Here is a 48,966-nt window from a genome sequence, read left to right on the forward strand (position 1 = left end):
CGTCCACGGCATCGTTCGTGCCCTGCGCTTCCGGCGTCTCCACCGTCACGTCCTTGAAGTAGCCGAGGCGGTCGACGCGGTCGCGCGACAGCTTCACCCGGTTCGGGTCGTACCACGAGCTCTCGAACTGGCGGAATTCGCGACGGATCACTTCGTCGCGCGTGATCGTGTTGCCCGAGATGGTCATGTGGCGTACGTACGCCCGCTTGCCCGGATCGACGAAGAACGTGAATGCGACTTCGCGCTTCTCGCGGTTGATCTCGGGGTTCGCCGTGACGTTCGCGAACGCGTAGCCGAAGCTCGCGAGGCGGTCGGCGATACGCTTGTTCGACGCTTCCTGCAGGTCGCCGGAATAGGTCTGGCCCGGCTTCAGGAGGATCAGGCTCTTAAGCTCCTGCTCGCGGCCGAACATCTCCCCGTCCATCTTGATGCCGGAGACGGTGTACTTCTCGCCCTCCGTGATGTTGATGGTGAGGTAGATGTCCTTCTTGTCCGGCGTGATCGAGACCTGGGTGGACTCGACGTTCACTTCCAGGTAGCCGTGATTCAGGTACCACGACTTGATGGTCTCCAGGTCGCCGGTCAGCTTCTGCTTCGAGTACTGGTCGGCCTTCGAATACCACGTGAGCCAGCCGGACGTGTTCAGTTGCAGCAGCTGGCGCAGCTCCTTGTCGGAGAACGCCTTGTTGCCGACGATGTTGATCTGCTTGATCTTGGCGACGTCGCCCTCGTCCACGTTGAACATGATGTTCACGCGGTTGCGCTCGATCGGGGTGACGGTCGTCGTGATCTTGACGCCGTACAGGCCGTGCGACAGGTACTGGCGCTTCAATTCCTGCTCGGCGCGGTCGACGGATGCCTTGTCGAAGATCTTGGTCTCGCCGACGCCGATTTCCTTCAGCGCCTTCACGAGCATGTCCTTCTCGAATTCCTTGGTGCCCGTGAACTCGACGGCCGCGATGGCGGGACGTTCCTCGACCAGCACCACGAGCACGCCGTTTTCCTCTTCCAGGCGGATGTCCTTGAAGAAGCCGGTGGCGTACAGCGCCTTGATCGCGGCCGTGCCCTTGTCGTCATCGAAGGTTTCGCCCACGCGCACCGGCAGGTAGCTGAACACCGTGCCTGCCTCGGTGCGCTGGATGCCTTCGACCCGGATGTCCTTCACGACGAAGGGAGCGACGGCGGCGGCATGGCCGGCACAGAGGGCCAGCACGGCGGCGCCGATCAAGCTGCGACGGGAGGGCAAGGCAAAACGCGGATGGGCAAAACGTTCGGGTTGTAAATTCATCGGTTAGATCAATGGGTCAGTCATTGGACAACGTTACGTGTGCTACGCCGGGGCTTGTACCACCTAAGCCGGACGCTCCGATGCCCGCCGCGGACGCAGCGTACATATCGGAGTGCCGTGTGTTCAGAGCAGTCGCACCAGGTCGTTGAAGACGGCAAGCGCCATCAGCATGAACAGCAGGCCTACCCCGGCACGCTGCGCGATCTCGCCGATCCGCGCGGGCAAGGGTCGCCCGGTCAAAACTTCCAGCGAATAATACAGCAAATGGCCACCGTCCAGAACGGGAATTGGTAACAGATTCATTACACCCAGGCTGATCGAGATGAATGCGATGAACTCGAGGAAGGGCTCGACGCCCGAGCGTGCCGTCTGTCCGGCCACGTCCGCGATCGTGATCGGGCCCGTCACGTTTTTCAGCGAGACCTCGCCCACGATCATCTTCGCGATCATCTTGACGGTCAGCGCGCTCGTTTCCCACGTGCGCTTGGCGCCCTTCGCGACCGCCTCCAGCGGGCCCGCCTGCACCGTCACCAGCTCCGGCGCCTGCGCAATCATCGCCTTCACGATGCCCTTGCCCGATTGCGGGTCGCGGTCGGGCGTCACCGGCAGCACGACCTGATCCGCGCCGCGCAGCACGCCGACCTGCAGCGTCTTGCCGGCCGCGCCGCGCACGGCCTCGATGAACGCGATGCCGTCGACGACGGGCTTGCCGTCGATCGTCGTCACGAGGTCGCCCTGGCGCAGGCCCGCGCGCGCGGCGGGGCCGTCCGGCAGGACCTTCTCGATCGTCGGCCGCGGGCGCCACATCTGCATGCCGAGCACGCCCAGCACGTCGCCGTCCACGTCGAGCGCCGCCATGCGGTCGGCCGGCAGCACGGCGCGGTACGGCGCCGAATCGGCCACGGGGCCGCGCAACGCGAGTTCGGCCGCATGCTTGTCGACGGCGGCGCGCACCAGTTCCCAGCGCAGTTCCGTCCACGATTGCACGGGGCGGCCATTGACCGCCGTGACGACGTCGCCGCCGCGCACGCCCGCCTGGTACACGGCGGACGCCGGCGCCATCGGCCGCAGCCGGGTGCCCGGCTCCTCCTTCCCGTGCATGAACAACGCGGCCATCAGGAAGATGGCGAGGATGAAGTTGGCGACGGGGCCCGCCGCCACGATGGCGATGCGCTTCCACACGTTCTGGCGCGTGAATTCGCGCGGCAGGTCGGCGTCGTTGGTGGGCGCCGTCGCGGGGTCGCGCGCGTCGAGCATCTTGACGTAGCCGCCGATCGGCAGCGCCGAGATGGCCCATTCCGTCTGGTCCGGGCCGAAGCGGCGCGACCACACGATGCGTCCCATGCCGATCGAGAAACGCAGCACTTTCACGCCGCACAGCCGCGCGACGACATAGTGCCCCAGTTCGTGGAAGATGATCAGGGGCCCCAGGGCCAACAGGAACGCCAGCAGGGTGTGGATCAGGTTCATGACTTTCTCCCGTCAGGGCCCGCTCGAAATCGTATTACGACGCATGCACGATGCGTTCGGCCGCGGCGCGGGCACGCGCGTCCTGGGCCATCACGGCCTCGATGCTGGTGGCCGCGCCGTGCGGATTCTCGTCCATCACGCGGCGCACGACGCGGTCGATGTCGCGGAAGCCGATGCGCCGGTCCAGGAACGCCTGCACCGCCACTTCGTTCGCCGCGTTCAGCAGCGCCGGCGCCGTGCCGCCCGCGCGCAGCGCGTCGAAGGCGAGCGCGAGGCACGGGAAGCGGTCGAAGTCGGGCTTGTGGAAGGCGAGCGCGGCCCACTGCGTCAGGTCGAGCTGCTCGACGCCGGACGCGATGCGTTCCGGGTACGCGAGCGCGTGGGCGATCGGGGTGCGCATGTCGGGGTTGCCGAGCTGCGCCAGCACGGAGCCGTCGACGTACGACACCATCGAGTGGATCACGCTTTGCGGGTGGATCACCACCTCGATGCGGTCGGCCGGTGCGCCGAACAGCCAGTGCGCCTCGATCACTTCGAGGCCCTTGTTCATCATCGTCGCGGAGTCGACGGAGATCTTGCGGCCCATCGACCAGTTCGGATGCTTGCACGCCTCTTCCGGCGTGACGGCTTCCAGCGTCTCGACGGCGCGCTGCAGGAACGGGCCGCCGGAAGCCGTCAGCAGGATCTTCGCGACGCCGGCAGCGTCCGGCGAGCGTCCATACGTGCCCGGCAGCGACTGGAAGATCGCGTTGTGCTCGGAATCGATGGGGAGCAAGGTGGCCTTGTGCTCCTTCACGGCGTCCATGAACAGCTGGCCCGACATCACGAGCGCTTCCTTGTTCGCCAGCAGGATCTTCTTGCCCGCGCGCGCGGCCGCGAGCGCGGGCGCGAGGCCGGCGGCGCCGACGATCGCGGCCATCACGGTGTCGGTGTCGGGGCTGGAAGCGATCTCGCACAGCGCCGCCTCACCATGGGCGACGTCGATCGGCAGCCCGGCCAACAGGTCGCGCAGGCGCGCCGCCGCCGCCGCCGTGCCGACGACGGCGCGCTGCGGGCGGAACACGCGGCATTGCGCGGCGAGCGCGTCCACGCGTTCGTGCGCGCTCAAGGCGTAGACGCGGTATTTGTCCGGATGACGCGCGAGCACGTCGAGGGTCGAGACGCCGATGGAGCCGGTGGCGCCCAGAATAGTGATGCGTTGCATGTTGCGTTCCATTGTCAGGGTCGTCCCATGGCGTTAAGGGATTCTGGCACGGCAGGCGCCGCAGCGGCGCCGCCCTGTCCGAACGACCTGGTGTGTGTTACAGCCGCGCCCCGATCAGCGCGGCGAGCGGCAGCACGGGGACGAGCGCGTCGATCCGGTCGAGCACGCCGCCGTGGCCCGGCAGCAGGTTGCTGCTGTCCTTCATGCCGGCGCGCCGCTTGAGCTGGGATTCGAACAGGTCGCCGACGATGCTGGCCGCGACCATCAGCACGAGCACCACGACGAGCGCCGGCCAGCCGTAGCGATGCTGGACGGCCGCGGCGAACGTGTTCGCAAAGGCGTCGCCGCCGAACTGCACGGACAAGCCGGCCAGCACGAGCACGGCGATGCCGCCACCGATCGCGCCTTCCCACGATTTGCCGGGCGAGATCGATGGCGCGAGCTTGCGCTTGCCGAACGCCTTGCCGGAGAAGTAGGCGCCGATGTCGGCCACCCACACGATCGCGAGCACGGACAGCAGGAACACGGGCGAGTGCGAATACAGGGCGACGATGGACGCGAAGCAGCCGACGACGGCGAACGCGTACACGAGCGACAGCAGCGTGTTCGCGGGCGTGTGCAGCGGCGGCAGGCCGATCTTCAGCGACGGCGCGAACCGCGCGATCCACAGCGCCACGCTCAGCGCGGCCCAGAACGACAGGTTCGTGTGCCCCGTGAACACGGCCATCGCGAAGACGGCGGCCCAGACCAGCGCGATCACGTGCGCGTTGTGCGTGTCTGGGTTGAACAGCCGGAAGCATTCCCAGATGGCGGCGCCGAAGAACACCGTCGCCACCACCGCGAACGCCATGTAGTTGTTGAAGTAGAGGACCGGCAGCAGGACTGCCAGCAGCACGACGGCGGTAATGACGCGGGTTCTGAGCATCAGGTATTCAGCCTTGTTTAGCCGTGTTGGCGACTTGTTCGCCGGTGCGGCCGAAGCGGCGTTCCCGGCTCTGGTAGGACGCGATCGCCGTGTCGAGCGACTCGGGCGAGAAGTCCGGCCAGAAGGTGTCGGTGAAGTACAGCTCGGAATACGCGAGCTGCCATAGGAGGAAGTTCGAGATGCGCTCTTCGCCGCCCGTGCGGATGAACAGGTCGGGCTCGGGCGCGTAGGCCATCGCCAGGTGCGGGGCCAGCATCTCTTCGGTGTACTCGGTCACGCCCGGATTCGCGGCGACCATCTTGCCGGTTGCCTGCATGATGTCCCAGCGGCCGCCGTAGTTGGCGCAGATGGTGACGGTCAGGCGGCTGTTGTTCGCGGTGCGGCGCTCGGCGTTGGCGATCATGTCCTGCAGCTTAGGCGCGAAGCGCGACAAATCGCCCACGACCTTCAGGCGGATGTTATTCGCGTGCATCTTGGACACTTCGCGCTCGAGCGCCGTAACGAACAGGCCCATCAGGTAGGACACTTCGTCCGCGGGACGGCGCCAGTTTTCCGACGAAAACGCGAACAGGGTCAGGTATTCCACGCCACGGTCCACGCACGCCTCGACGATCTTGCGCACGGCGTCCACGCCCTTGACGTGGCCGGCCACACGGGGCAGCAGGCGCTTGGTCGCCCAGCGGCCGTTGCCGTCCATGATGATGGCGATGTGGCGCGGCACCGTCGGCGCTTCGGGAACTGCGGTGGTCGAACTTTTGAAAATCATAAATGGACTGCGAAAAGACTGCAAAGGATCACGGTCGCCGTCCGCCGGACGACTGCGAAGACGGCGACTGAAAAAGGTGGAACGGACCGGTCAGGCCTAGCCTGCCGGTCCGACGTCCACAACGATACCCGCGACCCGAGGGCGCCGCAATACGTATCGGCTTAAACGGTCATCACTTCTTTTTCTTTTTCGGCAACGAGCTTGTCGATGTCGACGACGGCCTTGTCGGTCATCTTCTGCACGTCGTCCTGGGCGCGGCGCTCGTCGTCTTCCGAGATCGCCTTGTCCTTGACCAGCTTCTTCAGCTGTTCGTTGGCGTCGCGGCGCACGTTGCGGACGGCGATCTTCGCGTCTTCCGCTTCCGACTTGCACAGCTTGACCATTTCCTTGCGGCGCTCTTCCGTCAGCGCCGGCGTCGGCACGCGGACCATCTCGCCGAACGTCGACGGATTCAGGCCCAGGTCCGATTCGCGGATCGCCTTTTCGATGACGTTCAGCATTTTCTTTTCATACGGCTGGACGCCGATCGTGCGGGCGTCGATCAAGGTCAGGTTGGCGACCATCGGCAGCGCGGTCGGCGAGCCGTAGTAGTCGACCATCACGTGGTCCAGGATGCCGGTGTGGGCGCGGCCGGTGCGAACCTTGGCCAGATTGCTTCTCAGGGTCTCGATGGATTTCGCCATCTTGTCCTGGGCACTTTTTTTAACGTCAGCGACGGACATGCTGCTCTCCTGTCTTTCTATAAATGATTAAACGTGTACGAGTGTACCCTCGTCCTCGCCCATGATCACGCGCTTGAGCGCACCCGGCTTGACGATCGAGAACACCTTGATCGGCAGCTTCTGGTCGCGGCACAGGGCGAACGCCGTGGCGTCCATCACCTGCAGGTGCTTGGCGATCGCTTCGTCGAACGAGATCTGTTCGTAGCGGGTCGCGTGCGGGTCCTTCTTCGGATCGGCAGTATATACGCCATCGACCTTGGTTGCCTTCAGGACGATCTCGGCCGAGATTTCCGAGCCGCGCAGCGCGGCGGCCGTGTCGGTGGTGAAGAACGGGTTGCCGGTGCCGGCGGCGAACACGACGACCTTGCCCTCTTCCAGGTATTGCAGCGCCTTCGGGCGCACGTACGGCTCGACCACCTGCTCGATGCCGATCGCGGACATCACGCGGGCGGTGATGCCCTGCTGGCGCATGGCGTCGGCCAGCGCGAGCGCATTCATCACGGTGGCCAGCATCCCCATGTAGTCGGCCGTCGCGCGGTCCATGCCTTGCGCGCCAGGCGCCACGCCGCGGAAGATGTTGCCGCCGCCAATCACCACAGCCAGTTCCACACCCAGCTTCGACACTTCCGCAACGTCGGCAACCATGCGCTCGATGGTGGCGCGGTTGATGCCAAACGGATCGTCGCCCATCAGCGCTTCGCCAGACAGTTTGAGGAGGACTCGTTGGTAGGCTGGTTTTGTCATGAATGGGGCTCCTGTGATCATTGAATGTTTCGAATTCGGTACTGCTGACGTAGGGTGGGCTCCCCTGAGCCCACGCGGAACGCCATGCCGCTACAAGCATGATGTTCGCATGACGCCAACGTGACGCATATGTCATGCGTGGGCACGGGGTGCCCACCCTACGACCGTTACAAAAACGGGCCTTGCGGCCCGTTCTGTTTATTACTGCTTGGCGGCAGCCATCTGGGCTGCGACCTCTGCTGCGAAGTCGTCGACTTTCTTCTCGATGCCTTCGCCGACCACGTACATCGTGAACGCTTTCACGGTGGTGTTGGCGGCCTTCAGCATCTGTTCCACGCTCTGCTTGTCGTTCTTCACGAAAGCCTGGTTGAACAGCGACACTTCCTTCAGGTACTTCTGCACCGAACCGTCGATACGCTTGGCGACGATCTCGGCCGACTGCGGCTGCTTGCCTTCGGCGACGGCCTTGTCGGCGTCTTCCTTGGCTTTCAGCTGAGCAACCGAACGCTCTTTCTCGATCAGCTCGGCCGGCACTTGCTCAGCCGACAGGGAGACCGGCTTCATCGCGGCGATGTGCATGGCGACGTCCTTGCCGACTTGCTCGTCGGCGCCATCGTAGTCGACGATCACGCCGATGCGCGAGCCGTGCAGGTACGAAGCCAGCTTGCCGGTCGTTTCGAAGCGCTGGAAACGGCGAACCGTCATATTCTCGCCGATTTTACCGATCAGTGCCGTACGCACGTCGTCGAAGGTCTTGCCGTCGACCGGCAGCGCGGCCAGGGCAGCGACGTCGGCCGGGTTGTTCTCGGCAACCAGCTTGGCAGCCAGGTTGGCCATGGCCATGAACTCGTCGTTCTTGGCGACGAAGTCGGTTTCGCTGTTGATTTCCACCAGCGCGCCGATGTTGCCGGCGACGTAGGCCGTCACGACGCCTTCGGCCGTGATGCGCGATGCCGCTTTCGATGCCTTGCCGCCCAGCTTGACGCGCAGGATCTCTTCGGCACGCGCCATGTCGCCATCGGCTTCGTTCAGTGCCTTCTTGCATTCCATCATCGGTGCGTCGGTCTTCGCGCGCAGTTCGCCCACCATCGCTGCAGTAATCGCTGCCATGTCATTTCTCCTAATATCGGAGCAAGCCGTCGATGCGACGTCTTGCAAAATTGTTGATCTGTCCAGGAATTGCTTGCAAAAAGGGGCGCTCGATCTTAGGCTCGGCGCCCCTTTACTGCTCAGCGGGCCAGGGCCCGCCGGGAATTAAGCTTGCTCGGAAACTTCGACGAAGTCGTCGGCCGACTTGACCATCTCGACCACTTCGTTCGACGCGTTCGCACGGCCTTCCAGGATCGCATCGGCGACGCCGCGTGCGTACAGGGTGATGGCCTTCGACGAGTCGTCGTTACCCGGGATGACGTGCGTCACGCCTTCCGGCGAGTGGTTGGTGTCGACCACGCCGATGACCGGAATGCCCAGCTTGCCGGCTTCCGTGACGGCGCCCTTGTGGTAGCCGACGTCCACGACGAAGATCGCGTCCGGCACGCCCTGCAGGTCCTTGATGCCGCCGATCGATTTCTGCAGCTTTTCCAGTTCGCGCGAGAACATCAGCGCTTCTTTCTTGCTCATCTTCTCGACTTCACCCGACTCGATGGCGGCTTCCATGTCCTTCAGGCGCTTGATCGAGGTCTTGATGGTCTTGAAGTTGGTCAGCATGCCGCCCAGCCAGCGCTGGTCGACGTACGGCACACCGGCGCGCTGCGCTTCGGCGGCGATGATGTCGCGAGCCTGGCGCTTCGTGCCCACCAGCAGGATCGTGCCGCGGTTGGCGGCGATCTGCTTGATGGTCTTCATCGCATCCTGGTACATCGCCATGGTTTTTTCCAGGTTGATGATGTGGATCTTGTTGCGATGACCGAAGATGAACGGGGCCATTTTCGGGTTCCAGAAACGGGTCTGGTGGCCGAAGTGAACACCGGCTTCCAGCATTTCGCGCATAGTGACAGACATTGTAATTCTCCAGGGTTGGTTCTTGAATGACGGCCAGTCCACCCTTGACGGGCACCCTTGTCGACCGCATTCGCGATTTAAAAATGAGACCGTGGCTTGAAACCATCAAAACACGGCTTTTCACGAGCTTGCCCGATACGAACACGAGCAACCCGAGATTCTAGCGGGATTTGACACGAATTTCAAGCTTGCGCACATTTCCGCCCGCGCACCCCGGATCAGTGGGCCGGCCAGGGGCTGGCCCGGCCCCGCCTTGAATCACTTATAATGGTTGATACAGAACACATTGCAGAACGGATCACCATGACCATCTCCATCAAGACCCCGGAAGACATCGACGGCATGCGCATCGCGGGCCGCCTCGGTGCCGAGGTGCTCGACTACATCACCCCGTTCGTCAAGGCGGGCGTCACGACCGGCGAACTCGACCGTCTGTGCCATGAATACATGGTCAACGTGCAAGGCACCGTCCCCGCGCCGCTGAATTACGCGCCACCCGGTTATCCGCCGTTCCCGAAAGCCGTCTGCACGTCCGTCAACGACGTGATCTGCCATGGCATTCCGGGCGACAAGGTCCTCAAGAACGGCGACGTCGTCAACATCGACGTCACCGTCATCACGAAGGATGGTTATCACGGCGACAACAGCCGAATGTTCTTCATCGGCGAGCCGTCGAAGCTGGCGCGCCGCCTGACGGACATCACCTATGAATGCATGTGGCTGGGCATTGCCAAAGTGAAACCGGGCGCGCACCTGGGCGACATCGGCCACGCGATCCAGCAGCACGCGGAAAACGCCGGCTATTCGGTCGTGCGCGAATTCTGCGGCCACGGCATCGGCAAGGTGTTCCACGAAGAGCCGCAGGTGCTGCACTACGGCCGCCCCGGCACCGGCGAGGAGCTGAAGGCCGGCATGATCTTCACGATCGAGCCGATGATCAACGCGGGCCGCCGCGAGATCCGCGAAATGCCGGACGGCTGGACCATCAAGACGAAGGACCGCAGCTTGTCCGCCCAGTGGGAACACATGATCCTCGTGACGGAGACGGGCTACGAGGTGCTGACCACGTCGGCCGGCACGCCGCCCCCGCCCGCCATCGCACAACCGAAAGACGCCGTCGCCGCCTGATCCGTAACCCGTGCGGCCGGTGCGCCGGCCGCGTTCCGCCGCCCCTATCGAACCGCCATGTCCACCGCCACCATCGCCCCGCCACAGCCCCTGCAGCCGCTGCAACTGAAGCAGCGCCTGAAGGCCGAACGCCAGCACGTCATCGCCGAGTTCCGCGAGAACGGCAAGCCGGAAAAACTGTTGCGCGGCCTGCGCCACAGCGTCGACGGCGTGCTGACGGACGCCTGGCACGCGGCGGGCCTGCCCGCCAACGCGGCCCTCGTGGGCGTCGGCGGTTACGGGCGCGGCGAACTGTTCCCCTGCTCCGACGTCGACCTGCTGATCCTGCTGGGCACGCCGCCGGACGCGATCGTGCAGGCCAAGCTGGAAAACTTCGTGCAGCTCCTGTGGGACCTGGGCCTGGAAATCGGCCACAGCATCCGCACCGTCGACGAATGCATGACGGAGTCGGCGGCCGACATCACGGTGCAGACGAGCCTGCTCGAAGCGCGCCTCGTGACGGGCAGCATGACGGTATTCGGCGAGCTGCAGCACCGCTACGACGCCGCGATGGACCCGCAAGCCTTCTTCCAGGCCAAGACGGCCGAGATGCGGCTGCGCCACGCCAAGTATGAATTCACGCCGTTTTCGCTGGAGCCGAACGTCAAGGAAAGCCCGGGCGCCCTGCGCGACCTGCAGGTGATCCTGTGGGTCGCGAAGGCGGCGGGCCTCGGCAATTCCTGGACCCAGCTTGCCATCCGCGGCCTGATCACGCGCGAGGAAGCACGCCAGCTGATGGAAAAGGAATACGCGTTCAAGGACATCCGCGTGCGCCTGCACCTGCAGACGAACCGGCGCGAAGACCGCCTCGTGTTCGACGTCCAGACGGCGATCGCGGAAACGTTCGGCCTCGCGACGACGGGCACGGGCCTGGGCGCGCGCCGCGCCAGCGAATACCTGATGCAGCGTTATTACTGGGCTGCGAAGACCGTCACCCAGCTGAACACGATCCTGCTGCAGAACATCGAGGCACACCTGTTCCCCACCCCGTCGCAGCCGGTGCCGATCAATCCGCGCTTCAACGAGGTGGGCGGCTTCATCGACATCGCCGCCGACGCCACGTTCGAAGCGACGCCAGCGGCCGTGCTGGAAATCTTCGTGCTGATGACGGAGCGTCCGGACATCAAGGGCATGACGGCGCGCACGATGCGCGCGCTGTGGCATGCGCGCACCCTCATCGACGACGCGTTCCGGCACGACCCGCAGCACCGCGCGCTGTTCCTGCGCGTACTGCAGGCGCCCAGCGGCCTCGTGCACGCGCTGCGCCGCATGAACGACATGGGCATCCTCGGCCGCTACCTGCCGAACTTCCGCCGCATCATCGGCCAGATGCAGCACGACCTGTTCCACGTGTACACGGTCGACCAGCACATCATGATGGTCGTGCGGAACATGCGCCGCTTCACGATGACGGAGCACGCGCACGAATACCCGTTCTGCAGCCAACTGATCGCCAACTTCCGCGACCGCTGGCTGCTGTACGTGGCCGCTTTGTTCCACGACATCGCCAAGGGCCGCGGCGGCGACCACTCGGAACTGGGCAAGACGGACGCGCTGGAATTCTGCCGCGACCACGGCCTGTCCGACGAGGACACGGAACTCGTCGTGTTCCTCGTCGAGCACCACCTGACGATGTCCGTCGTCGCCCAGAAGCAGGACTTGTCCGACCCGGACGTGATCCAGTCGTTCGCCCGCCTCGTGCGCGACGAGCGCCACCTGACGGCGCTGTACCTGCTGACCGTGGCCGACATCCGCGGCACGAGCCCGAAGGTGTGGAACGCGTGGAAGGCCAAGCTGCTGGAAGACCTGTACAAGATGACGTTGCGCGTCCTGGGCGGCGAGCCGCCGTCCGCCGACCGCGAACTGCGCGCGCGCCAGCAGGAAGCGCTGGCCACCCTGCGCCTGTTCGGCCTTCCTGCGGACGCGCACGAAGCCCTGTGGAAGCAGCTCGACATGGCCTACTTCCTGCGCCACGATGCGTCCGACATCGCCTGGCAGACGCGCTGCCTGTACGACAAGCTGGGGCGCGACAAGCCCGTCGTGAAATCGCGCCTGGCACCGATCGGCGAAGGCTTGCAGGTGACGATCTTCGTGAAAGACCAGCCCGACCTGTTCGCGCGCATCTGCAGCTATTTCGACCGCAAGAATTTTTCGATCCTCGACGCCAAGATCCACACGACGAAGGACGGCTACGCGCTCGACACGTTCCTCATCACGGACGAGCATTTCGCCAACAGCTACCGCGACATCATCAACCTGATCGAGCACGAGCTGTGCGAAGTGCTCGTGCGCCAGGAACCGCTGTCGCCGCCGCTGCGGGGCCGGCTGTCGCGCATGTCGCGCACCTTCCCCATCACGCCGACCGTGGACATGCGTCCCGACGAGCGCGGTCAGTTCTGGGTGCTGTCGATCGGCGCGAACGACCGCAACGGCCTGCTGTACGCGATTGCGAACGTGCTCGCGCGCTATCGCATCAACCTGCACACCGCGAAGATCATGACCCTCGGCGAGCGCGTCGAGGACGTATTCCTCATCGACGGCCAGGCGCTGAACAACCAGCGCATGCAGGTGCAGCTGGAGACCGAGCTGCTGGACGCCGTCAAGATTTGATTTGTTTGTTTTATTGAAGTTGAAGTGACCATGACCGAACCCGTACGCCTGTCCAAACGCATGTCCGAACTTGGCCTCTCGTCCCGCCGCGAGGCGGACGAGTGGATCGCGAAAGGCTGGGTGCGCGTCGACGGCCAGGTCGTGTCCGAGCTCGGCAGCAAAGTCTTGCCGCACCAGAAAATCACCGTCGAGCGCCAGGCCGCCGCCCAGCAGGCGAAGCGCGTGACCGTCCTGTTGAACAAGCCTGTCGGCTTTGTGAGCGGCCAGGCGGAGGACGGCTATAAACCGGCCGTCGTGCTCGTCAAGCCGGAAAACCGCTGGGCGGACGATCCGTCGCCCGAGCAATTCCACCCCACGCAACTGAAGTCCCTGGTGCCGGCCGGCCGCCTCGACATCGATTCCGTCGGCCTGCTCGTCCTCACGCAGGACGGCCGCATCGCGAAGCAGCTGATCGGCGAAGACACGGCCATCGAGAAGGAATACCTCGTGCGCGTGCAATACACGAAGCCGGGGCGCCTGCCGGATACGGACCTCAAGAAGCTGAACCACGGCCTATGGATGGACGGCAAGCCGCTGCTGCCCGCGAAGGTGCGCTGGCAGAACGACGACCAACTCAGCTTCACGTTGAAGGAAGGTCGCAAACGCCAGATCCGCCGCATGTGCGACATGGTGGGCCTGAAGGTCATCGGCCTCAAACGCGTGCGCATCGGCCGCGTCAAGCTGGGCGATTTGCCGCCTGGACAGTGGCGCTACCTGGGCGCGGACGAGCGGTTCTGATCGACGTCGCGCCGGCGGACGCGCGCTGCTCAGTACGCGTGCCGGTCAGTGCGCGTGCCGCATCTGCGTCCACGGATCGAGCACGTGCAGCTCGTTCAGGATGGCCCGTGGGCCCGCAACGGTGCCTCCCGTGTCCAAGTCCCACTCGAGCCTGAGCTTCGACCGTCCACGGCGCAAATCCACGCGCGCGTAGTCGACCCACGCATCCTCCGCTTCGTATTCGAACGTCTTCATCCAACCTGTGCGCAGCAACGCCTCCAGAGCCTGGCGGAGCGCGAACGGTGGGAGGTCCGAGATCGTCTCGGGATGTTGTAACTGGGGCTCGCGCAGGACGCCCAGATACCTGACCATATGTGAAATCCACGCCATCGCTGCCTCCCAACATCGTTTGACGTTGAGATCAGTCTACGCAGCAACTGGCAATATTGACGTTCGCTAACGCACACAGTGAAGTAAATGCGAGTGGCATATGTCACATTTTTGTAACTTATTGTTTCGCCAAGCCTCCTGGTCGTCTCAGGCAAGAATCTGATGCAAGTCCTCGATGCTGACGGGCTTGGTCAGGTGGTGCGAGAATCCGCGGTTGCGCGTCTGGCGCCGGTCGGCGTCCTGCCCCCATCCGGTCAGCGCGGCGATGCGCACGCCAGCGAAGCGTTCGTCCTGGCGCAGGCGGCGCGCCACTTCGAACCCGTCCATGCCGGGCATGCCGAGGTCGAGCAGGACGCTGGTCGGCAGGAACGATTCCGCCGCCGCCAGCGCGGCCCGGCCGTCGTAGCAGACACGTACCTCGGCGCCGTCCGCCTCGAGCAGCAGGCCCAGTGTGTCCGCCGCGTCGCGGTTGTCGTCCACGACAAGGATGCGCTGGCCGTGGAACGGCGCGGCCGGCCGCGCGTGCCCCAGCTGCGGCACGTCGTCGACGTCGATGGCGGGTGCGAGCGGCAGGCGCACGATGAATTCGCTGCCCTGGCCCGGCCCGGGACTGCGGGCTTCCACGGTACCGTGGTGCATCTCGACGAGGCTGCGGACCATCGTCAGGCCAATGCCGAGCCCGCCCTGCCCCCGCCCGGTGGACCGGTGGGCCTGGGCAAACATGTCGAACACGCCCGGCAGCGCGTCAGCCGGGATGCCGATACCCGTGTCGCGCACGGTGGCAACGACCTGGTCGTCCTCGCGGCGCACGTCGAACCAGATGCGGCCGCCCGTGTCCGTGTACTTGGCCGCGTTGTTGAGCAGGTTCGAGAACACCTGCGTCAGGCGCACGCGGTCGGCCTCCAGGACGAGGGGCTGCTCCGGCAGCGCGACGGCCAGCTGGTGACCCGCCCGGTCGATCAACGGCTGGCTCGTCTCGACGGCGCTGTGGACGATCTCGGTGAACGGCACGCGCTCCAGCTTGAGGTCGATCTTGCCGCGCGTGATGCGCGACACTTCGAGCAGGTCGTCGACGAGACGCGCCATCTGCTTGACCTGGCGCCCGACCATTTCGACCACGCGGTCGGACTGGCGCCGGCCATCCGGACGGCGCATCAGCTGCACGGCATTGCTGATCGGAGCCAGGGGGTTGCGCAGTTCGTGGGCCAATGTCGCAAGGAACTCGTCCTTGCGACGATCGGCCTCCTTTAGGGCCTCCTCGGCCTGCACGGCCCCCGTGATGTCGAGCGAGATGCCGACGTAGCCACGGTGTTCGCCTTCGCCCGAATACCACGGCGAAGCATGCGATTCGAACCAGTGCCAGCTGCCGCCCTTCACCAGCGTGTGCAAGCGCTGGGTGAAGGTGCCGTTCTTGCGGATGCCGCCGTACACGTCGCGCAGGTAGGCATCCATGTCGTCCGGCCGCGCGATGTCGGTCCAGCCGCTCGTGCCGGGGCCGGCCGGAGCCTCGTCCGTCACGCAGCGCTGGTTCAGGTAGATGACGTTGCCGTCGACGTCGAACTGGTACACGAGGGCGGGCGACGCGTCGGCCAGCGCGCGGAACCGCCCTTCGCTCTCGCGCAACGCATCCTCGGCGCGCTTGCGCACGGTGATGTCGTGGAACAGGATCGCCACCCGCGGCACCTGGCGCCCGCCCACGGGATAGACGAAGAAATCGTACCAGCTGGACAGCGGCGGCGAGAAGCATTGCGACCGGCTGGACACGCCCGTGCGCACCACCTGGGCGCACGCGTCGAGCCAGCACGGTTCGTGCTCGGGGCGCATGCGCAACTGGCCGGGTCCCACATAGGCGATGTTGGCCATGCGCACGGCGGCCGGATTCGCTTCCGCGTAGTCGAGGCCGACGGCACGTCCGGCATCGTCGAAGCGCACCGTCGCCAGCAGGAAGCCCTCGTCCATCGCCTCGAACAGCATGCGGTAACGCCGCTCGCTTTCCGCCAGCGCGGCCTGCGTGCGGCGGCGCTCGTCGACGTCGATGTGCATGCCGACCCATTTGCGCACGCTGCCGTCGCGGTTGAACAGCGGCGCGGCGCGCGCATTGGTCCAGCGCCAGCCGCCCGCGGCGGACTGCACGCGGAACTCGGCATTGAGCACGCGGCGCGTGCCGACGGCCGCGCGCCATTCGCGCAGCACGTAGGCGCGGTCGTCCGGGTGCACGGCCTCGATCCAGCCCACGCCCAGCGAGGCCGCTTCCGTCTGTCCCGTGTACGCGGTCCAGCTGGGCGAGCCGATGATGACGCGTCCGTGCGCGTCCGTCTCCCACACCGTCTGCGCGAACCCTTCGACCATCGCGCGGAACCGCTCTTCACTTTCGGCCAGGCGTGCCTCGGTCTCCTTGTTTTCCGTAACGTCGATGACGAACAGCACGCAGCGCGCGTTCGCGCCCTGGCCCCAGATGCGCGCGGGCGCGAACAGGCCCCACCAGCGGCTGCCGTCCTTGCGCCGCATCTGCTTCGTGTACGGCGACGTGACGCCGTGGTCGATGAGGTCGCGCAGCGCGCGTGCCGACACGTCCCAGAATTCGGGCGGCGTCATGTCGCGCCAGTTCGGCATCGTGCGCAGCTCGTCGCACGTATAGCCCGTCATCCGCTCGAACGCCTGGTTGACATCGCGCACCGTGCCGTCGATGTCGAAATACAGCACGCCGACCGTGCCGATGCTGAGGGTGGCGTCGATGAGGGCCTTGTGCTCGCGCAGCGCGCGCTCGGCCGCGCGGCTTTCCTCGACCTCGCGCTCCAGGTGTTCCTTGCTTTCGAGGACGGGACGCAGGCGCTCCTCCACCTTGCGTTCGATCTCGCCGCCGTCCGACCCGGCACGGCCGCCGCCGGCCTGGTGGGCCGCCGCGGCGAACGCGGCGCCGGCGCGCAGCAGGCGCAGGTCGTCGGCGTCGAAGAGCGCGTCGCCGTCGGCGCCCAGCACGATCCCCACTGCGCCGACGGCACGGCCGCGGATGTGCCACGGGACGCCGAGAAATTCACGGGGAGACAGGCCAGTGGAGCGCAGCGACGGGAACTGCTCGGCCGGGTGCTCGAACAGGACGGCGCTGTCGGCCTCGATGGCGACGCCGCAGGCGCAGTCGCCCAGCGCCCAGTGCCGGCTCTCCTGTCCGGCGAGTGCGCCGGACAGCGCGCACCAGCGCACCGTTTCCGTACCGTCCGGCGTCGAGTCCAGCGCGCCATCGCGCACGGCGATGACGACGGCATCGGCGCCACACAGCGTGCACAGGGCGTCCGCCAGACACTGCATCGCGTCGTGGGGCGCATCAGCCATTGCCTGCGCCAGCGCCGCGAACTTCCTCGTCTCATCGGCCCCGTCGTGCGCAGGAAGGTGGGCGGGACGTTCACGCAATACCGCTTCCACAACATCGTTGTCGCGGACCCCGAGCCATGCGTCAGGTGTCGAGTCGGCCATGATTGTCGATTATTGGTTGCCACCACCTTGGAACTTCAGACTACTTGACAATTCGATCAGTGCCAATCGAATTTCAATCGTGCTCGCCATGTTTAACAAAATTTGAAGAAATCCCCGTCGACGGCGATCGAAAATGTGGCGAGACCGTCAAATGGCGCTGTTTACATTGTCACCGTTCCATTTCTCGATACAAAAACGATAGCGATAACAGCCAACGGCCGTAGTCACATTGCGATCGTAATGAACAGAAGGTTACCGGGATCAGCGCGCCGCCGTCCACGCTTTTGCCGCGTGACGACGCACCTCGCCATCTCGCATTGCGGAATATTCATCCGGAATCGTGGTAACCAGGAATCACGGACACATTGGTAAAAGTCTCTATATTGTTGCAAAGCGGAAATATGTTATATTCAAGAAATCTTGCCGACCGTACAGCATGCTCCACCCCTACTTCGCCCATTCCGTCCTGGCCCTCGCGGCCGTTGTGTTCTTCGCCGGCGCCGCCCGCGCCGCCGAGTCGCCGTCATACAATTTCGCACCCGTGAACCAGTACAGCCCGCAAGTGTCGGCCAGCTTCTGGAACCCGATCATCGAATACGTCTCGAAAAAGAGCGGCGTGCGCCTGAACCTGAAGCTGGGCCGCACGTCGGCCGACGCGATGAGTTACGTATTGGCGCGCGAGGCCGATTTCGCGTTCACGAACCGGCTGTTCTGTCCGGGACGCGCAGGCTTGGGGTGGACCGTGTTCGGCCGCCGCAACACGTCACCCGTGCGCGCACAGATCGTCGTGCCTGCCGATTCGCCGATCCATCGCATCGAGGAGCTGGCCGGCACCCCGGTCGCGTTCCCGGGGCCGGAAGCGACGATCGCGTACAAGGTCGCCTACGCCGAGCTGCTGCGCCACAAGATGCCCGTGGACGTGGTCTTCGCCGGCAATGCGGATGCCGTCTTCACGCAGCTGTTCGCCGGCAGGGTCCGGGCCGCCGGCGCCAGCTCCCAGCTCGCGCAGCACTATGCGGGACGCGAGCGCAAGGCGTTCCGCGTGCTGTGGACCTCCCCGCCGTTCACCGACCTCGCGCTGATGGCGTCGCCGCGCGTGCCCGCCGCCGAGGCGCGCGCCGTCGCCCGGGCGTTCTTCGACATGAACCGCGATCCGGAAGGCGCGCGCATCCTCGCCGAGGCGACGACGCTCGTGCATTCGGACACGCCATTCGCCTTCGTCCCCGCCACCGGCGCCGACTATGCGAGCTACCGCGCGTTCTGCGCGACGGCGCCGCTCGACGTGCGCTGAGGACACCGCCGCGATGATCCTGCTCCGCGCCCTTCTGCGCCGGCCGCGCCGGCTGTCGTCCCCGGCAGCGCTGCTGGCCTTCCTGCTGCCGCGCTCCCTCGTCGGCCGCGTGTTCACCGTGTTCAGCTTCACGCTGCTGCTGTCGCTGGGCACGGGCCTCGGCCTGTTCTACCGCTACCAGTTCCTGCAGCACATCGAAGAAACGCAGGATACGGCGTTGACCCTCGTCGAAGTGGCCACGCAGACGATCGAGGACAGCGTCGTCGTCGGCGACTACGACACCGTCAAGCGCACGCTGGGCAAGATGCTGTTCCAGTCGCCGTTCAAGCGCGCCGAATTCATCGACATGGCGGGCGGCACGTTGCGCGTCGACGCGCCGCGCGTGACGCGTGCGCTGGCGCCGCGCTGGCTGACGGAGCTCATCGCAGCCAAGCTGTTCGACGTCAACCGCATCGCCAATGTTGGCGGGCGCGACTACGGCGTCGTGCGCCTGCAGTTCGACGAGGAAAAGCTGGCGGCCCAGCTGTGGAGCCTCGTGCTGGAAACGGCCGGCGTCGCGTCGATCGTGTTCGTGGCGAGCCTCGCACTGATGCGTACCCTCGTGCGCCGCTGGCTCGACAACCTGGGGCGCCTGCGCTCGTTCGAGGACGACGTGGCCGCCGGCCGCGTCACCGCGGAAGCCGCGCTGCTGGCGGATGCGCCCACGGAGATCAAGGAAGCGATCCGCGCCGTCAACCGCAGCGCCGCGAGCCTGCGCGACCAGTTCGGCCAGCGCATCGACTCGCTGATGAATTCCCTCGTGCAGCACAAGAGCGCGATGGACCAGGCCGCGATCGTGAGCGAGGCCGATGCGACGGGCATCGTCACCGGGGTGAACGACCTGTTCGTCACGAGCAGCGGCTTCACGCGGCCCGAGGTCGTGGGCCAGCGCCTGGGCGACGTGGGCCGTCCCGCCGGCGCGCGCCTGCCGTGGCGGCCGTCCGACCGCGTGTGGAATGGCGAAGTCGTGATCGAGGGACGCCAGGGCCGCTGCCACTGGCACCGCACGATCGTCCCGATGTTCGGCGCGGACGGCGCCGTCGAACGCTATATCTGCATCGACATCGACATCACGGAACGCAAGGAATTCGAGCGCACGATCGTCGAGAACGCGCAGCGCCAGACCCTGATCGCGGAACTCGGCCGCAAGGCGCTGGCGGCGAACGACCTCGACGACCTGTTCGCGGACGCCGCCGACACCACCGCGCGCGGCGTCCGCGCCCCGTGCGCCGGCCTGTTCGAAGCGACGCCGAACGGCATGGTGCTGCGCGCCGGCGCGGGCCGCCTCGCGCCGGCCACGGGCCTGCAGCTGGGCCACGTGCCGGGCGAGACCCTCGCCGCGGGCGAACGGGCCGCGCGGCGCACGTGGTTCGCGCCGCTGGCCGCCGCGCACGACATCGCGGACGGCATCGACACGCCCATCATGTGCGGCGAGCGCATGTTCGGCGTGCTGGGCGTGTACGCCACCGGCACCCGGCGCTTCGGCGCGGACGACGCCAGCTTCCTGCACGGCGTCGCAAACATCCTGGCCACCGCGGTGGAGCGCCACGAGGCGCGCAACCGCCTGACCTGGCTCGCGCAATACGATCCGCTGACGAACCTGCCGAACCGGCGCCGCCTCGCCCAGTGCCTGGAAGACGCGATTGCCCGCGCGGGCCGCGACGGCGACCGCGCGGCCGTCATGTTCATCGACCTGGACCGCTTCAAGAACGTCAACGACATGCTGGGACATGGCGTGGGCGACCAGCTGCTCGTGCAGGCCGCGAAGCGCCTGCGTGCGTGCGCACGCGACGAGGACGTCGTGGCGCGGCTGGGCGGCGACGAATTCGCCGTCGTGCTGCCCGCGATCGCCGCCGACACCGATGCGGCGGCCGTCGCGGCGCGCGTCATCGACGCGCTGGCGCAGCCGTTCTACCTCGCGGGCCAGCAATTGTTCGTGTCGGCCAGCGTGGGCATCGCGACGTATCCCGAGAACGGGTGCGACGCCGAGGCACTGCTGAAGAACGCCGACACGGCCATGTACGGCGCGAAGAACGGCGGCCGCAACAACTACCAGTTCTTCGTCGCCGCGATGCACGAGAACGCGGCGCAGCGGCTGCAGACGGAAGTCCAGCTGCGCCAGGCGCTGGAGCGCGGCGAATTCCTGCTGCACTACCAGCCGAAGCTGAACCTCGCCGCCGGCACCATCAGCGGGTTCGAGGCGCTGCTGCGCTGGAACCACCCGCAGCGCGGCCTCGTGCCGCCGCTGGAATTCATCGGCATCCTCGAGGACACGGGCCTCATCCTGCCCGTCGGCGAATGGGTGATCGGCGAAGTGTGCCGCCAGCTCGCCGCATGGCAGGCGCAGGGCATGACCGTGCGGCCGGTGGCGATCAACCTGTCCGCGCGCCAGTTGCAGCAGGCCGACCTGGACGGCGCCGTCGAGCGCATCGTCGGCCGCGCGGGTGTCGACCCCGCGCTGCTCGAATTCGAGCTGACGGAATCGATGCTGATGGCGAACCCGGAGGCCGCCGTCGAGATCCTCACACGCATCAAGGCGCTCGGCATCCGGCTCTCGGTCGACGATTTCGGCACCGGCTATTCGAGCCTCGCCTACCTGAAGCGCTTCCCGCTGGACGCCCTGAAGATCGACCGCACGTTCGTGCGCGACCTGCCGGACGATCCGGACGACGCCGCGATCACGAAGGCCGTGATCCGCCTCGCGCACAGCCTCAGCCTGAAGGTCGTGGCGGAGGGCGTGGAGAACGTCGAGCAGATCCGCGAGCTGGAACAGTACGCGTGCGACGAGATCCAGGGTTATTACGTCAGCCGTCCGCTGCCAGCCCACGGCTGCGCCGCGCTGCTGGCGGGCGCGCCGGCCATGGCGTGAGGGGCGGCGGCAGGGAACGCCCGCATCGGCTAAGATAGCGGGATTCCTCCGTTCCAGACCTACCATGGCAGACAATCGAATCCAGGTGGCGCGCCGTGTCGACGCCATCGAACCCTTCCGCGTGATGGAAATGGTCAAGGCCGCAGCAAGCATGACGCGCGCCGGCCAGGACGTCATCAGCATGAGCGTCGGCGAACCCGACTTCACGGCGCCCGACATCGTCGCCCGCGCGGCCGTCGAGGCGATCCAGCGCGGCGCCACGCAGTACACGGAATCGCTGGGCCTGCCCGCGCTGCGCGAGGCCATCTCCGCCCACTACGCCCGCGCCTACGGGCTCGACGTCGCGCCGCAGCGCATCGTCGTGACGGCCGGCGCGTCGGCCGGCCTGCTGCTGGCCTGCGCCGCGCTCGTGGCCGACGGCGACGAGGTCCTGATGCCCGACCCGAGCTACCCGTGCAACCGCCATTTCGTCAGCGCGTTCGGCGGCAACGCGGTGCTCGTGCCGTCCGGCCCCGCGGAACGCTACCAGCTGACGGCGGCCCAGGTGGCGGCGCGCTGGACGGAACGCACGCGCGGCGTGATCGTCGCGTCGCCGTCGAACCCGACGGGCACGTCGATGACGCCGGACCAGACGCGCGACCTCGTCGCGGCCGTGCGCGCGCGCGGCGGCTTTTCCATCATCGACGAGATCTACCAGGGCCTGTACTACGGCGAGAAGGAAGGCGACCGGGCGACGAGCGCCCTGTCGTTCGGCGACGACGTCATCACCGTCAACAGCTTCTCGAAGTACTTCAGCATGACGGGCTGGCGCCTCGGCTGGCTCGTGCTGCCGGAAGCGCTGGTGCCCGCGGTCGAGAAGCTCGCGCAGAACCTGTTCATCTGCGCACCCGCGATCGCCCAGCACGCGGCGCTGGCCGCTTTCCACATTGAGGCCATCGCCATCTTCGAGGAACGCCGCCGCGAATTCCGGCGCCGCCGCGACTTCCTCGTGCCCGCGCTGCGCGACCTCGGATTCACGGTGCCCGTGCTGCCGGACGGCGCGTTCTACGTGTACGCCGACATCACGCAGGTCCCGCACCGGGACGCGCGCGACAGCAGCGCGTTCGGGATGGCCGTGCTGCGCGACGCGCTGGTGGCGCTCGTGCCCGGCGACGACTTCGGCTTCGCCGCGCCGAAACAGCACGTGCGCTTTTCCTACGCGACGAAATACGAGCGGATCGAACAGGCGGTCGACCGCCTGGCTCGCCTGCTGCGGCGCTGACGGCGCGCGCCGTCAGGCGCGCGCCGGGACGGGCGCATCGGCCACGACGGCCAGCAGTGCGCTCGTGCCGACAGGTTTCACGAGATAACGGTCGAAGCCGGCCGCCAGGCCGCGCGCCGCGTCGTCGGGCTGGCCGTAGCCCGTCAGCGCGATGGCGTAAGGCCGCGCGCCTTCCTGCTGCGCGCGCAGCGCCTGCATCAGGGCGAACCCGTCGAGTTCCGGCAGGCCGATATCGCATACGATCACGTCCCACTGGCGGCCGAGCGCCAGCGCCAGGCCTGCGCGGCCGTCCGCGGCGCACACGACGTCATGCCCTTCCGCGGCCAGGATGTCGGCCAGGGTGGCCGACGCGTCGGCATTGTCTTCCACGAGCAGGATGCGGCGGCGCAGCGTGGCGCCCGTCCGTGCCGGCTCGGCGGGCACGGCGGGCAGGCCGGCGGCACGCGGCAGGCGCACCGTGAAGCGGCTGCCGAGTCCCGGGCCGTCGCTGTGGGCCTCCACCGTCCCGCGGTGCATGCCGACGAGGTTGCGCACGACGTTCAGCCCCACGCCCAGCCCGCCCTCCGACCGGGCCAGCGAGCGCGGGCCCTGCGTGAACAGGTCGAAGATATACGGGAGCACGTCGGCGGCGATGCCGGTGCCGTTGTCCCCCACCGTCACCACGACCTCGTCGGGCCCGGCCTGTGCGGCCAACGCGAGGCGCCCGCCGTCGCCCGTGTACTTCGAGGCATTGCCGAGCAAATTCGTGAACACCTGGGCAAGGCGCACCTTGTCACCCGCCACGGCCACCGCTTCGGCCGGCAGGTCGACGTCGAGCGTCTGCGCCCGCTCCGCGATGCGCGGCTGCACCGTCTCGACGGCGTGGCGCAGCACGTCGGCCAACGCCAGCGCCTCGACCTCGAGCGTGATCTTGCCGCTGCTGATGCGCGCCGCGTCGAGCAGGTCGTCGAGCAGGCGCGCCATGTGGTCGACCTGGCGCCCGATCACGCGGGCCAGCTTCAGTTGCTGCGGCGCGGCCCCGGCCTCGCGTTCCAGCAGCGATGCCGCCATCGCCAGCGGCGACAGCGGATTGCGCAGCTCGTGCGCCAGCATGGCGAGGAATTCGTTCTGGCGCCGGTTCGCGGCTTCCGCATCCTCGCGCTGGTATTCGGCGTTGACCGTGGCGAGGACGAGGTGCTCGTTCGCCTCGCGCAGTGCCGCCAGCGCCGCCTCCATGACCAGGCGTTCCTCGCCCTGGCGCCGGGCGAGCGCTTGCGCGGCGTCCAGCTCGGCCTCCAGCGCGCGGATGCGGCGCAGCAGGACGGCGTCGGGGATCGCCTCGCCGAGGTTGTCGCAGATGAGATCTTCGATGGAACGCTGCGCGGAGGCGGGTGGCTCTTGTCGGTACGTTCCCATGTTGGGCCTTTATTTGTGCGGCTCGCGCCGCGTCGGGAAGCCCGACATCAGGGCATCGAGCTTGGGCGCGTGCGGCGCCACCTCGATGCCGGCATCGGTGATGCGGTACTCGCGCAGCTCGTTGCTGTGGCTCGTACCGCGCACTTTAATGACGGTCATGAACTTGCAGACGTGGCCTTCGACCTCGGCGAAGCGCATCGACAGCACGGCATCGGCGAGGAAGCACAGGTTGTCGATCGAGAAGCGCCAGTTCGGCGAGTTGTCGTCGTAGCCCACCGTGACGAGCGCCGTCACGCCGCGCCGCGCCAGCATCGACAGCGTGCGGAACACGGACAGGCGCAGGTCGTAGCGGAACTCCGGCGCGAGGTACAGGCCAATCTCGGACAGCGAGTCGATCACGACCCGCGTCGCGCCCGTGCGCTCGATCGCTTCCGTCAGCTGGTCGAGCAGTTCCTCGACGGTGAGCGACAGCGACAGCGATTCCAGCACGGTCACCTGCCCGTCCCGCACGAGCTTGACGAGTTCCCTGTTGTGCAGGCGCGAAGTATGCTTCTCGAAGAACACGGCCACGCCCTTCTCGCCCTGCGCGGCCCCCGCCTGCAGGAAGCGCGTGCCGAGGATCGTCTTGCCGATGCCGGTGGGCCCCGACACAAGCAGCGTATGCCCTTGCGGCAGGCCACCGTGCAGCATCTCGTCCAGGCCCGGGACGCCGAGCGGGATGCGCCGCGGACCGTCGGCGATCGTCTGGTACGCGTCCGGGATCGGCGTCAGCAGGCGCGGATACACGCGGATGCCGTCGTCCGTGATGCGCAGCGTGTGCGCGCCCGCCATATGGGCCTGCCCGCGCATCTTGACGATGCGGATCTTGCGCACGACCGAGTCCTCGTCGAGGTTGTGCGACAGCGCGATCATGCCGTCGGCGACGGTGATGATCGGATTGGCCTCGACGTCGGCCTGGCTGTATTCGCCGATCAGGAACGTCGTCGCCTGCCACGTCGCCATGCGCGAGCCGAGTTCCTGCACGAAGTGCTGCAGGTCCCACAGGCCCTCGTTGCCGCTGCGGGCCGTCTGCACGACGGAGCGGAACGAATCGACGAACACGAGGCTCGGCGAAAAATCCTCCACTTCACGCATGATGCGCTCCAGCACACCGCTGAAGTCGCCCGAGCGCAGGTCGTCGGCCAGGTTCACATAACGGACGGCCGGGCCGACCTTGTCCATGTCGAAGAACGAGAACTGCTGCTGGTAGCGCAGCATCTTCAGCGGCGGTTCGCCCAGCACGGTGAAGAACAGCGCGCGCCGCTCCGCGTTCGCGAGCGCGAACATGATCTGGTGCGCGAGCGTCGTCTTGCCGCTGCCAGGGGCACCCGCGATCAGCGTGAACGAAAACTCGGTGAGGCCGCCCCCAAGGAGAACATCGAGCCCGGGCACGCCGGTACACAATTTCGCCAGGGTTACTTTTCCGCTCATTGCTTGTGCTCCTCTTGATTCTTGTGCGGTGCGCCGTCTGCCCCGGTCTCGGCCAGCAGCCGCGCCGTCAACGTGGGGCCGATGAGGGCGCCGAGCTGGCGTACGAACGTGCCCATCAATGCTTCGTGCGTCGCGGCCGCCTCGGCGGGGTCGGCCGCCGCGAGGTCGCGCTCGAGGGACGTCAGCAGCAGGCTGCTCGTCCTGCGCGCGGTATCGACGCTGAGCCATTCCCGCGGCGGGGCCAGCAGGCGCGCGGAACGGGTGAACAACGCGACGAAACCGCCTTCGCCGATCAGCGGCACCAGCTGCCGGCCCAGGCGCGACCAGGGCCGGATCAGGGGCTCGACGTGGCCGGGCCGCGTCGCGTCCGACGTCCTGTCGGCGGCAACCTGCTGCGCTCTGTTTTCGTCTTTATCCATGCAGGGGTGGTGTCGGGGTTGTCGTGCCGGGGCGGCGTGGCCTCGGCTGGCCTTCCGTCCGGCCATTATAACCCGCGCGGGGAAAGTTAAATTTTTAAAATGGCGTCAATACAAACATGGCAATTCATCATCCTCGCTCAGCCGCACTGGCGGCAGGCGTGGCGCAGCGGTAAGATCGCGGGCTGAGGCATTACCCGGCCTCGCCCCACCTCGACCACAGGACCACCATGAAGCAGACCATGCTCGCCGCAAGCCTCTCCCTCGCCCTGTCGACGCTGCTCGCGCCGGCCACCGCCCCGGCCGCCACCCGCCCCGCACCCGCGCACGCGATGGCCGCCGCCGATGCCCGCTTCCAGGCGATCTACAAGGCCGAGTGGCAATGGCGCGTGAAGCAGCGCATGGCCTGGGACGAGGACGAGCCGCGCGATGCGGGCGCCGCGCTGCCGAAGGTCGATGCGCGCACGCAGGCCGCGCGGCTGGGCGAGTGGGAAGGCGTGCTGCGCCGCCTGGACGCCATCCGGTCCACCGACCTGTCGCCGCGGGAGCGCATCAACTACGCCGTGTACCGCGCGCAGATCGCCGCGTTCGTCGCCGCGCAGCGTTTCCGCGAGTACGAGCAGCCCGTGAATGCGGACAGCGCGTTCTGGTCCGACATCACCTACGTCGCGCGCCAGCCCTTGAAGACGGCCGACGAATACCGCGGCTACCTGGCCCAGCTTGCCGACCTGCCCCGCTACTTCGACGAGGAACTCGACAACATGCGCGCCGGCCTCGCGCGCGGCTTCACGCCGCCGCAGGTCACCCTGGCCGGCCGCGACGCGCCGCTCGTCGCCATGGCGGACGCACAGCGCCCCGAGGACACCGTCTGGTACCTGCCCTTCAAGACGATGCCCGCGACGATCTCGATGGACGAGCAGGCACGCCTGCGCGCCCAGGGCATCGCGCTGATCGGCAACGCCGTCAAGCCCGCGTACGCGAAGGCGCTGCGCTTCATGCGCGACGAGTACGTCCCGCATGCGCGCGCGACGCTTGCGGCCGAAAGCCTTCCGGACGGGAAGGCGTACTACCAGTCGAAGATCGCCGAGTACACGACGACCGACCTGACGGCCGCGCAGATCCACGCGATCGGCCTGGCCGAGATGGCGAAGATACGCGCCGAGATGCAGCAGACGATGGCACAGGCGGGCTTCAAGGGCGACCTGCCCGCGTTCCTCGCCTTCCTGCGCAGCGACCCGCGCTTCTACGCAAAGACGCCGGACGAACTGCTGAAGGACGCGGCGTGGATCGCGAAGAAGTTCGACGGCAAGGCCGACCAGTATTTCGGCTACCTGCCGCGCCGCCGCTTCGCCATCCAGCCCGTCCCGGCGGACCAGGCGCCGTACTACACGTCGGCGCGCGGCGGCCCCGGCATCTACCTCGTCAACACGTACAACCTGCCGGCTCGCGCGCTGTACAGCCTCCCCGCGCTCACCTTGCACGAATCGGCGCCGGGCCATGCGTTCCAGATGCCGATCGCGCTCGAGCAGACCGACGTGCCGCCGTTCCGCCGTGCCTACATCTCGGCGTATGGCGAAGGCTGGGCCCTGTATTGCGAGCGCCTGGGCAGCGAGATGGGAATGTACGAAACGCCGTACGAAACGTTCGGCATGCTGAGCTACCAGGCGTGGCGCGCCGCGCGCCTCGTCGTCGACACGGGCATCCATGCGATGGGCTGGACGCGCGCGCAGGCACAGGCCTATATGCACGACAACACCGCGCTGTCGGACCACGAGATCGAGACGGAAGTCGACCGCTACATCTCGTGGCCGGGCCAGGCGCTGTCGTACTACCTGGGCGAGATGGCGATCGTCGAATCGCGCCGGAAGGCCGAGGCGGCGCTGGGCGACAAGTTCGACATCCGCGCATTCCACGACACGGTGCTGCAACTCGGGTCCGTGCCGCTGCCCGTGCTGCGGGCGCGCATCGACACGTTCATCGCGGAAGGCGGCAAGTCGCCATATCAATAAGCGATCGCGATTGGTGGGCACGGGGTGCCCACCCTACGGGAGCTCGTCGAATTCATCGACAGCACGTAGGGTGGGCGGCCTCCGCCCACCGTTCAGCGCAGGCAATCAGAACAACTTGACCTTCAGTTGCACGGAAATCCCGCCGTACAGGCGATCCTTGTAGGTCGGGATCACGCCGACGTTCAGGCCGACACGCTGGTATTCGTACGTAAACGTGGGAATCACGGCCGGGAACCAGCCGCGGTCGCGCATCTTCGGATAGCCGTCGAATGCCGCGATCGCGGCACCGAGGCGCACGGGGCCCAGTGCGTACGGCTGCCACAGCACGCCCGCATAGTTCGAGTAATAGCGGTCGCTGTTGACGAAGCGGCCGGCGGCGGCCGCCATCGTGCCGGAGAAGCGGTACTCGACCCCGAGGCCGCGGTTGCCGCCGTTGAGGTTCTTGTCGTGATCGAAGTGGTACGTGGCGAAGCCGCTGTCGATCCACAGCTCGCTCTTCGGGTCGGCGTCGATCTTCGTGAACAGGTCATCGGCATGCGCGCAGGCGCCTGCCAGCGCGAGCGCGCACGTGGCGAATAAGTGATACGGCTTCAATCGTCGGCCTTCGGGTCGAGGTTCGGGAACATCACTTCGGTGTAGCCGAAGCGGGAAAAATCGCGGATGCGCATCGGGTACAGGATGCCGTGCAGGTGATCGACCTCGTGCTGCACGACGCGCGCATGGAAACCGTCCACGTCGCGCACGATGGCGCGTCCGTACTGGTCGACGCCTTCGTAATGCAGCTGCGTGTAGCGCGGCACGCTGCCGCGCAGCCCCGGCACCGACAGGCAACCTTCGAAGCCCTCTTCCATCTCTTCCGACAGCGGCGTCAACACCGGGTTGATCAGCACCGTCTCTGGGACGGCAGGTGCGTCGGGATAGCGCTGGTTCCGGCCGAAGCCGAAGATCACGAGCTGCAGGTTGACGCCGATCTGCGGCGCGGCGAGGCCGGCGCCGTCGACGGCATGCATCGTCTCGAACATGTCGGCGACGAGTGCGTGCAGTTCCGGCGTGTCGAAGTCGCGTACGGGTTCGGCCACGCGCAGCAGGCGCGGGTCGCCCATCTTGAGGATCTCGCGGATCGTCATTTCGGTAGGTCCGCACACAGCTGCGCGAGGAATTCGCGGTAGCCTTCGGCCGTCTCGGGGTGCTTCATGCCGATGGCGGCCGTCGCCTTCAAGTACCCCAGCTTGGAGCCGCAGTCGTAGCGCGTGCCGGCGTAGCGGTACGCGAGCACGCGTTCGCGCGCCATCAAGGCAGCGATGCCGTCCGTCAGCTGGATTTCGCCGCCGGCGCCCGTGCCCAGGTTTTCCAGGTGTTCGAAGATCGCGCCCGACAGCACGTAGCGGCCCACGACGGCCAACGTGGACGGCGCATCCTCGGGCTTCGGTTTCTCGACGATGCCCGACACCAGTTCCAGGTCCGGCCGGTAGGCGCGCGCGCTGACGATGCCGTACTGGCGCGTGTTCGCACGCGGCACGTCCTGCACGGCGAGCACGCTGCATTTCTCGTAGCCGTACAAATCCGTCATCTGCGCCAGCACGGGCTTGTGGCCTTCGGCCGTGTCCATGAAGTCGTCGGCGAGCAGCACGGCGAACGGTTCGTTGCCGATGACGGGACGCGCGCACAGCACGGCATGGCCCAGGCCCAGCGCGGCCGGCTGGCGGATGTAGATGCAGTTGACGTTCTTCGGGATGACTTGCTGCACGAGCTTCAGGAGTTCCTTCTTGCCGGCCGCTTCCAGTTCCGACTCCAGCTCGTACGCCTTGTCGAAATGGTCTTCGATGGCACGCTTGTTGCGGCCCGTGATGAACACCAGTTCCGTGATGCCGGCGGCCACCGCTTCCTCGACCGCGTACTGGATCAGCGGCTTGTCGACGATGGGCAGCATCTCCTTCGGCTGCGCCTTGGTCGCCGGCAGGAAGCGGCTGCCAAGGCCGGCGACAGGGAATACTGCTTTCTTAATTGCGGTCATTGTGAAGCTCCATCCATTATTGAGTTGTATTCTGTGCGCCGCCCAGCAGCGCGAGCAGACCGGCTTCGTCCAGCACGGTCACGCCGAGCTGCTCGGCCTTTTCCAGCTTGCTGCCCGCTTCCGCGCCGGCGACGACGTACGACGTCTTTTTCGACACGGAGCCCGACACCTTGCCGCCCGCCGCCTCGATCAGCGCGCCGGCCGCGTCGCGCGACATGGTCGGCAAGGTGCCCGTCAGTACGAACGTCTTGCCCGTCAACGGGCCGGCCGCGTCGGCGGCATCCTGCGGCAACAGCGCCAACAGCTCGGTGCGCAGCGCGGCCAGCGCGGCCAGCATGTCGCGGTTGCCCGGCTCGCCCATCCATTGTTCGAGCGCGCCGGCCACGCCGTCCGGCAGGCCGAACACGCTGAAGATCCTCAGGTGCGCGAGGTCGTCCAGCGTGCGGCCGTCGGCCAGCAGCTGGCGCGCGCGCGGCTCCGTCAGCTTCGGGACCCCGAGCGCGGCCAGCAGGCCCACGTCGTCGAGTTTTTCGCGCAGCTGGGCGCGCGGCGGATGCTCGCCCTGCGGCGCGACGCCGGCCGCGAGCAAGGCGTCGAGCGCCTGCTGGTTCTTCGGTTCCGCGAAAAAGTCGGCGATGGCTTCCGCGACCGTGCCGCCGATGTCGGGCAGCACCCGCAGCAGCGCAGCCGGCGCGCGCCGGACCAGTGCGAGGCTGCCCAGCCAGTCAGCCAAGGTCTTCGCCGTGGACTCGCCCACGTGACGGATACCCAGCGCGAACAGCAGGCGTTCCAGGGGCGGATGCTTGCTGGCGGCGATGGCGGCCAGCAGGTTGTCGGCCCACTTCGTCGCGACCTTGCCCTGCTTGACCGTCTCCGGTGTCGTGCCGTCGCGCTCATCGGCGAGGCGCTTCATCTTCAACAGATCGTCCAGGGTGAGGCGATACAGGTCGGCCACGCCGTGGATCAGGTCCGCTTCGACGAGGCTGTCGATATAGCGGTCGCCGAGGCCCTCGATGTCCATCATGCGGCGGCCCGCGAAGTGGCGGATCGCTTCCTTGCGCTGCGCGGCGCACGTCAGGCCGCCGGAGCAGCGCGCGACCGCCTCCCCCTCCTCGCGCACGACGTGCGAGCCGCACACGGGGCAGCTTTTCGGCAGTTCGTACACGGGCGGCACCGGTGTGGGGCGCCGTTCCAGCACGACGGACAGCACTTCCGGAATCACGTCGCCGGCGCGGCGCACGACGACCGTGTCGCCCACGCGCACGTCCTTGCGGCGCACCTCGTCCTCGTTGTGCAGCGTGGCGTTCGTGACGGTGACGCCCCCGACCGACACGGGCACCAGCCGCGCCACCGGCGTGATCGCGCCTGTGCGGCCCACCTGCACGTCGATCGCGGACACAGTCGTCAGCGCTTCCTCGGCCGGGAATTTATGCGCGAGCGCGAAGCGCGGCGCGCGCGACACGAAGCCCAGCTCGCGCTGGTCCGCGAGGCGGTCGACCTTGTAGACGACGCCGTCGATCTCGTACGGCAGCGCCTTGCGGCGCGATCCGATGTCGCGGAAATAGCCCAGCATGCCTTCGCAGCCGGTGACCACCGCGCGTTCCTTCGACACGGGCAGGCCCAGTTCGTCGAGCCAGTCGAGCGCCTTCGAGTGCGATTCCGGCAGCGCGGCGCCTTCCAGCAGGCCGATGCCGTAGGCGAAGAAGCGCAACCGGCGCTGCGCCGTGATGCGCGCGTCGAGCTGGCGCAGGCTGCCCGCCGCGGCATTGCGCGGGTTCGCGAACTCCTTCTGGCCCGCGTCGCGCTGGCGCTGGTTCAGGCGCTCGAAATCCTCCTTGAACATCAGCACTTCACCGCGCACTTCCAGCACGTCGGGCACCTCGTCGCCGCGCAGGCGCAGCGGAATCACGCGCACCGTGCGGATGTTCGCCGTGACGTCCTCGCCCGTGTAGCCGTCGCCGCGCGTGGCGGCCTGCACGAACACGCCGTTCTCGTAGCGCAGGCTCATCGCGAGGCCGTCGAATTTCAGCTCGGCCGCGTATTGCACGTGCGCATGACCCAGCCCGTCGCGCACGCGGCGGTCGAAGTTGTCGATGTCCTCGTCGGAAAAGCCGTTGTTCAGCGAGAGCATCGGCACGGCATGCGTGACCTGCTTGAATTCCGGGATCGGCGCCGCGCCCACGCGCGACGTCGGGGAATCGACGGACACGGCCTGCGGATGCTTCTCTTCCAGCGCCTGCAGTTCACGGAACAGGCGATCGTATTCGGCGTCGGGAATCGTCGGCGCGTCGAGCACGTGGTAGTTGTAGATGTGGTGGTTCAGCTCCTTGACGAGCCACGCCATCCGCTCCAGGTCGTCCTGCGGTCCGCTCATCGCCACCTCAGCTGAACAGGCGCAGCGCGCGCGTGGAGCCGGCCGCGATGTCGGAAGCGTCCATCTCCTGGTAGAACTCGCGCACCTGGCCCGCGATCTCTTCCAGGGTGGCATCCGTCAGCGGCTGGTCGTAGTCGTCGACGATGGCGGCGTCCAGGCGCTGCTCCAGGTCCTTCGCGCAGGCGACCATCTTGCCGAAGCCGTCGCGCGCGGGTGCCACGCACGGCACGTCCAGCAGCAACGTGAGGCGCGACGTCGTGTCGGCGCCCAAGGTGACGTTGGTCGACAGGGTGAACAAGGTGCCACCGCCCTCTTCCCGGTCGGGCATGACGAACTTGCCGTCGGGGCGCACGTCGAACCCGGCATTTTCCAGCGCGCCGATCAACGTGGCCATCGCCCACGGCGCCCCTTTCGACGCCAGGTTCACGCCCAGCTGGGCATCGTGGCCGGCAACGAAGCGGTGCAGCGTCTTCGCTTCGCTCATCACTTCGATCATGTCCGGCACTTCCGGCTCGGCGCCAATCTCGTCGCCGACGGCGCGCAGCCGGGTGACCATCTCCGAGTATTCCAGTTCGTTCAGCGCCGTCGTGCGCGTGGCCAGCTGGACGCCGGCCTGCAGCTTCGTGTACACGCCGCCGTGCACGATCGGTTCCCAGTCGCCGTTCACGGCCAGGCCCACGAAGTGCACGGGCTTGTTGCCCACTCGGCGCAGCTTCACGAGTGCGGGCAGGATGCGGTCGCCGCGCAGCGGGCCTTCCGAATTCAGCGGGATCAGGCAGTCGATCAGCGGGTCGACGAGGTTCTCGGCCAGTTGCGCGGGCGGCGTTTCCGGCTTCACGGCGGGCAGGCCGGCGATCGGGTCGAGCGCGGCGGCGGCCGCCGCCATCGGCGCTGCCGCGGGCATGGCGCCCGGCGCGGCATGCTGAAGCGGCTCGGCCATGATGCTCGGCTCGATCAGCGCGTCGTGGTTCGGCGGCGCGCCGTCCAGCACGGGCTCGTGGCGCCCGGCGTGCGCCGGGGCGACGTCCGCCGCCGCGCCACCCTTCATCAGCACGTCGTCGTGGTCGTGCGCGAACGCGCGCTCCACGCTCTTGCGGGCCTTGTACTCCTGCCACTTGTTGTAACTAATGACGCCGACGACGAAGACGCCGCCGGCCGCGATCAGGCTCATTTGAAGGTCTGTCATGCTGCTTGTGCCTCAGTAGCGAAATTCGCGGCGGACTCCATGTCCACCGCCACGATGCGCGATACGCCCTGCTCCTGCATCGTCACACCGATCAGTTGGTTGGCCATCTCCATCGCAATCTTGTTGTGCGAGATGAAGAGGAATTGAGTATGGTCCGACATGCGCTTGACCATGCGGCAGAAGCGCTCCGTATTGGCGTCGTCCAGTGGCGCGTCGACCTCGTCGAGGAGGCAGAACGGCGCCGGGTTCAGGCGGAACATCGAGAACACGAGCGCCGTCGCCGTCAGCGCCTTCTCGCCGCCGGACAGCAAATGGATCGTCGCGTTCTTCTTGCCCGGCGGCTGGGCCATCACCTGCACGCCGGCGTCGAGGATCTCGTCCCCCGTCATCACGAGCTTCGCCTGGCCGCCGCCGAACAGGATCGGGAACAGTTCCGAGAAATGGTGGTTGACGCGGTCGAACGTGTCCTGCAGCAGGTCGCGCGACTCGCGGTCGATGCGCGCGATCGCGCCTTCCAGCGTGCCGATCGCTTCCTGCAAATCGTTGTTCTGCGCGTCGAGGAAGCGCTTTCTTTCCGTGGCCTGCGCCAGTTCCTCGACGGCGGCCAGGTTGACGGCGCCGAGCGCCGCGATGGCGTTCGTCAGGCGCGTCACCTCGCCCTGCAGGTACGCGGGCTTCAGGTCCGGGTCGAGTTTTTCGGCCAGCGCGGCCTCGTCGGCGCCCGTGGCGGACAGCGCTTCCGCGAACTGCTCCTGGTTCAGGCGCGCGGCCTGTTCCTTCAGTTGCATCTCCGTGATGCGCCCGCGCTGCGGGTCCAGGCCCCGCTCCGCCTGCAGCTTCGCTTCCTCGGCCGCGCGCAGTTGCTGCGTCAGCTGGTCGAGTTCATGGCGTGCGTCGGAAAGCGCCTTTTCCTGTTCCGTGCGGCGCGCCAGCAAGCCTTGCAAGCCCTCGGCCGCCGCGCCGGACTCCAGCGCTTCCAGTTCCAGCTTGCCGGCCGCGATGCTGTCCAAAACTTGCGCGGCCTGCTGCTGCGCCGTCGCGATCGTGCGACGCAATTCCTCGATGCGCGTGCGCTGCGTCTTTTCCGCGAACACGGCTTCCTGCGCGGCGCGCTCCAGGTCGCGCAGGCGGTTGCGCGCCTCGGCCAGCACGCGTTCCTGTTCCTGGAACTCGACCTGGCCATCCTCGTGCGCGCCCTGCAGCTCGGCCAGTTCGATGTCGAGCTCCTCGAACTGCGCTTCCGCTTCCGCCTTCGCCTGTCTCTGCTCCGCTTCCTGCGCGGCGATCTCGTCGAGGTCCGCCGAGATCTGGCCGCTGCGCTGGTTGAAGCGCGCCTCGACCTCCGCCTGTTTCACCACGTCGATCTGCAGTGCATGCACCTCGCGCTGCAAGGTGGCGACCTTCTGGCGGCCATCCTGCAGGCGGCGCTGCAGCTCCGCGACCGCGGCGTCGGCGCGCGTCGCGCGGGTGCGGACCTCGTCCAGCAACAGCGCGTGCGCACGCAGTTGTTTGCCGATGTTGTCGATCTCGTGCTGGCGCGCGAGGACGCCATCCTGCTCGGCGTCCGCGGCGTAGAAGCGCACGCTCGATACGGTGACCATATGGCCTTGCGGCGTGACGAAACAGCCGCCCTGCGGCAGTTTCGATCGCTGCGCGAGCGCCGTGCCGGGGTCGTCGACCGCGTACACGCCGAACAGCCAGTCGTCCAGCAGGCCGCGCAGGCCCGGGTCGTTCAGTTTGAGGAGGCTCGCGAACGGTTTCAGGCCGTGGTGATCCGGCGTACCGGCACCGCCCGTGGCCGGCGAATACAGCGCGAGGCGGGCCGGCGGCGCGTCGCCAAAGAAACCGCGCGCCCAGTCGAGGTTCGACACTTCCAGCGCGCCCGTGCGCTCGCGCAGCACGGATTCCAGCGCCGTCTCCCAGCCCGCTTCGATGTCGAGCTTCTGCCACAGGCGCGGTAGCTTGTCCAGCTCGTGCTTCTGCAGCCACGGCTGCACTTTGCCTTGCGTCTGCACGCGTTCCTGCAACTGGCGCAGCGCGGACAATCTCGCTTCCAGCTTCGCGCTCGCGCTCGATTCCTGCTGCACCTGCGCATGCGCGTCGCGCCGTTCCTGCTCGACGGCTTCCTGGCGGCTCGCCGCCTCTTCCAGCATGAAGTTCTGTTCTTCCAGCGCCTGCTGCTTTTCTTCCAGTTGCAGGCGCAGGTTGTCGAGGTGGCCCGCATCCGGCAGGTTCAGGCCGGAGCGCTCCTGCTGCAGGCGCTCGCGCCGCGTGGCCAGGTTCGCGAGGATGTTCGACGCGTTGCGCTGGTGCGCGGACGACAGCTCGATGCGCTGCTGGATCTGCATGATGCGGGCGCGCGATTCCGTCGACTTGTTCTGCGCGTCGCGCCACGCCGCTTCGAGATCGGGCAGGCGTTCGTTCTGCGCTTCCGCCGCGATCTGCGCGCCTTCCACGCGCGCCGCCAGCTCCTCGAGGCGGAATTCTGCCTCTTCGATCTGCTCCTGCGTCTCGCCCGCCTGGTTCAGCCACTGCTCGCGCTGCGCGGTCAGCGTACCGATCTGGTTCTGCAGCCGGGTGCGCGACTCGAACACGAACTTGATCTGCGCTTCCAGGCTGCCGATCTCGGAATTGGTCTGGTACAGCGCGCCCTGCGCCGCGTGCAGGCGGTCGCCCGTTGCGTAGTGTGCCTGGCGCATGCGTTCCAGGTCCAGTTCGAGGCTGCGCAGCTGCGCGTTGTGGGATTCGAGCGCGGTCTGCGCCTGCTCCATCTCCTGGAACCAGCGCAGCTGCTCGGCCTTCGCCTCGTTGCGGCGCAGGAGCCACAGCAGTTTCTGCTTTTCTTCCTGGTCTGCCTGCAGCTGATGGAAGCGGTTGGCGACGGCCGCCTGCGCTTCCAGCTTTTCCAGGTTGGCGTTCAGCTCGCGCAGGATGTCTTCCACGCGCAGCAGGTTCTCGCGCGTGTCCGACAGGCGGTTTTCCGTCTCGCGCCGGCGTTCCTTGTACTTCGAGACGCCCGCCGCTTCCTCGAGGAACACACGTAGCTCTTCCGGGCGCGATTCGATGATGCGCGAGATCATGCCCTGGCCGATGATGGCGTAGGCGCGCGGCCCCAGGCCGGTGCCGAGGAAGATGTCCTGGATGTCGCGCCGGCGCACGGGCTGGCCGTTGATGAAATACGTCGACGTGCCGTCGCGCGTGAGCGTGCGCTTGACGGCGATCTCGGCGTACTGGCCCCACTGGCCGGCCGCCTTGCCCGCGCTGTTGTCGAATACGAGTTCGACGGACGCGCGGCCGGCCGGCTTGCGGTTCGTCGAGCCGTTGAAGATCACGTCCTGCATCGACTCGCCGCGCAGCTCCGACGCTTTCGATTCGCCCAGCACCCAGCGTACGGCATCGATGATGTTCGATTTGCCGCACCCGTTCGGGCCAACCACGCCGACCAGCTGCCCCGGCACCTGGAAATTGGTGGGATCGACGAAAGACTTAAATCCCGACAATTTGATGGAGGATAGACGCACGTTCGCTTAGGGTCAGGGGGAAGTCGATAAAGGCTGCATCATACCATCTGTGCCTTGCTTTTCGGCCAAGTTTTGGCCGGTGTGCGTGCCCGGCGGGTAACGTGGGCGCCCGAGCGCGGCGGCTGCGGCGGGCGCGCCTGCGCGGTCCGGTGCCGGAAGATGGGGGCGCGGGAGCTTGCTGCGGCGGTACGAGGATGGTGCCGGTGCGACTATAACCCGGCCGGGAGGCAGATACCAACACGTGGCGCGCGCTCTGCGCCCGCACGTAACGCCAACAAACCGCTGGCATCTGCGTGGGCACAGGAGCGCCCACGCAGATGCGGATGCGGATGCGGAAGCTACGGCATCGCGAGCGCGACGGACGGGTCGTTGACGGCCCCTTGCGCCATCGCCTCGGACAACACCTGCCCCACGACGCCGTCGATGGCGAGCACCCGCGCGTTACCGGCGTTCAGCGCGGCGGCCAGCTTTTCGGCGGACAGCGAGAACGCTTCGCGCCGGCCCGCGCCGGAGAAAATGAACAGCGTGCGCAACGGGCTCACCCATGCCAGCTTGACCTTGCGCGCCCCCTCGGCCGTACGGAATTCGAGCCACATGCCCCGCTCCAGGCCGTCGACGGCGGACACCTCGGCCTCCCGCGCCGCCGCCCGGTCAAGGGCTGCATTCTCCAGTTCGACGCGGCGCAGCGCGTCCTGCTGGGCGGCCTCGACGGCCAGTTCCAGCTGGCGCTCCGGCGACAGTTCGATCGGCGCACGCACGATCGCCGCGTGATACTCCGCCAGGCGGGCAAAGAATTGCAGGCGCTCCGCATCCTGCCATTTGATCGCGTCGAGCCACTTGTTCAACGTCGCGAGCAGGCGCGGCAGCCGTGCGATCAGGGCCTTGCGCTGCTCCTGCGTGGCCTTGGGCTTGACGCTCCAGATCAGGTCGTCCATGGCGCGCGTCGCATTGCCGACGGCGCCCGGGCGCGTGTCCTCGATCGTGTACGCGAACGTCAGCACCGTCGCCCAGCGCTGTTCCAGAAAACCGCTGACGACGTCGACGACGCCGCCGCCCTGCACGCGCAGCGCAATGGCGTCGCGGGCCTGGCGCGCGGCCACATCGCGTTTTTCCTGCCGGATGGCACTGGCGACGGGTGCGGCGAGCGCTTCATCCTGCGCCGTCTCGTCGGCGGCGATGCCCGCTTCCAGCTCGGCGACGGCGTTAGCGAACGCGTCCGGCTGCGCCTCGCCCACGCGCGCGACGCTGCGTTGCATGGCCTGGAACAGCGGATCGTCGTGGTTCTCGTGCTGTTCCCAGCCGACGCGCGACATCAGGTCGACGAGGCGGCGTGCGGGATGCGCTTCCTCGAAAAAGAAATTCTTGTCCAGCAAGGCCGCCTTCAGCACCGGGACTTGCAGCACCTGCAGCAATTCGCGCGTGCGCGGCGGGATGCTGTCGTCCAGAAGCACGGTCTCGAAGACGCGCGACAGCAGGTCCAGCGTGCGCTCGTCGCGCCGCGGCAGGCTGCCCTGCGGCAAGCTCTGCTTCAGGCGCGGCAGGTAGAACACGTTGTGCGGCAGCGCACCGGTTGCCCCGCCGGACGGCGCGGCGGCCCCGGCCTCGACCGCATGCGCCAGCACCGGTTCGATCCGCGCCAACACGTCGAGCAGCGGTGCCGCGCCGCCGTATTGCGCAAGTGTGCCCTGCACGGCTGCCGACCAGCCGGCTTGACCCGCATTGGCGACCGGCGCCTGGCCGTTCCCGGCGACGAACTGTGGCGGCAGGCCCGATCCTGCGCCAGCAGCGCTGGGGCCGAAGCCGGCAGCCGGCGCGACCGCCGTGTGTGCGCCCTGCCCGGTCGCGCCAGGCCCGACGCCGGCGGCAGGCTGGGCGGACGCGCCGGACGGCGCTGCGAATCCGGCCGCTGGCTGGACGCCGGCCCCGGTTGCTGCGACCGCCGCCACGCCGGGGCCCGCAAGCGTCCCGACAGCGTGCGCCGCGCTAGCGGTTCCGTTCGGTCCGCCGTGCACCGCAACGCCGGCCGGCAACCCGCCCGCAGCGGCCGCACCGACGCCGGACCGGACCGCGTCCGGCGCCTGTCCCGCCTGCGCAGGGGGCGCCGCGAACGCGCCCGCGCCGCTGGGCCGCCAGCCGCCGCCGCTGGACGGCAGCGTGGGCAAGTCCGGGATGAGGGGCACGCCATCGTCGCCGCCGTCGTCGCCGAACAGCTTGCGCAATTGTTCGGCGAGCGCGGCGCGCTGGCCCGCGCGGGCCGCCTTCGCGGCGGCCGCGCCATCCGTCTTCTGGATGCGGTAGGCGTCGACGGAGCCCGGCTGGCCCACCTTGCGCAGCGCGGCGACGAGCGCGTCGAGCAGGGGTGCGAAGTCGAACAGGATCTCGGGGCGCAGCAGGAGCTGGACGAGGCCGTGCGCCTCGGCTTCCGGCTCGAATTCGCGCCACGCGTCGTCGATTGCGCCGAGGAAGACGTCGGGCCGGAACGGGTTGCTGTCGGCCCGGAGCACGCCGCGGCCGAGCAGCATGCCGAGCCGCACGGCCAGCGTGGCAAGCAGGTCGGAATGGGCGATGTCGAACGGCCGGGCCAGCGCGCCGAGCGCGAGGCGGCTGTCCATCTCCTCCAGCGGGACGAGGCTCAGCGTCGCGGCCGACGGACGTTTTGCCGCGGGCTGCGGCGACAGCCGGCCGAGTTCGCGGCGCACGGCCGCGTCGATGGCGCCGGACGCCAGGTGGAAGAACGCGTAGGCATTGTCCTTGAGCAGTCGCGCCGATTTGACGCGCTGGTAGACCTGCTGCGGGTCGCCCTGCTGCTGCCCCACGTCGCCGAGCGCCGCGGCCATGCGGGCCGTCATCGCGGTCAAGTGTTCCTTGACGTAGTCGGCGACGATACCGGCGAGCGTGTCCAGCGTCTCCTGCTGCGGGGACGCAGGCTTGGCGGCCGGAGTCTGGACATGGCTTGAGGTCATCGTGCGCGTAGGAAGGTGTGCATGTATTGTGGCACATAATTTCCAAGTGGCAATGAAAATCAATAACGGCGGCGTGACCACTGGCGTCGACCCAACGGAACACCGAAAAATGATTATGCTATTGAAAAGCCTTATTAATGCTGCAAAACGCTATGTTGCGCCGCAAAATACGGTTGCCGACGAATAAGATTATGCGAATAATGCTCTGGAGGAGAAAATTATTGCTTTCGAAATGCGTCTAGTCCTACAACAGTCCAAGAATTGATCCGATACCCGTTCAATTGCCGGGCTCTCATCATTGCACCACCGACATCGCTACCAAATATCAATGTTTGGTAGAAACTTTTTCGGCAAGCAGGACATTTCCACTATCGAAAGGAATGATCATGGCGAACAAGAATTCTTCGCGCTCGGGCAACCAGGGCGGCTCCCACGAACAGCACGTCAAGGCTGGCCAGCAAAGCCACAAGAACGACGGCAACAAACAGTCGGGCTCCGGCTCGGGCTCGCGTTCGGGCGGCTCGGGCGGCACCCGCGGCGGCACCCCGGAGCAGCATGCCGAGGCTGGCCGTCAAAGCCACAAGAACGACAACAAGCGCTGATCGCGGCGCGCGCCGGACCGGTCCGATTTCCGGGCCCGGTCAACAACGGTCGCCACACAGGAAGTACGGAAAGAGCCTGAAGCGGGACACCGCTACAGGCTCTGTCTGTTTTGGCGCAGCGTGGACGTAGGCGCGCCGGCGCCGCGCCCCGCTGAATCAGATGTTGCGCAGGTACGCGCCCTTGGGCGGCGCAAAGTCGCGGACGTCGTCGATCATGCCCGCCGCCTTCGCGTCGCGCGCGTTCAGGTGCAGGTCGCCGTACTGGTGGATGCCCCACTGCTCGGGGGTCAGCTCGACGGTCTTGCGCAGGATCGATTCCGTGCGCGCGTCGTCGGCACGCAAGCCCTCGACGATGATGTTCAGGGCATCCGGACGCGACCCCGGCGACGCCGTCGCATGCGATTTGTGGATCATGAAGCGCGCCGTCTCGCTCGCATAGCGCTGCTTGCCCGCCAGGAACAGGATCACGGCGATCGACGCGACGGCGCCCCCGTTGTACATGATGCACTCGACCGGCGCATTGGCCAGGAAGTTGTACAGGCACAGGCCGTCGCTGACATAGCCGCCGTTCGACTGCACGAGGATGTGCGCCGTCTCGATGCCGTCGTCGTTCATGCCGGCCACCGCCTCGAAGACGCGATGCACCATGTCGCTGTTCACGTCGCCGGACAGGGTGAAGTACCCTTCTTTCGGTTTTCCTTGATCTTCGCTCATAGTGGGGTCTCTTCTATCGCAAGGTCGTTGGGGCAAGTGTAACAAAACCCGTCCGCAGGCCCATGGTGCCGCACTGCAATAGTGCGCGCCCCGGCCGGTCGCCCTTGCTGCCACCTTCGGCGCGGCCTTGTCGGATTGACTTCCCGGCACCACTGACATAGACTTCGCAGTCTTGACCGGGAGAGCGCAGCGCAGGCTGCCGCCGAAGGGGCATTACCCAAAAACTCTCAGGCAACCGGACCGGTCGAGGGCTGCTGTGCGATACGCGCGGCGGACCAACTCTGGAGAGCGGCCCGTGCGGCCCACCGAAGGGGCAGGCGGACAGCACATGCGCCGCTATCTCTCAGGTACCGAGGACAGAGGGGTGCGAGAGCATGCGGGCGACCGCGTGCGCGACCCCATTTTCTGCCGAGGATCCATCCATGACGCTCAAAGCGACCCCGCTCAATTCCGTACACCGTGCCGCTGGCGCCAAGATGGTCGACTTCGGCGGCTGGGACATGCCCGTCAACTACGGCTCCCAGATCGAGGAGCACAATGCCGTGCGCGGCGATGCCGGCATGTTCGACGTGTCCCACATGTGCGTCGTCGACCTGAAAGGCGCCAACGTGCGTGCCTTCCTGGGCGGCCTCCTCGCGAACAACGTCGACAAGCTTCAGGCACCGGGCAAGGCCCTCTACTCGTGCATGCTGAACCCGCAGGGCGGCGTCATCGACGACCTGATCGTCTACTACTTCGCCGAAGACTGGTTCCGCCTCGTAGTCAACGCGGGCACGGCCGAGAAGGACATCGCCTGGATCCGCCAGCAGAACGATGCCACCAACAGCAATCTGACCATCATCCCGCGCCGCGCCGACCTGAGCGATGACGGCATCGCCCTCGTCGCCGTGCAGGGCCCGAACGCGCGCGCGAAAGTGTGGCAGGTGGTGCCGCAGGCGCAAGCCGCGTCGGAAGGCCTGAAGCCGTTCAATGCCGTCATCGTGGCAGGCACGCCGTTCGGCGAACTGATGATCGCGCGCACCGGCTACACGGGCGAGGACGGCTTCGAGATCGGCGTGCCCGCGAGCCAGGTCGAAGCGCTGTGGAACGCCCTCGCCGCCGCCGGCGTGAAGCCGGCCGGCCTCGGCGCGCGCGACACGCTGCGCCTGGAAGCGGGCATGAATTTGTACGGCCAGGACATGATTGACACCGTCTCGCCGCTCGACGCCGGCCTCGCCTGGACGGTGGACCTCGTGTCCGAGCGCGACTTCATCGGCAAATCCGCGCTGCAGCAGCAAGGCCAGAAACAGAACTTCGTCGGCCTGATCCTGCGCGAAAAAGGCGGCATCCTGCGCGCCCACCAGAAAGTCGTGGCCGCATCCGGCAATGCCGGCGAGATCACGAGCGGCACGTTCAGCCCGTCGATGCAGCAGGCGATCGCGCTCGCGCGCGTGCCGCTGGACGTCGCCGTCGGCGACACGGTGCACGTCGAAATCCGCGACAAGAAGCTGGCCGCGTCCGTCGTCAAGCTGCCGTTCGTGCGTAACGGCAAGATCCTGGCATCCTGATCGAACAACACTATACTTACCGCACCATCCATCACTACGGAGTTACGTACATGAACATCCCAGCCGACCTGAAGTACACCGAATCCCATGAGTGGGTCCGCCAGGAGGCCGACGGCACCCTGACCGTGGGCATCACCGAATACGCGCAGGACGCCCTGGGCGACATCGTGTTCGTCGAACTGCCGCAGGTCGGCAAAGCCTTCACCGCGGGCGATGACGCCGCCGTCGTCGAATCCGTCAAGGCCGCCAGCGACATCTACGCGCCCGTGTCGGGCACCGTCACCGCCGTGAACCAGGCGACCGCCGACGCACCGGACTCGATCAACGCGAACGCGTACGACGCCTGGCTGTTCAAGCTGCAGCCGTCCGATCCTGCTGCCCTCAACAACCTGCTCGACGCAGCGGCCTACGGCAAGACCACCGAAGGCTGATCGTTGTTCGCAGGCGCGCCCGCGCGGCGCGCCTGCCTGTACTTCTTAGCTCGACCTGCCGTTCCTTCCGCGTCACGCCCCACTCACTTTTTTCGTGCCCATCATGACCCGCACCAGCCTGACCCAACTCGAAGCACGCGATGGCTTCATCCCGCGCCACATCGGCCCGTCCGCATCCGAAGAGGCGGCCATGCTGTCCGTCCTCGGCTACGCGTCACGCGCCGCGCTGATCGACGCCGTCGTTCCCGCCAACATCCGCCGCAAGGACAAGCTGGACCTGGGCCAGTTCTTCGAGCCGCTGCCCGAGCAGGCCGCGCTCGCGAAGCTGAAAGGCATCGCGGGTCGGAACAAGGTCATGAAGTCGCTGATCGGCCAGGGCTATTACGGCACGCACACGCCGCCCGTCATCCTGCGCAACATCTTCGAAAACCCGGCCTGGTACACGGCATACACGCCGTACCAGCCGGAGATCTCGCAGGGCCGCCTGGAAGCCATCCTGAACTTCCAGCAGGTCATCACCGACCTGACGGGCATGGGCATCGCCAACGCGTCGATGCTCGACGAGGGCACCGCCGCGGCCGAGGCGATGACCCTGATCCAGCGCGTGGGCAAATCGCAATCGAAAGTGTTCTACGTCGCCGACGACGTGCTGCCGCAGACCCTGGAAGTCGTGCAGACGCGTGCCCTGCCGATCGGCGTCGAGGTGCGCACGATTGCGGCCTCCGACATCGACAACCTGACGGAGAGCTGCTTCGGCGTGCTGCTGCAATACCCGGGCGTGAACGGCGACGTGCGCGACTACCGCGCCGCTTGCGAGAAGCTGCATGCGGGAGGCAGCATGGTCGTCGTCGCCGCGGACCTGCTGTCGCTGACCGTTCTCACGCCGCCGGGCGAATGGGGCGCCGACGTCGTCGTCGGCAACAGCCAGCGCTTCGGCGTGCCGCTGGGCTTCGGCGGCCCGCACGCGGGCTACCTCGCCACGCGCGACGAATACAAGCGCAGCATGGCGGGCCGCCTGGCCGGCGTCACGATCGACGCCCAGGGCAACCCGGCCTATCGCCTCGCGCTGCAGACGCGCGAGCAGCACATCCGCCGCGAAAAGGCGACGTCGAACATCTGCACGGCGCAGGTGCTGCTGGCCGTGATGGCCTCGATGTACGCCGTCTACCACGGCCCGCAAGGCCTGGCTGGAATCGCCCGCCGCGTCCACCGCTACACGGGCATCCTGGCCACCGCGTTGAAGAGCCTCGGCTTCCAGCTCGCGAACGACACGTACTTCGACACGTTGACCGTCATCGTCGACAATGCGGACGAGATCCACCGCGTGGCCAACGACAACGGCGTCAACCTGCGCCGCATCGACGCGCGCCACGTGGGCATTTCGCTCGACGAGACGATCACCCGCGACGACATCGCGCTGCTGGTAAAAATCTTCGGCGGCGCGGACGTCGACGTCGACACGCTGGACAAGGACGCCACCGACGCGTACCCGGCCGCGCTGGCGCGCACGAGCGCCTACCTGACGCACCCGACGTTCAACCGCTACCACGCCGAGCACGAGATGCTGCGCTACCTGCGCGCGCTGGCGGACAAGGACCTCGCCCTCGACCGCACGATGATCCCGCTGGGTTCGTGCACGATGAAGCTGAATGCGACGTCCGAAATGATCCCGGTGACGTGGCCGGAGTTCTCGAACATCCACCCGTTCGCACCGGAAGACCAGACCGTCGGCTACCGCGAGATGATCGGCCAGCTGGAAGCGATGCTGTGCGCCGTGACGGGCTACGCGGGCGTGTCGCTGCAGCCGAACGCCGGCTCGCAGGGCGAGTACGCGGGCCTCCTGATCATCAAGAAGTACCACGAGTCGCGCGGCGAGGGCCATCGCAACATCTGCCTGATCCCGTCGTCGGCGCACGGCACGAACCCGGCGTCCGCGAACATGGTCGGCATGAAGGTCGTCGTGACGGCGTGCGACGCCAACGGCAACGTCGACCTCGCGGACCTGAAGAAGAAAGCGGAAGAACACAGTGCCAACCTGGCCTGCGTGATGGTCACCTACCCGTCCACGCACGGCGTGTTCGAGGAAGGCATCAAGGAACTGTGCGAGATCGTGCATGCGCACGGCGGCCAGGTCTATGTCGACGGCGCCAACATGAACGCGCTGGTCGGCGTCGCGGGCCCCGGCCTGTTCGGCGGCGACGTCAGCCACCTGAACCTGCACAAGACCTTCTGCATCCCGCACGGCGGCGGCGGCCCCGGCGTCGGTCCGGTCGCGGTGGCCGAACACCTCGTGCCGTTCCTGCCGAACCAGGCCTCCACCGGCTACCAGCGCGACGAGCAAGGCATCGGCGCCGTCAGCTCGGCCCCCTACGGCTCCGCATCGATCCTGCCGATCTCGTGGATGTACATCGCGATGATGGGCGCGGAAGGCCTGACCGCGGCGACGGAAGTGGCGATCCTCAACGCCAACTACATCGCACGCCGCCTGGCGCCGCACTACCCGGTGCTGTACACGGGCCACGACGGCCTCGTCGCGCACGAGTGCATCATCGACCTGCGCCCACTGCAGGACGCCACCGGCATCAGCAACGAGGACGTCGCGAAGCGCCTGATGGACTTCGGCTTCCACGCGCCGACCATGAGCTTTCCGGTGCCGGGCACCCTGATGATCGAGCCGACCGAGTCGGAAGCGAAGGCGGAGCTGGACCGCTTCATCGAGGCGATGATCTGCATCCACGCCGAGATCGTGAAGGTGGAGCGCGGCGAGTACGACCGCATGGACAATCCGCTGAAGGGCGCGCCGCACACGGCGGAAGTCGTGACGGCCGACGACTGGCAACACACCTATTCGCGCGAAGTGGCCGCCTTCCCGGTGCCGTCGCTGCGCAAGAAGAAGTACTGGCCGCCGGTCGGCCGCGCGGACAATGCGTATGGCGACCGTAACCTCTTCTGCGGCTGCGCGCCGATCGAGGACTACGAGTAACACGCTACGCGTGGGCGGAGGGCCGCCCACCCTACAGCCGTAGGGTGGGCACCCCGTGCCCACGCGTGACTGCAGCTCGTAGGATGGGCGGCCTCCGCCCACGCGTGACGCAGCGGAATTCAGCGATTCTTGCCCCGGCTGCTCGCCAGCCGGAGGTAGGGACGCCCGGCCCTGCCGGGACGCAGTGCATGCGTTCCCGGCGGGGCCGTTTCGTTTGCGCCCTGCCCGGCGTCGTCGAGCCGGAACGCGGCCACCGTGCGCGCGAGGCCGAGGGCCTGCTGCTGCAGTGCGCGCGCGGCCAGCGCCGCCTCCTCGACCATGCGCGACCCTTGCTGCGTGAGTTCGTCCATGCGCATGATCGCCTGCGTCGCGCCCGCGAGCTCGCGCGACCGTTCGAGGCCGGCGTCGCCGATGCGGTCGACGATGCCCCCCATGTCGTCCACGACCTCCGCCAGGCCGGCCACCGCGGCGCCGACACCCTGCACGCAAGCGCCGCCATCGTCGATGGCGGCCACCGTCTCGCGCGCGAGCATGCGGGCCTCCCGGGCCGCTTGACGCGCGCGCCGCGCCAGCGCGCGTGCGTCAAGTGCACCGCCCTCCACGTCCGCCGCGCGGGCCAGCGTACCTTCGAGCGCGGCGTTGAGGCGCTCCATGCGCACGGACGCGCGGCGCACCTGGGCCAGTGTCGCCACGAGCCGGTGCGCACTCGCGTTGCCCTCGTCCGCGACGGTGTCGGCGCGGGCCGCCAGCGCGTCGGCCGCGCGCGCGCCGGCGGCCCCTGCGTCGAAGGCGTCGGCCAGCGCGCGCAGCGACACGGTCGTGCGCTCCACCGCCTCGCGCACGTGCGCGCGCGGCGGCATGCCTGCCCTGCCCAGCGTGATCTCGCGCGACGCCGCGCCGATCGAACGGGCGGAATCGAGCACGGTACGCAACTGGCCGTTCAGGCCGCGGATGCCCGTGTCGAGCAGCCGGGCCGTCTGGCCGATCTCGTCGTCGCCGTACGCACGGGCGCGGATCGTCAGGTCGCCGCTCGCCAGGCCGCTCGCCGCCGCGCCGATCGCGCCGATGTCGGCGAGCAGCGCGCGCCGCACGGCCGTCGTGATGGCGAGCGCCGCCGCGATCGACAGCGCGATCACGATGGGCGCCACGATCCCGAACAGCCGGACGTCGGCCGCCGCGTCGGACGACGCCTGCTCGGACGCGGCCTGCTCGCGCCGCGCCAGTTCCGCCAGGCGCTGGGCCACGACGGCGAACGCGCGCTCGGCCTTGACCATGGCGTTGGCGCTGATCGACTGATCGATGCGGGCGATCGCGATCACGTCGCGCACGGCCGGCACGTATTGCGCCCACGCGGCGCGCGCCTGCTCGACGTAGCGCTGCTCGTCCGGACTGTCGGCCGTCCGGCGCGCGAGCCGGGCCAGATCCCGGTCGACGGCACCCTGGCGGGCCTGCAGGTCCTGTGCAAGCGGGTCGACGCGAAAGCGCGGGAAGCTGCCGCTGATCCACGTGAGCACCTGGTAAGCCTCGGCATGCGCGGCGCGAGCCGAGGCGGACAGCTCGGCCGCGGCCCGCATATTCGCGGCCCGGCGCTGGACGATGCTGTCGAGCGACGCGTTCTGGCGTACCATCCCGTAATAGCTGGCGCCGGACAGCAGCACGAGCAGCACCAGCACGACGCCGGGCGCGAGCAGCAGCTTGGAGCCGATGCGCAGGCGGGCCAGCATGCTACGACGCGGCCCGGTGCAGCAGGTCGAGGGGCAATGCGGATGTCATGGTCTCCTCCTGGCCGGGTCAAAATTTCCGGCGTGCATCAAGTGAATGTACGCCGTCCCGCGGCTTGTCCCTTGTGATGGGTCAAGCCAGCAACCGTGAGAGAGAGGAGTTCGGATGAGACGTAAAGGCGTGGGCGCGCTGCTGTCGGCCCTTGTGTTTCCTGGCGCGGGCCAGTACTACCTGGGGCGGCGCACGCGCGGCCTGCTGTTCCTCGCGCCGGCCGCCATCGCCGGGATCCTGTATTTCAATTTCGCGCTGGGCGAGGCGAATACCGTCGTGGATCAGGTCCTGAGCGGCAAGACGACGGATCCGGCCGCGATCGAGGCGCAGATCGAGAATGCGCCGACGCCGATCGGCGTGAAGCTGGCCGAGATCGTGTTCGTCGTCTGTTACGTGGGAAGTATCGTGGAGGCGCTGGTCGTCAAGCCGGCCGCGTGAACGCGTGCGTTCGGTGGGCACGGGGTGCCCACCCTAACGGTCATTGCAGAGCGGCCGCCCCGGGGCATGAAAGAATACAGGGTGGAAGGCTGGCGATAGAGGTCGAGCATTAATCGTGGAGGTAAATCCCCGACCCTAACGTGATCCGCAGAACTG

The 48,966-nt window shown here is 67.3% G+C and carries 36 protein-coding genes and 2 riboswitches (1 of these 38 only partly in view); of the genes, 13 read left to right on the forward strand and 23 right to left on the reverse strand.

Annotated features, from left to right (window positions below; genetic code table 11):
* The 9 genes from bamA to rpsB form a co-directional block, all read right to left on the reverse strand.
* Window positions 1-1,288 carry the 5' portion of an outer membrane protein assembly factor BamA gene (bamA, locus tag HAV22_RS02800; protein WP_166856218.1) on the reverse strand. It extends 1,073 nt beyond the left edge of the window, so the window shows 1,288 of its 2,361 coding nt (coding positions 1-1,288); the start codon lies at window positions 1,286-1,288; the stop codon falls past the left edge of the window.
* A 123-nt stretch (window positions 1,289-1,411) separates the two neighbouring features.
* Entirely contained in the window at window positions 1,412-2,758 is a 1,347-nt protein-coding gene (gene rseP / locus HAV22_RS02805; RefSeq protein WP_166856221.1) for an RIP metalloprotease RseP, read from the reverse strand.
* 34 nt (window positions 2,759-2,792) lie between these two features.
* Window positions 2,793-3,962, reverse strand: coding sequence for a 1-deoxy-D-xylulose-5-phosphate reductoisomerase (gene ispC / locus HAV22_RS02810; RefSeq protein ID WP_166856223.1), 1,170 nt, complete (start codon window positions 3,960-3,962; stop codon window positions 2,793-2,795).
* 97 nt (window positions 3,963-4,059) lie between these two features.
* Window positions 4,060-4,887 carry a phosphatidate cytidylyltransferase gene (locus HAV22_RS02815; protein WP_166856225.1) on the reverse strand — a complete coding sequence of 276 codons (828 nt, stop codon included), beginning with the start codon at window positions 4,885-4,887 and terminating at the stop codon, window positions 4,060-4,062.
* A gap of 7 nt (window positions 4,888-4,894) precedes the next feature.
* Window positions 4,895-5,653, reverse strand: coding sequence for a polyprenyl diphosphate synthase (gene uppS / locus HAV22_RS02820; RefSeq protein WP_166856227.1), 759 nt, complete (start codon window positions 5,651-5,653; stop codon window positions 4,895-4,897).
* A gap of 161 nt (window positions 5,654-5,814) precedes the next feature.
* Window positions 5,815-6,375, reverse strand: coding sequence for a ribosome recycling factor (gene frr / locus HAV22_RS02825; protein ID WP_166856229.1), 561 nt, complete (start codon window positions 6,373-6,375; stop codon window positions 5,815-5,817).
* Window positions 6,376-6,402: 27 nt separating this feature from the next.
* Window positions 6,403-7,119: a UMP kinase gene (gene pyrH / locus HAV22_RS02830; RefSeq protein WP_036228558.1), complete on the reverse strand. Its 717-nt coding sequence runs from the start codon at window positions 7,117-7,119 to the stop codon at window positions 6,403-6,405.
* Window positions 7,120-7,320: 201 nt separating this feature from the next.
* Complete coding sequence (gene tsf / locus HAV22_RS02835) at window positions 7,321-8,229, reverse strand: translation elongation factor Ts (protein ID WP_166856231.1); 909 nt, start codon at window positions 8,227-8,229, stop codon at window positions 7,321-7,323.
* A 144-nt stretch (window positions 8,230-8,373) separates the two neighbouring features.
* A complete protein-coding gene (rpsB, locus tag HAV22_RS02840) occupies window positions 8,374-9,120 on the reverse strand; it encodes a 30S ribosomal protein S2 (protein ID WP_166856233.1) in 747 nt (248 codons plus the stop codon).
* A 303-nt stretch (window positions 9,121-9,423) separates the two neighbouring features.
* On the opposite strand from rpsB, the gene map reads away from it, so the two are divergent.
* From map to HAV22_RS02855, 3 genes are read left to right on the forward strand one after another with little or no spacing between them, the layout of a single operon-like run.
* On the forward strand, window positions 9,424-10,248 hold the full coding sequence (map, locus tag HAV22_RS02845) for a type I methionyl aminopeptidase (RefSeq protein ID WP_166856235.1): 825 nt from the start codon (window positions 9,424-9,426) through the stop codon (window positions 10,246-10,248).
* Window positions 10,249-10,305: 57 nt separating this feature from the next.
* Window positions 10,306-12,897, forward strand: a complete 2,592-nt coding sequence (locus tag HAV22_RS02850; RefSeq protein WP_166856237.1) for a [protein-PII] uridylyltransferase — start codon at window positions 10,306-10,308, stop codon at window positions 12,895-12,897.
* 30 nt (window positions 12,898-12,927) lie between these two features.
* Window positions 12,928-13,674, forward strand: a complete 747-nt coding sequence (locus tag HAV22_RS02855; protein ID WP_166856239.1) for a pseudouridine synthase — start codon at window positions 12,928-12,930, stop codon at window positions 13,672-13,674.
* A 45-nt stretch (window positions 13,675-13,719) separates the two neighbouring features.
* On the opposite strand, the gene HAV22_RS02860 is transcribed toward HAV22_RS02855, so the two are convergent.
* Window positions 13,720-14,025 carry a hypothetical protein gene (locus HAV22_RS02860; protein ID WP_166856241.1) on the reverse strand — a complete coding sequence of 102 codons (306 nt, stop codon included), beginning with the start codon at window positions 14,023-14,025 and terminating at the stop codon, window positions 13,720-13,722.
* Window positions 14,026-14,190: 165 nt separating this feature from the next.
* The gene (locus tag HAV22_RS02865) at window positions 14,191-17,373 is read right to left on the reverse strand and encodes a PAS domain S-box protein (protein WP_166856243.1); all 3,183 of its coding nucleotides are present in this window, start codon (window positions 17,371-17,373) and stop codon (window positions 14,191-14,193) included.
* A 577-nt stretch (window positions 17,374-17,950) separates the two neighbouring features.
* Here HAV22_RS02865 and HAV22_RS02870 point away from each other — a divergent pair.
* The 3 genes from HAV22_RS02870 (at window position 17,951) to HAV22_RS02880 (ending at window position 22,974) form a co-directional block, all read left to right on the forward strand.
* Window positions 17,951-18,805 carry a phosphate/phosphite/phosphonate ABC transporter substrate-binding protein gene (locus HAV22_RS02870; protein ID WP_166856245.1) on the forward strand — a complete coding sequence of 285 codons (855 nt, stop codon included), beginning with the start codon at window positions 17,951-17,953 and terminating at the stop codon, window positions 18,803-18,805.
* 13 nt (window positions 18,806-18,818) lie between these two features.
* Window positions 18,819-21,713, forward strand: coding sequence for a sensor domain-containing protein (locus HAV22_RS02875; RefSeq protein ID WP_166856247.1), 2,895 nt, complete (start codon window positions 18,819-18,821; stop codon window positions 21,711-21,713).
* Between the two features lie 64 nt (window positions 21,714-21,777).
* On the forward strand, window positions 21,778-22,974 hold the full coding sequence (locus HAV22_RS02880; protein ID WP_166856249.1) for a pyridoxal phosphate-dependent aminotransferase: 1,197 nt from the start codon (window positions 21,778-21,780) through the stop codon (window positions 22,972-22,974).
* 12 nt (window positions 22,975-22,986) lie between these two features.
* Here the strand turns inward: HAV22_RS02880 and HAV22_RS02885 are convergent, their stop codons facing one another.
* From HAV22_RS02885 to HAV22_RS02895, 3 genes are read right to left on the reverse strand one after another with little or no spacing between them, the layout of a single operon-like run.
* Window positions 22,987-24,369 (reverse strand): hybrid sensor histidine kinase/response regulator, encoded by a 1,383-nt coding sequence (locus HAV22_RS02885; protein ID WP_166856251.1) that lies wholly within the window; start codon window positions 24,367-24,369, stop codon window positions 22,987-22,989.
* A gap of 9 nt (window positions 24,370-24,378) precedes the next feature.
* Window positions 24,379-25,839, reverse strand: a complete 1,461-nt coding sequence (locus HAV22_RS02890; RefSeq protein WP_166856254.1) for an ATPase domain-containing protein — start codon at window positions 25,837-25,839, stop codon at window positions 24,379-24,381.
* Complete coding sequence (locus HAV22_RS02895) at window positions 25,836-26,258, reverse strand: hypothetical protein (protein WP_166856256.1); 423 nt, start codon at window positions 26,256-26,258, stop codon at window positions 25,836-25,838. Before HAV22_RS02895 ends, HAV22_RS02890 begins: the two co-directional genes overlap by 4 nt.
* A gap of 227 nt (window positions 26,259-26,485) precedes the next feature.
* Between HAV22_RS02895 and HAV22_RS02900 the strand changes: the two genes are divergently transcribed.
* Complete coding sequence (locus tag HAV22_RS02900) at window positions 26,486-28,264, forward strand: DUF885 domain-containing protein (protein WP_166856258.1); 1,779 nt, start codon at window positions 26,486-26,488, stop codon at window positions 28,262-28,264.
* Window positions 28,265-28,369: 105 nt separating this feature from the next.
* On the opposite strand, the gene HAV22_RS02905 is transcribed toward HAV22_RS02900, so the two are convergent.
* The 7 genes from HAV22_RS02905 to HAV22_RS02935 all read right to left on the reverse strand — a co-directional run bounded on the left by HAV22_RS02905 (window position 28,370) and on the right by HAV22_RS02935 (window position 40,322).
* Window positions 28,370-28,858 (reverse strand): hypothetical protein, encoded by a 489-nt coding sequence (locus tag HAV22_RS02905; protein WP_229421019.1) that lies wholly within the window; start codon window positions 28,856-28,858, stop codon window positions 28,370-28,372.
* A complete protein-coding gene (gene def / locus HAV22_RS02910; protein WP_166856260.1) occupies window positions 28,855-29,391 on the reverse strand; it encodes a peptide deformylase in 537 nt (178 codons plus the stop codon). The genes HAV22_RS02905 and def overlap by 4 nt, the downstream gene beginning before the upstream one ends.
* Complete coding sequence (gene galU / locus HAV22_RS02915; protein ID WP_166856263.1) at window positions 29,388-30,278, reverse strand: UTP--glucose-1-phosphate uridylyltransferase GalU; 891 nt, start codon at window positions 30,276-30,278, stop codon at window positions 29,388-29,390. Before galU ends, def begins: the two co-directional genes overlap by 4 nt.
* Before the next feature lie 16 nt (window positions 30,279-30,294).
* The gene (gene ligA, locus HAV22_RS02920) at window positions 30,295-32,652 is read right to left on the reverse strand and encodes an NAD-dependent DNA ligase LigA (protein ID WP_166856264.1); all 2,358 of its coding nucleotides are present in this window, start codon (window positions 32,650-32,652) and stop codon (window positions 30,295-30,297) included.
* A 7-nt stretch (window positions 32,653-32,659) separates the two neighbouring features.
* Entirely contained in the window at window positions 32,660-33,838 is a 1,179-nt protein-coding gene (locus HAV22_RS02925; protein ID WP_166856266.1) for a cell division protein ZipA C-terminal FtsZ-binding domain-containing protein, read from the reverse strand.
* Window positions 33,835-37,359: a chromosome segregation protein SMC gene (smc, locus tag HAV22_RS02930; RefSeq protein ID WP_166856268.1), complete on the reverse strand. Its 3,525-nt coding sequence runs from the start codon at window positions 37,357-37,359 to the stop codon at window positions 33,835-33,837. Before smc ends, HAV22_RS02925 begins: the two co-directional genes overlap by 4 nt.
* A gap of 338 nt (window positions 37,360-37,697) precedes the next feature.
* Window positions 37,698-40,322: a DUF1631 family protein gene (locus HAV22_RS02935; RefSeq protein ID WP_166856270.1), complete on the reverse strand. Its 2,625-nt coding sequence runs from the start codon at window positions 40,320-40,322 to the stop codon at window positions 37,698-37,700.
* Window positions 40,323-40,374: 52 nt separating this feature from the next.
* On the opposite strand from HAV22_RS02935, the gene HAV22_RS31450 reads away from it, so the two are divergent.
* Together HAV22_RS31450 and HAV22_RS02940 are read left to right on the forward strand one after the other, a co-directional pair.
* Window positions 40,375-40,509, forward strand: coding sequence for a hypothetical protein (locus tag HAV22_RS31450; protein ID WP_267874744.1), 135 nt, complete (start codon window positions 40,375-40,377; stop codon window positions 40,507-40,509).
* 199 nt (window positions 40,510-40,708) lie between these two features.
* Window positions 40,709-40,924 carry a hypothetical protein gene (locus HAV22_RS02940; RefSeq protein ID WP_229421020.1) on the forward strand — a complete coding sequence of 72 codons (216 nt, stop codon included), beginning with the start codon at window positions 40,709-40,711 and terminating at the stop codon, window positions 40,922-40,924.
* Between the two features lie 156 nt (window positions 40,925-41,080).
* Here the strand turns inward: HAV22_RS02940 and HAV22_RS02945 are convergent, their stop codons facing one another.
* Window positions 41,081-41,638: an ATP-dependent Clp protease proteolytic subunit gene (locus tag HAV22_RS02945; RefSeq protein WP_166856274.1), complete on the reverse strand. Its 558-nt coding sequence runs from the start codon at window positions 41,636-41,638 to the stop codon at window positions 41,081-41,083.
* Window positions 41,639-41,805: 167 nt separating this feature from the next.
* Window positions 41,806-41,891: riboswitch (glycine riboswitch) on the forward strand.
* 18 nt (window positions 41,892-41,909) lie between these two features.
* Window positions 41,910-42,008: riboswitch (glycine riboswitch) on the forward strand.
* A 52-nt stretch (window positions 42,009-42,060) separates the two neighbouring features.
* Between HAV22_RS02945 and gcvT the strand changes: the two genes are divergently transcribed.
* The 3 genes from gcvT (at window position 42,061) to gcvP (ending at window position 46,599) form a co-directional block, all read left to right on the forward strand.
* Window positions 42,061-43,185: a glycine cleavage system aminomethyltransferase GcvT gene (gene gcvT / locus HAV22_RS02950; RefSeq protein ID WP_166856276.1), complete on the forward strand. Its 1,125-nt coding sequence runs from the start codon at window positions 42,061-42,063 to the stop codon at window positions 43,183-43,185.
* 50 nt (window positions 43,186-43,235) lie between these two features.
* Window positions 43,236-43,616, forward strand: a complete 381-nt coding sequence (gene gcvH / locus HAV22_RS02955; RefSeq protein WP_166856278.1) for a glycine cleavage system protein GcvH — start codon at window positions 43,236-43,238, stop codon at window positions 43,614-43,616.
* Window positions 43,617-43,719: 103 nt separating this feature from the next.
* Window positions 43,720-46,599 (forward strand): aminomethyl-transferring glycine dehydrogenase, encoded by a 2,880-nt coding sequence (gcvP, locus tag HAV22_RS02960; RefSeq protein WP_166856280.1) that lies wholly within the window; start codon window positions 43,720-43,722, stop codon window positions 46,597-46,599.
* 119 nt (window positions 46,600-46,718) lie between these two features.
* On the opposite strand, the gene HAV22_RS02965 is transcribed toward gcvP, so the two are convergent.
* Window positions 46,719-48,323, reverse strand: coding sequence for an MCP four helix bundle domain-containing protein (locus HAV22_RS02965; RefSeq protein ID WP_166856282.1), 1,605 nt, complete (start codon window positions 48,321-48,323; stop codon window positions 46,719-46,721).
* Window positions 48,324-48,486: 163 nt separating this feature from the next.
* On the opposite strand from HAV22_RS02965, the gene HAV22_RS02970 reads away from it, so the two are divergent.
* The gene (locus tag HAV22_RS02970) at window positions 48,487-48,810 is read left to right on the forward strand and encodes a DUF6677 family protein (RefSeq protein ID WP_166856284.1); all 324 of its coding nucleotides are present in this window, start codon (window positions 48,487-48,489) and stop codon (window positions 48,808-48,810) included.
* Window positions 48,811-48,966: the final 156 nt, after the last annotated feature.

Origin of the sequence: Telluria antibiotica, assembly GCF_011682055.1 — a bacterium.
In the GTDB taxonomy this organism is placed as follows: domain Bacteria; phylum Pseudomonadota; class Gammaproteobacteria; order Burkholderiales; family Burkholderiaceae_D; genus Telluria; species Telluria antibiotica.

Excerpts from the sequence above, each read along its gene's own strand:
- rseP (WP_166856221.1), bottom strand. The coding sequence starts at position 2,758 with ATGAACCTGATCCACACCCTGCTGGCGTTCCTGTTGGCCCTGGGGCCC.
- ispC (WP_166856223.1), bottom strand. The coding sequence starts at position 3,962 with ATGCAACGCATCACTATTCTGGGCGCCACCGGCTCCATCGGCGTCTCG.
- HAV22_RS02815 (WP_166856225.1), bottom strand. The coding sequence starts at position 4,887 with ATGCTCAGAACCCGCGTCATTACCGCCGTCGTGCTGCTGGCAGTCCTG.
- uppS (WP_166856227.1), bottom strand. The coding sequence starts at position 5,653 with ATGATTTTCAAAAGTTCGACCACCGCAGTTCCCGAAGCGCCGACGGTG.
- frr (WP_166856229.1), bottom strand. The coding sequence starts at position 6,375 with ATGTCCGTCGCTGACGTTAAAAAAAGTGCCCAGGACAAGATGGCGAAA.
- pyrH (WP_036228558.1), bottom strand. The coding sequence starts at position 7,119 with ATGACAAAACCAGCCTACCAACGAGTCCTCCTCAAACTGTCTGGCGAA.
- tsf (WP_166856231.1), bottom strand. The coding sequence starts at position 8,229 with ATGGCAGCGATTACTGCAGCGATGGTGGGCGAACTGCGCGCGAAGACC.
- rpsB (WP_166856233.1), bottom strand. The coding sequence starts at position 9,120 with ATGTCTGTCACTATGCGCGAAATGCTGGAAGCCGGTGTTCACTTCGGC.
- map (WP_166856235.1), top strand. The coding sequence starts at position 9,424 with ATGACCATCTCCATCAAGACCCCGGAAGACATCGACGGCATGCGCATC.
- HAV22_RS02850 (WP_166856237.1), top strand. The coding sequence starts at position 10,306 with ATGTCCACCGCCACCATCGCCCCGCCACAGCCCCTGCAGCCGCTGCAA.
- HAV22_RS02855 (WP_166856239.1), top strand. The coding sequence starts at position 12,928 with ATGACCGAACCCGTACGCCTGTCCAAACGCATGTCCGAACTTGGCCTC.
- HAV22_RS02860 (WP_166856241.1), bottom strand. The coding sequence starts at position 14,025 with ATGGTCAGGTATCTGGGCGTCCTGCGCGAGCCCCAGTTACAACATCCC.
- HAV22_RS02865 (WP_166856243.1), bottom strand. The coding sequence starts at position 17,373 with ATGGCTGATGCGCCCCACGACGCGATGCAGTGTCTGGCGGACGCCCTG.
- HAV22_RS02870 (WP_166856245.1), top strand. The coding sequence starts at position 17,951 with ATGCTCCACCCCTACTTCGCCCATTCCGTCCTGGCCCTCGCGGCCGTT.
- HAV22_RS02875 (WP_166856247.1), top strand. The coding sequence starts at position 18,819 with ATGATCCTGCTCCGCGCCCTTCTGCGCCGGCCGCGCCGGCTGTCGTCC.
- HAV22_RS02880 (WP_166856249.1), top strand. The coding sequence starts at position 21,778 with ATGGCAGACAATCGAATCCAGGTGGCGCGCCGTGTCGACGCCATCGAA.
- HAV22_RS02885 (WP_166856251.1), bottom strand. The coding sequence starts at position 24,369 with ATGGGAACGTACCGACAAGAGCCACCCGCCTCCGCGCAGCGTTCCATC.
- HAV22_RS02890 (WP_166856254.1), bottom strand. The coding sequence starts at position 25,839 with ATGAGCGGAAAAGTAACCCTGGCGAAATTGTGTACCGGCGTGCCCGGG.
- HAV22_RS02895 (WP_166856256.1), bottom strand. The coding sequence starts at position 26,258 with ATGGATAAAGACGAAAACAGAGCGCAGCAGGTTGCCGCCGACAGGACG.
- HAV22_RS02900 (WP_166856258.1), top strand. The coding sequence starts at position 26,486 with ATGAAGCAGACCATGCTCGCCGCAAGCCTCTCCCTCGCCCTGTCGACG.
- def (WP_166856260.1), bottom strand. The coding sequence starts at position 29,391 with ATGACGATCCGCGAGATCCTCAAGATGGGCGACCCGCGCCTGCTGCGC.
- galU (WP_166856263.1), bottom strand. The coding sequence starts at position 30,278 with ATGACCGCAATTAAGAAAGCAGTATTCCCTGTCGCCGGCCTTGGCAGC.
- ligA (WP_166856264.1), bottom strand. The coding sequence starts at position 32,652 with ATGAGCGGACCGCAGGACGACCTGGAGCGGATGGCGTGGCTCGTCAAG.
- HAV22_RS02925 (WP_166856266.1), bottom strand. The coding sequence starts at position 33,838 with ATGACAGACCTTCAAATGAGCCTGATCGCGGCCGGCGGCGTCTTCGTC.
- HAV22_RS02935 (WP_166856270.1), bottom strand. The coding sequence starts at position 40,322 with ATGACCTCAAGCCATGTCCAGACTCCGGCCGCCAAGCCTGCGTCCCCG.
- HAV22_RS31450 (WP_267874744.1), top strand. The coding sequence starts at position 40,375 with ATGAAAATCAATAACGGCGGCGTGACCACTGGCGTCGACCCAACGGAA.
- HAV22_RS02940 (WP_229421020.1), top strand. The coding sequence starts at position 40,709 with ATGGCGAACAAGAATTCTTCGCGCTCGGGCAACCAGGGCGGCTCCCAC.
- HAV22_RS02945 (WP_166856274.1), bottom strand. The coding sequence starts at position 41,638 with ATGAGCGAAGATCAAGGAAAACCGAAAGAAGGGTACTTCACCCTGTCC.
- gcvT (WP_166856276.1), top strand. The coding sequence starts at position 42,061 with ATGACGCTCAAAGCGACCCCGCTCAATTCCGTACACCGTGCCGCTGGC.
- gcvH (WP_166856278.1), top strand. The coding sequence starts at position 43,236 with ATGAACATCCCAGCCGACCTGAAGTACACCGAATCCCATGAGTGGGTC.
- gcvP (WP_166856280.1), top strand. The coding sequence starts at position 43,720 with ATGACCCGCACCAGCCTGACCCAACTCGAAGCACGCGATGGCTTCATC.
- HAV22_RS02965 (WP_166856282.1), bottom strand. The coding sequence starts at position 48,323 with ATGCTGGCCCGCCTGCGCATCGGCTCCAAGCTGCTGCTCGCGCCCGGC.
- HAV22_RS02970 (WP_166856284.1), top strand. The coding sequence starts at position 48,487 with ATGAGACGTAAAGGCGTGGGCGCGCTGCTGTCGGCCCTTGTGTTTCCT.